This is a genomic window from Bacillus sp. CH_48, assembly GCF_038008465.1.
Lineage (GTDB): Bacteria > Bacillota > Bacilli > Bacillales > Bacillaceae_G > Bacillus_A > Bacillus_A thuringiensis_S.
On sequence record NZ_JBBOZF010000001.1, the window covers coordinates 1,800,858 to 1,858,528 of the forward strand.

A 57,671-nucleotide genomic window follows, 5' to 3' on the forward strand; every position below is an offset into this window, starting at 1 on the left:
TTTCTGTAAAAACAGGTCAATTCGATGTGATTCGTGCATCGGTATTATCGATTACGAACGATCATCGTTTACTCGTTATTTTAATTGGATTTTCATTCGGAGCATTTTTAGAAGGAGCGGCAGGATTTGGAGCGCCAGTAGCGATTACAGCAGCGCTTCTTGCTGGTCTTGGGTTAAATCCTTTATACGCAGCAGGTCTTTGTTTAATTGCAAATACTGCACCAGTGGCGTTCGGAGCGATGGGAATTCCGATTACAGTTGCTGGACAAGTAACAGGTATTGATCCACATAAAATTGGACAAATGGCTGGGCATCAATTACCGTTCCTATCATTATTTGTTCCATTCTTTATCGTATTTTTAATGGATGGATTTAAAGGGGTAAGACAAACGTGGCCTGCGTTACTTGTAGCAGGTAGTTCATTTGCGATTACGCAGTTCATTACAGCGACGTTCTTAGGACCGGAACTTCCGGATATTACGTCAGCACTTGTAAGTTTAGTGAGTTTAGCACTGTTCTTAAAAGTTTGGCAGCCGAAAGAAATTTATCAATCCGGGCAAGCAAATAATGAGGTAGCAGCAGCAACAACGACAGCAGCATCGATGCCGAAATTAACGTTTGGAAAAGTAGTGAAGGCATGGTCCCCATTTATCGTATTAACGGTTATGGTAGTCATTTGGAGCCAAAATTTCTTTAAGGCATTATTTGCTCCAGGAGGGGCTTTAGCAAGTCTTGTATTTAAGTTTGAAATTCCAGGTCTGCATAATCTAGTAATGAAAGCAGAGCCAATTGTAAATAAACCAACGCCTTACGAGGCAATTCTAAAGTTTGATGTATTATCGGCAACTGGAACAGCGATTTTAATTGCTTGTATCATTTCCATGTTTATTTTGAAAATGAATGTAAAAGATGCAGTAGTGACATTTAAAGAAACGTTAAGCGAATTAAAAATGCCAATTCTATCTATCGGATTTGTACTAGGGTTTGCATTTATCGCAAACTATTCTGGCCTATCTTCTACGTTAGCGTTAGCATTAGCTGGAACGGGCGGACTATTCCCGTTCTTCTCACCATTCTTAGGCTGGATTGGCGTATTCCTAACAGGGTCTGATACGTCAGCGAATGCATTATTCTCAAATTTACAAGCAATTACAGCGCAGCAAGTCGGCGTATCTGAAGTGCTTCTCGTTGCAGCAAATACAACGGGGGGTGTAACAGGAAAAATGATTTCACCGCAATCGATTGCGATTGCTTGTGCGGCAGTTGGACTTGCTGGAAAAGAATCAGATTTATTCCGCTTTACAGTGAAGCATAGTTTATTTTTCGTAATTATTGTTGGTATTATGACGTATGTACAGGCATATTATTTAACGTGGATGATTCCATAAAAAACAAAAGAAATAAACTTTGAATTTTTCAGATTATAGTGTATGATGGGAAAGTATTGAAAATTAAATCAGTGATAAACTAGGGGTGCCTAACGTATGCGTAGGCTGAGAGAGAAGCGCGTGAACTTCTTAACCCTTTGGACCTGATCTGGCTCGTACCAGCGTAGGGAAGTTAACGGCTTTACATAATGATGTCTTTATGAGCCAGGTCCTTATTTTTTTATGGACCTGGCTCTTTTTATTTTGGCATGCGCTGGCCATATCTTGTCCTTGTCACGAACAGGGGGGCAACAAAATTTATGAAACAATCTGTTTCAGCTGAGCAAATTGAATTGAAATCGAGTTTACCAGGGAGTAAGAAAGTATATGTGGATGGACCACGAGAAGGTATGAAAGTGCCGATGCGTGAGATTGAACAAAGCGAAACGAATGGCGTCCCAAATCCACCAATCCGTGTGTATGATACGAGCGGTCCTTATACAGATCCTGCGTATAAGGTCGAGCTGGAAAAAGGCATTCCAACGCCGCGCCACTCCTGGATTATGGGGCGTGGTGATGTAGAAGCATACGAAGGGCGTGAAGTAAAACCAGAGGATGACGGTGTGAAAGTGGCTTCGAAACATACACCTGTTTTCACGCAAATGGATCGTAAGCCGCTTAGAGCAAAGCAAGGTGCAAATGTTACGCAAATGCACTATGCACGTAATGGCATTATTACGTCTGAGATGGAGTATGTTGCGATTCGTGAAGGGGTAGAGCCGGAGTTTGTTCGTAAGGAAATCGCAGAAGGCCGCGCTATTTTACCAGCGAATATTAATCATCCAGAAGCTGAACCGATGATTATCGGGCGTAACTTCCATGTGAAGGTCAATGCAAATATCGGAAACTCTGCTGTATCTTCTTCTATTGCAGAAGAAGTAGAGAAGATGACGTGGGCTACTCGCTGGGGTGCAGATACGATTATGGATTTATCTACAGGTAAAAATATTCATACGACGCGTGAGTGGATTATTCGTAACGCGCCTGTACCAGTTGGAACTGTACCGATCTATCAAGCGCTGGAAAAAGTAAACGGAATTGCAGAAGATTTAACGTGGGAAGTATATCGTGATACGTTAATTGAGCAGGCGGAGCAAGGCGTTGATTACTTTACGATTCACGCTGGTGTATTGCTTCGTTACATTCCAATCACGGCAAAGCGTACGACAGGTATCGTTTCACGCGGTGGTTCGATTATGGCGCAGTGGTGTTTATTCCATCATAAAGAAAACTTCCTATATACTCATTTTGAAGAGATTTGTGAAATTATGAAACAGTACGATGTTTCGTTCTCTCTTGGAGATGGATTACGTCCAGGGTCTATTGCAGATGCAAATGATGAAGCACAGTTTTCTGAGCTTGAAACACTTGGTGAATTAACCAAAATTGCTTGGAAACATGATGTGCAAGTTATGATCGAAGGACCTGGACACGTACCGATGCACTTAATTAAAGAAAATATGGAGAAAGAGCTTGATATTTGTCAGGGCGCGCCGTTTTACACACTTGGGCCACTAACGACAGATATTGCACCAGGTTATGACCATATTACATCGGCGATTGGAGCTGCGATGATCGGTTGGTTTGGAACGGCGATGCTTTGTTATGTAACGCCGAAAGAACATTTAGGTTTACCGAATAAAGATGATGTACGCACGGGTGTTATTACGTACAAAATTGCAGCGCATGCGGCTGATCTTGCGAAAGGACATAAAACGGCTCATCAGCGTGATGATGCACTTTCAAAAGCACGCTTCGAATTCCGTTGGCGCGATCAATTTAATCTATCTTTAGATCCTGAACGTGCGATGGAATATCACGATGAAACGTTGCCTGCAGAAGGGGCAAAGACAGCTCACTTCTGTTCAATGTGTGGACCGAAGTTTTGTAGTATGAGAATTTCACATGATATTCGTGAATATGCAAAAGAAAATGATTTAGAAACGACAGAAGTAATTGAAAAAGGAATGAAAGAGAAAGCAGAAGAATTTAAAGAAGCTGGTAGTCATTTATATCAATAACACGTTACACCTCTTTACTTGATTGATCACACTGTAGTACCTAACTTTATTATAGAAGAATCCCCATTTGCTAAGACGGTAGCAAATGGGGATTCTGTTGTTTATCCCGCTATTTGTGGGCAGTAAGACCCCCACCTCAAAATTCAGCGGAAGCAAAGAAGTTAGGTCGGGGTCGGGCTGCCCGTAAAAGCCCGATTGGTTAGGGCTAATAATCAGTGGGGGATGAACAAAACCCCCACTGATTAAAGTTTCACTTTATAAGGCAAAGAAGAGGTGTACCCAGTAGAATAAGAGGAATAGTGTGACGACTGTTGTGAGCGGGATAACGATAAGGGATACACTTAAATAGTCTTTCCATTTTACTTTAATTTTGTTTTGTTTCAGAATATACATCCAAATGAGTGAAGCTAGCGTACCAATTGGTAGTAATAGTGAACCGATGTCACTACCAATGATGTTTGCGAGATAGATTGTTTTTAATGTGACTGGATCTAGTCCCATTTCTGTTAATGTGATCGTACCAATCATAAGGGCAGGATGGTTATTGAAGACGTTAGAGAGGATGGATACAAGTCCGCCCATCGCAAAGCTAGCATAGAGTAGATGCTGATTCACAACTGGCTCGAGCCATTGTACAAGTGCAGCTGTTAATCCTGCGTTGTGGAGTCCGTAAATAATGACGTACATAGAGAAGGCGAAAATTAAAATGTGCCACGGTGTCTTTTTCAAAATGTCGACAGGATTTGTTCGTAAGTAGTACCATCTCCAAATGAGAAGAACGAGTGAACCGAGTACCGCAACGATTTCAATTGGTATGGATAAGAAGGATGCAACGAATAGAAGACAGCGCATAAGGAAGACAAAACCTAATACTTTTAACATGAATCTTGTCCGTTTTTGTTTCGTATCAACAGAATTATTTCCTTTTAGTGGATGGAAGTTTTTCGTGAAAAAAATTTCTTCAATATCATATGAAGAAACAGGTAATTTTTTCGGAAGTTTTTTCTTCAAAACTGTATACATGAGCCATGACATAAATAATAAGCCTAATGTTGCAGGTACAAACATCATAGCAGTATGCATATAAAGAGTCATATTAACGATATTTAATGCAATTAAGTTTACGATATTACTTACACCAATTGGTGCACTAGACGCAGTAGCGATTAAAGCGCCACTTAATAAATAAGGAATTTGTTGATGTGGTTTTAATTGAAGGTTTTTTAGAAGAAGAATTAAAATTGGAGTTGTAATTAAAATACTGCCGTCGTTATTAAATAAAAGAGTCATAAGAAAACATAGTAATTGAATATACCAGTATAAACGGTGACCGGACCCTTTTGCTAAATTTGCTAGTTTCGCTGCGGACCAATGGAAGAAGCCGAAGCTTTCTAATATAACTGCCATAACAATGGTCGCTAATATTGTTATGGAGGCTCCTCCTATTTTACTAACAATATCTATGACGTCTGGTTTTGATACGATTCCTGTAAAGAGGATAATACCAGCGCCGACCGCTGCTGGCCACGCCTCATTTAAACCTCGAGGCCGCCAAAAGATAACAATCATTGTTAAGAAGAATACAATAATAGTAATCCATATTTCAATGCTCATATTTTGCCTACCTTTCTATTTTCCCTTAAACAGATGTAGCTTGTCTCAAGTTTATATTGGTAGTATATTCAGCAAAAAATAAGAAGAACTAGACGTATAACGAGATGAAGCGAATATGTGTTTTTCATGCTAAAGGACAAGTGTCACTAGTAGTGAAATAACTATTGTGATAGGAGCCTATAAATCGATTGGGCAGTAAGGTAGGAAATGAGATTTATATCGGAAATTTTTAAAATATATCGACTTAACGACAAAATATAATAAGAGGAGTCTATCCCAAAATACCTTTTGGAACAGACTCCAAGGCTATATTATTTTTCCTTCAAAAAAGTACGATCCTTCAAGAATAAATTCCAGAAGAAAATAAATCCTGGTAATAAAATTGCAATCCCAATTGCGTATAGAATGAGCAGTGCATAGAACGTTTCTTTCGTTGTAAAGCTTGTAAATACAGTTACGTCAGGATAAATAATATACGGTAAATGCGCGACCCCGTAAGCATAGCTTGCAAATGCATATTGAGCGACGACAGCTAAAACAGCAATGCGAGGGAATCCTAGTGTGTTATACTTCTTGTTTGTCCACCAAAGGGACGAGTATCCGATAACGAATAGAACAATAGAAACTGTAAACCATGGGAATTGCTTTATTAATCCTTGCATAAGCCAATGTGTTTCTGGATCCATTACAACGAGAGCGATAATCGCCGTAACAAGTGTTGCAGGGCCAAGTATGATAGCATTCCTTCTATAAAGTTTGTATGCATCTTCTGAACCTTGCTCTCTCGCAAAATCAGCAAGAAAGAGAGAGGAGAGAAATAGTTCAGACGTTAGTCCGAAGAGCATATAACAATAGATAACCGGGCTAGAAAGAAGTTTTCCATACAGGAGTACTTCTCTTCCTTCAGACATTGTAATATACGCTCCCTCTGTAACGGGTAAAACGGTAATTAATAGTGCTGGAATTAAGAGACCAGTAATACCTGAAATAACCCGAAGAAGGTACTGATATTTTGGCAAGGAGTAAGCAAATACCATAAATGTACTACGTACTGCAACGAGTACTAAAATTAACATAACTGGTACGAACATAACGGTTGCAAGAGTAAAGGCCGCTTTCGGAAAGAAGCCGAGAAATGCGACAACGACGAAAACGAGAAACGTATTTGTTACTTCCCAAGTTGGTGATAAGTACCGATTGGCAAGTTTGGCAGCGAGCGTTGGATGTTTTGCGTATACCATGCCCCAAAAACCAGCTCCAAAATCGATGGATCCTAATATACTGTATACGAAAATAAGGGCCCATAAGATGATGATTGCAATACTTTCCTCATGCACGAGAATCGCCTCCTTGGTGTTGTAAATCATTCTTTAATGGATGTCTTCTAAAGAATGTCCGTAGAACAAAGACTGTTAAAATAGCGAGTCCAATATATAAAATGATGAATAAAACAAATAAAGGACCGACGAAATCAGCGCGAGTAGAAGCATCGACTGTACGTTGCATACCATAAATTGTCCATGGCTGACGACCGCTACAACTGAAAATCCATCCGAATTCAATACCGAGCATCATAATTGGTCCGCATGCGGCAGCCCCCCAAAGTAGCCACTTCGGTAGTTCTGTCCCCTTTTTTCGGTAAACGAAGTACCAATATAAGAGAGCAATTGCTGCAACTGCAAAGGTAAACGCAGCAGTGCCGACCATTAAGTTGAACAGTGTATGTGTATAAAATGGTGGCCATGTTTCTTGTGGGAATTCATTTAGACCTTTTACGACAGTGCCAGGGTCTAGTCCCACTAATAAGCTAAGCATGTTTGGAATTTCAAGTGCATAGTTTAGTTCAAGCGTATTAGGATCCACAATCCCGCCAATGGATAGCGGTGCGTGTGATGTCGTTTCAAATAAAGCTTCAGCAGATGCAAGTTTTTCAGGTGAGTGTTTATGTAGGGCGATTGCCGATTCGTGCCCTGAAAGCCACATCGTAGCGCCTGTAATAAATGTCACGACAAGCCCTAATAGTAGCCCCTTTTTATGATAAGCAATTTCACGTGTACTTAAATTTTTCTTCAATAATTTAAATCCAGCGATAGAAGCAATGACAGCCGCACCAGTTGCATAAGCCGTAATAACGACATGGAATGCACTTGTGCCAAAACTCGGATTAAAGAAAGCTTTCCAAGGATCAACGTTAAAAACAGATCCATCTGGATTCATTGAAAATCCTGCTGGTGTATTCATCCATGTATTTGCTGATGTAATAAGAACGGCGGATGCCGTGGCACCAAGCATGACGAAAAATAGCGAGATTAATCTCATAAATGGAGGAAGTTTATCGGCTGCATATACGTAAATCGACATGAATAAAGCCTCCAAAAAGAAGGCAAAAATCTCAATTTGGAAGGGAACAGAAATAACTTGCCCAACAATTTTGGCAAAACCAGGCCAAAGAAGTGAGATTTGCACACCGACAATTGTTCCAGTTGGAATTGCTACACCGAGAAGAATAGCAAACGCCTTTGTCCATCTTTTCGCCATAATGGCATAGTCGGAGTCTTTCTTCCAGTGATAGAGTATTTCGCTTATAAAAATCATCAATGAAAGTCCAACGCCAAGTGTTGCAAAGATAATGTGGAATGCTAATGAAGAACCAAAAAATGCTCTTGCTAATGTTACCGTATCCATATGTAAACTCCTCTTCTTTTTTGCCATTATTTTCTGATTGAATTGGAAGATTTATTCAAAAAAACTACCAAAAATATATATGTATTTAAAAAGTGAATATGATAATATAATGTTGTAATATTTTGAATAGAAAGAAATAAGTAGTTGCTTATATTTTGTTTGTTTTTTGCGCAGGAATCTTTTATAATCTTTTATGCGAACATAAGTTCTGTTTTTCGGAAAAGAAGTTTATGTGAAATGGAGAGGGTGTTTTATGTATCCTGAAGTCATTAAAAAGATGGCATTTTCAAAAGAGCATAGAGATTTATTATTGAAGCTATATAATAAAGAAATTACACGTCGTGAATATGATCGACTTGTACAATCGCTATATAAACCTTCTAAAGAGGTTTGTGGGGGATAGAAATGGGGGAGACAATCTAATAGATTGTCTTTTTTAAATTTATGTATGTTCTGATAAAATTAAGGTTAGCCTTACTAGGGAGGTGAAAAGATTGCGGAAACGTTTATATATAGGGATTGGAGTTATCTTCTTAATCGCTCTAGGTGGAATTGTATTTTGGTCAGCTTTACAAGGAAACCGTACAGAAAATTTTATTTTAAGACATATGGTGAATGAAAATGGAACGCTTGCCACGTATCGTTTAGTAGATACTAAGGCAGGTACGGGTGAAGCGAAGGGACGTGAAGCTTTATCAGAATCGGCGGGATTATGGTTACAATATACACTTGATAAAGATGACCAGGCGTTATTTGATGAGCAAGTAAAGGTTATTCAAGATAATTTCGTATATAAGAATCATATCGTTTTATGGAAACTCTCTGAAAAGGGAGAGAGGCAGTCAGCTACAAATGCACTTATAGATGATCTTCGTATTATAGAACAATTATATCGTGCTTATGAAATGTATAAGGAAGAGCGTTATAAAAACCTTGCCGATCAATTAAGTCATGCTGTACTTCGTTATAATAAAAAAGATAATTATTATGTTGATTATTATGATGCAGATGCAGGGAAACAAAATAATTTTGTAACAACATCATACATAAATCCGCGTGCATTCTCTTATATGAAGAAGTACGGTAAAGTTTCTGCTCAGCAATATCAGGAAATTGTTCAATTTTTAGCGGATTATCCAAGGCATGGCTGGGCATTCCCAAAAGAATATAAAGAAGATGGTACATTTAAGTACGATAAAGAAGTGAATCTTATTGACCAATCATACGTTGCATATCATCGAAGTTTAGGTGGTCTTTCATCAGCTGCTTATTTGGAATTTATAAAGAAGAGATTCCAGGAGGATGGAAAGCTATACGGTCGTTACAATTTAGAAACGGGAAAACAAACTGTGAATTATGAATCGCCAGCCGCGTATGGACTAACGATTTTGTACGTACTACAAACAGGTGATACAAAGTTTGCGAAGGAATTGTATGATCATATGTCCACATTCCGAAATGACAACGTATTTAGTAGATATTATGGTGGATATGTAACAGGTGAAAATAATAATACGCATATTTTTGATAATGTACTACCACTTTTAGCTGAAATGGAATTAAAAAAGAGTGACCAATAAAAGGTGCCACCATATGAGGGTGGCACCTTTTATTGGTTGATATAATTTTGCGTCCTAATATTAGAGAAGTAGTCAATCACGAATTCACGGAATTGCTGAGCTGTTTTTGATAAGTATCGCTTTTTTGACCAACTTAATCCGATGGTTCGCTTACAAGCGGGTTCAATAATACGCAACTTGTTTGCTGCTAAAGTAGAGTTTTTTAATAAAGTTAAATTTGGAACAAAAGCGATGCCGAGACCTTGCTTAATGAGGTCGCTAATCACTGTCGGTTCATCTACTTCAAAAGCAATATGCGGAGTGAAACCAGCTTCTTTACAAAATTCATCCGTTAAGTGCCGAAATCCATAGCCAGTATTCATACTAATAAACGGTTCGTCTTTTACTTCATGCAGGTGGATACTTTCGCGGTTTGATAACCGATGGCCTGAAGGAACGACTAAGAAAATTTCTTCTGTAATAAGTGGTTCCCAAACAATTTCTTCTCCTTCAACTGGTACAGAGGAAAGACAAAAGTCAATTTCCATATTTTCCAGTTGTCGTTTCATAGAAGGAGTAGACGCAAGAAATTGCTGGAATCGAACATTAGGATGTTCTCGTAAAAAAGAACCTAGTAGTTCTGGTAATATTCTTGGAATAGAAACGGCCATTGTAATAGAGCCTTGTTGTAATTCGGCTAAATCTTTAATTTCTCGTTCCCCTTCACTTAATTCATGAAAAATACGTTCTACCCGTTTTAAAAATACTTTTCCGAAAGAATTTAAAGTAATCTGTCGGCCTTGGCGATCAAATAAAGGGACGCCTAAATCCTTTTCAAGTCTAGCGATTGTTTTGCTGAGTGAAGGTTGCGCGATATGCAATTCTTCAGCTGCCTTTGTCATATGTTCTAGTCGTGCAACTGTCTGAAAGTATTTTAACTGGAGCAGTTCCATTTCGAATCTCCTTTCTATAGACCAAAAGGAATGAATTGATAATTAAAGATGTATTATACAGTATGGAAAGTGACGTGTATAGTAAATCTGTTAAACCATTGTAATGGTGTGAAATTAGGAGAAGGAGTATGTTTCATGAAAGGAATTCAACTTATATTTAAAGATTGGAAAGCGATGTGGCACCATAAACATGGACGTATCGCTTTAATTTTTTTATTAATCGTTCCGTTAATTTATTCAGGATTCTTCTTGGCTGGATATTGGGATCCGTACGGAAAATTAGATAAATTACCTGTTGCAGTTGTGAATTTAGATAAGGGTGCTGTGATGGATGAAAAAACAATTCATGCAGGAGACGATTTTGTTAAAAATTTAAAAGAGAATAAGGAACTGGCTTTTCATTTCGTATCAGAAAAAAATGCTGATGAAGGGTTAAAAGAAGATAAATATTATATGGTTGTTACGATTCCAGAGAATTTCTCTAAAAAGGTAAGTACACTTATGGATGAGAAACCAGAGCCAGCAAAGTTACAGTACAAAGTAAATCCAGGTAAAAACTTTGTAGCAGCTCAAATTGGAACGACAGCTGTTGAAAATATGAAAACAAAAATCTCAAATAGTATTACGAAATCTTATACAGAGGGTGTCTTTTCAAAGTTTCAAGATTTGGCACAAGGATTGAGTGATGCAAGTAATGGGGCTGAGAAGTTACATGAAGGAACGACCGATGCAAAAAATGGAGCGAATCAGCTTGCGGATGGTATTGATCGTTTAAGTGATGGGACATCGAAATTGAAAGAGGGAAGTGAAAAGCTTGCATCCAGTCAATCTGCTTTAACCGGGGGGGCAAATGAGCTGAGTCAAGGAGTGACATCACTTCATAGTGGTATGGAGTTATTAGCACAAGGTGAAAAAACGTTACAATCAGGAGTTAGTGAATTAAGTGCTGGTACAAATGAATGGGTGAGTGGAAGTGAGAAGCTTGCTGAAGGCCAAGTAAAAGCGGATGGTGCAGCTAATAGTGTAAAACAACAATTAGAAGAGTACGTGAAAAATCATCCAGAAGTGCAGCAAGATCCCGCTTTTCAAAAAATTGTTGCTACGTCTAATGGACTAGCTAAAGCAACAAGTACTTTAAATAATAGCCAACAACAATTGACACAAGGTGCGAAGAAGCTTACTGAGGGTCAACATAAGATTGAAGAAGGCATGAATACATTCGGAGTTAAGTTAAATGAAGCTACTGCTGGAACGAAAAAGGTAGCAGATGGTGCATCGAATTTAGCTGATGGATTTACGAAGTGGGGAAATGGATTTACAACAGTACAAGAAGGTGTAAATCAGCTTGCGAGTGGTGGAACGGAGCTGAATAACGGTGCTAGTAAATTAACAAATGGACTTGTTAAACTTGATGATGGTGCGAAAGAACTTTCTACGAAATTGGGAGAGGGCGCAGAGAAGATAGCGGATGTCCGTAATGATGATGCACGCAATACGATGTTCTCAGAGCCAGTTCAGTTAGTGAAGTCAACAGTTTCTGACGTTCCTAACTACGGTTCAGGCATTGCACCATATTTCTTATCACTTGCATTTTATGTTGGCGGAATTATGGCATCGAATATTTTACCTCTTGGCCGCAGACAAAATATGAAGGTAAGCGGAACGGTACATTTTATTAATAAATTAGGATTGGTATATTTAATTGGACTTATTCAAGCGCTACTCGTAGATGTAGTTGTGCTAGGTGTTATGAAACTAGAAGTTGCCAGTGTGCCACTTTTTGTTTTATCAAGTATTGTTATTTCCTTTACGTTCATGACATTTATTCTTATGTTAGTAACAGTATTTGGTCTTGTTGGAAAGTTCTTAGCGGTAACGCTTCTTGTCCTGCAATTAGCGACGAGTGGAGGTACTTTCCCAGGAGAATTAAACATAGCTGTGCTTAGCAAAATTGGACAGTTTCTCCCAATGTCCCATTCTCTTAGAGGATTACAAGATGTTATCTCTTTAGGAGATTGGTCGCAATTACAAATGCAAATTTTAATATTGTTATGTTATCTCGTTGTTGCCGGTGGAATTGCTTGGATCACGAGCCATATACAGCATAAAGAAACGAATGCAGAACAAGTTTCTTAAAATGAAATAAGCTATCCGATTTTTTCGGATAGCTTATTTTTTATTTACGTTCCATTACTGCAAAGTAATTATTTTCATTATCAGCAAAGTTGAATGCTCTACCAGTAGGTAAATCTACAACCTGTCCAACTGTGACATTTTTCTCTGAAAGATCTTTATATAGACGGTCTAAGTCATTTGAGAAGAACATAAGTGAAGGAGTACCTAAGTTTAATTCAGGTTGCATCTTCGCGATTAACGCTTTATCGTGAAGGACGATGCTTGTTCCTGCTTCTTTCGCCGGCGCAATTTCAATCCAGCGGAATCCGTTTCCGTTATTTTCTTCCGCAATGATTTGGAACCCTACTTTTTCTGTCCAAAATTGTACTGTTTCGTCTTGGTTATTTACATATAGCATAATTTGTCCAACTTGATTAATCATAGGTGTCTCTCGCTTTCTTTTTATATGCGTATCATTATATCAAATATATGGCTTGAATAGTTTTTTATGATTTTTTCGGAATACAACCTTCGTCCATTTCATCTTTGTTGTAGGAGAAGGCCCTGTAATCCAAGTATGAAATGGTATTGTGCTACAAATGACCATTGTTGAAATAGAGATAATAGCCGTTAACACAAATAGTAATAGGCTATATAATATAGTATTTTCTTGCAGTGTGAATAAAGAAAGAAACTTTGTGCATAGTTGCAAGAAGAATAAGTGAGCTAAATAAGCACCATACGTGTAATTTCCAATGAAACGTAACGTTTTATATAAGAAACCACGACGCTGTACTATCATAATAGATAACACATACAGTATGATAATTTCGCATACGATATATAAAAACATAGATGGTTTTAAATAGGTAGAAACAGTTAAATGAATAGAGTTTGCTCCGTGAAAACTAAACAACTCATAATTGATGAATAAAAATAAGATGAAAAATAATATTGTTATAAGCGGGATATGTTTCATGACGAATAGACGCCAAGTTTTTAGTGCTACAGCGGCAATGCCACCCATAACGAAATAGAATGAGTAGAATAGAAATGATCGATCTGTATAATGTAAAATTGTTGAACTTGTTAATTTTTCTCCATTAAAAATATAGTGAGAAGAGAACCACATTAATAGAAAATATAGGCACGCGAAAAAGGTCATATATTTATATATGTCTTTTTTATTTTCTGTTCGTTTTTGAAACCAATAAAAAAGTGTGCATAGTAAAGGGAACAATAAGTGAATTTGGAACATCATAATAACGTACCAAAGATGGGGCGCGGCTGTTCCGAGTAATAAACTTTTTATTCCACTTTGTAATGTAATAAGATCGTTTGTTGTTAATAGGTAAAGAATAGACCAAAAGAAATAAGGAATGAGTAAGTGTGTCGCTTTTTCAGAAATATATTCTTTATATACTAATTGCTTCGTATAGTGCCGAATTAAGTGAAATCCAACGATAAATATGAATGCTGGTGCTGAGAATTTTGCAAGGTTGAATAGCATGCCCATAATGAGAGATTGCTCAAGTAAGACATTTCCTTGATTCATTGTATATAATAAGGAACTTTGCAAAACAACAGCGAGAAATGCAATGCTTTGCAAAACTTTAAATTCTGGTGCGCTTTGAGTCATTATTTCCATCTCCTTTTCCATACATGATTATAGTACGGAGAATGGATAATGGATGTGGAATATTTGTGAAGATTGTAACAAATTTGTGGCGAGAGGAGATATCAACTTATTAACAAATAACGACAAAAAGAGGATGCTCTAAACGAGCATCCTCTTTCTATCTATTAAGCAAATTTGTTTTTGATCCAATTCTTACCTTCTACAAGGCGAGCTGTCATTACCGCACAAGCGTTATCTGCTGTTACGTTTAACATCGTTGCAGGTGGATCAATGATTGTACTAATTGCTGCAATAATTGGCAATGCTTCTGGCGGGAAACCGTATAGAGATACGATTAACATTTCACCAATCATACCACCGCCTGGAATAGCACCCATTACTGTTCCTACTAATAAAGAAACAACAAGTGCGATTGCTAATGTTTTCGGTCCTTCGAATTCCATGTTGAAAATACCGAATAAGAAAGCAATTTTTAATACGCCGCCTAAAACAGATCCATCTTTATGAAGTGTAGATCCAAGAAGGACAACTGTTTCACGAACATCTGAAGAAATACCCATTTTCTTCGTTGCTTCTAAGTTCGCTGGAATACTTGCGGCACTACTACAAGTTGCAAGTGATGTAACTGTAGGAGAGACCATGTTCTTCCAAAATACTTGTACACCTTGTTTGCGACCTGCAAGGTATGCATAGAACGTGAAGAATACAAAGAAGTAGATAAGAGAAGCTGGATAGTATACCATTGCTGCTCGGAAGTAAGTTCCAAGAAGTTGTGGTCCGAATTCACCAACTAATGCTGCGAAGTAAGCAGCAAGTCCGATTGGAGCGTAGTACATAATGAAAGATACAACTTTCATTGAAATTTCTGCACCAGCTTGTAGGAATGTAGCGAATGGCTTTCCTTTTTCGCCAACTGCTGAAGTTGCAATCCCCATTAAGATAGAGAAGAAAATAAGAGCTAACATATTTTCACGAGATAGTAACTTCGAGAAGTCAGATACTGTTAAAATACCGACGATTTGATCTGCAACACTAACAGCTTTGCCGGCTTTGTCAGGTTGTGTTAGTTCTAGTACAACACCTTGTGCTGGCGGGAATACTTTCACGACGATAATCATAAAAATAGCAGCTAAAATACTTGTAAATAAGAAAGTCCCAGCCATACTAGACATAATTTTACCGAAACGTTTTAATCCATCCATATTAGCAATAGACGATGCGATGCTAAAGAACACTAGAGGTACAACAATCGTAAACATTAAGTTTAAGAAAATATCACCAAGCGGCTTTAAAGCAACTGCATCGGCACCCATGAAATAACCAATGAAACCACCAATTAGGATAGAAGATAATAAAATAAGTGGAAAGCGATATGCCTTCATAAATATATCCTCCTATCAATTAAAAAATCATACTGAATCATTATAGCGAGTTAGAGTCCTCTTTACTAGGAGAATACGGATAAATGGAATAGCGTGAAAACCAAGAAATTTTTGTTTTTAAGCTCGGCATACAGCAGGAAATCTAGACATATATATTTGTAACCTAGTGGTGGCAAGGGATGCACCATAACTTAGGTTTAGAAAAAGGGGGGAGGGAAGCGGAATGAATATTTTGCTTTGCTGTGCAGCGGGAATGTCTTCCAGTTTGATTGTTACAAAGATGGAGAAAGCAGCAGAGGCAAGAGGGATAGAAGTGAAAATCTGGGCAGTATCAGGTTCTGAAGTGAATAGTCATATTGATAAAGCTGATGTCCTTTTACTTGGACCGCAAGTACGTTATTTATTACCGAAAATGAAAGAATTATGTAAGGAGAAAGGGGTACCTGTTGATGTTATTCAATCCGTCCATTACGGACTTTGTAATGGAGAAGCTATCTTGCAAGCAGCTTTGTCAATGAAACCATGAGGAGAGTGGGATAGATGATACGGTTTTTAGAGAAGTATGTGATGCCGGTGGCAGGGAAGGTTGCAGAGCAGAGGCATTTACAAGCAATTCGAGATGGAATTATTTTAACGATGCCTTTCTTAATTATTGGATCGTTTTTCCTCATTATTAGTGCACTGCCGATACCGGGATATAACGAGTTTATGGCAGGTTTGTTTGGTGAGAATTGGCAGAGAGCTTTAGGGTATCCAGTTAGTGCAACTTTTAATATAATGGCTTTAATAGCTGTTTTTGGAATCGCTTACAGGATTGGAGAGTATTATAAAGTGGATGCTTTAGCATCCGGGGCATTGTCGCTTGTGACGTTTTTACTTGCGACTCCATTTCAAGTTGCATATATTATACCAAGTACAAAAGAGAGTGTACTTGTAGAAGGCGCTATCCCAGCTGCATTAATGGGAAGCCAAGGGTTATTTGTAGCAATGATTATTGCACTTATATCTACTGAACTTTATCGGTTTATTGTACAAAAAAAGATAATTATAAAGATGCCAGAGACAGTTCCACCAGCTGTCACGCGTTCATTTGCGGCACTTGTTCCAGGTTTTATTGTTGTAACAGTTATTTGGATTTTACGCTTAATTATAGAAAATACTTCTTTTGGCAGTATCCATAATATTGTAGGACAAATTTTACAGGAACCACTTAGTGTACTTGGTGCTAGTCTTTGGGGCGCAATAATAGCAGTTATTCTCGTTCATGTTCTTTGGTCGTGTGGAATTCATGGTGCTACTATTGTTGGTGGTGTAATGAGCCCTGTTTGGTTGTCGTTAATGGATCAAAATCGAGTTGCTTTTCAAGCTGGGCAAGATGTACCAAATACCATTACGGCACAGTTTTTTGACTTATGGATTTATATGGGCGGTTCTGGTGCAACGCTGGCTCTAGTTGTCGGAATGTTACTATTTGCACGAAGTCAACAATTAAAAAGTTTAGGGAGATTGTCAATCGCGCCTGGTATATTTAATATTAATGAGATGGTAACTTTTGGTATGCCAATTGTAATGAACCCAATTTTATTAATTCCATTTATATTGGTTCCAGTTGTGTTAACAATTGTTTCTTACTTTGCAATGGAATGGGGATGGGTCGCACGTCCGAGTGGGGCGGCTGTACCTTGGACGACACCTATTCTTTTCAGTGGATATTTAGGATCGGGTGGGAAAATTTCAGGTGTTGTTTTACAACTCGTCAACTTTGCGCTTGCATTCTTCATTTATTTACCGTTCTTAAAAATATGGGATAAACAAAAAGTAGCAGAAGAAAAGGGGGAGTAAAGAAGTAAAATGGATACGATAGAGACGAAAGCTTTTCATTTAATTTTGCATGGAGGAAACGCGAGAAGTTGTTCAATGGAAGCAATTGATTGTGCGAAGCGTGGGGAGTTTACAGAAGCAGAAGCTAAATTACAAGAAGCGCTAGAGGAATTAAAAGAGGCGCACCGTGTACAAACGGAGCTTATCCAGAAAGAGGCTGGTGGCGAAAAGACCGAAGTTACTCTTTTAATGGTACACGCGCAAGATCATTTAATGAATGCAATTACAGTGAAAGAATTAGCGAGTGAGTTTGTAGAGTTATATAGGAAGATGTCGGTGGATGAATGAACCTTGCTTATGCAAGGTTTTTTTATCCCGCATTAACGGGCAGTAAAACTCCCACCTCAAAATGTGGCTGGAGCAAGGAAGTTAGGAGGGAGCTTAACTGTCCGTAAAGGCCCGATTGGTTCAACTAATAATTAGTGGGAGATGAACAAAACCCCCACTAATTAAAGTTTCACTTTATGTATATGCCTGTACCATCAGTGGAATGTTTATCCCACTGATGGTATTTACAAACCTCCTTTTTCCGGATGAGTAAGAGTTATAATTAATCGGCAGTAACAATTTCTCCTATACCACGAATTAATCTTTTTATATGCATCCGCTCCGGTTTTAATATATTTACGATATAATCAATCGCAATTTGTGGTTCAACGGTTGTACCGCAAGTATAACAGTCAATAGCTGCAAAATTTTGTTCCGGGTAAGTGTGAATGGAAAGATGGCTTTCTGATAATAACACTAATACAGTAACACCATATGGCTGGAATTCTTTTTTACTTACGTTTAAAACATGGGCACCAGAGCAATCTGCAGCTGTAACTAAATGATATTCTAAAAAGTGCGTATCATCTAGTAGAGAAAAATCTACTCCCCATAAATCTACTATTATATGCTTGCCAAAAGTAGAATATTCCATAGGCAACACTCCTTACTATAATATCGTCAAAACTTCATTTCCTGTTTGTAGCATTGATGTAGGATAAGGTTCGATTCTGAATTTAAAAGAGCGAGGTTGCGTTGTTCTAGATGTTCTTCTTTAAATTGAAATAAAGGGAAAAGAAGAGCAGGCAAGGTTCGAGGAGTTGGTACTACATATAATTGTTCAATTTGATCTAGTACATAGGCAGAATTAGCAGCGATATGAAATCCCCAGTCAGTTCCAAAAGAAGGAACGATTGTATGATAACTTTTCACAGTTAGTCCAGCATGTTCAATTGTATTACCGATGCTCCAGTATACTAGAGGTGCATCAGCAGGTGAATTAGATTGGCAGACGAATGCGCCATCTTCTGTTAAGAATGTAGCTATACGAGCAAAAAGTTCGCTTGTATATAAAGTACTTAACAACTCTGTCGCTGGGTCTGGGAAATCAATAATGATTACATCGTATAAAGAGGAAGGAGAGCTTAAAAACTCTTTTGCATCGCATACGTGTGTATTTACACGATTATCAAAAAATGCACTTTTGTTTAAAGAAACTAATTCTGGAACATTACGAGCCATATCAATCATCGATCCATCTAAGTCAACAAGGTCTACATGTAGTACAGTTTCATATTTTAAAACTTCTCGCAGGGCAAGACCATCGCCACCGCCTAATATGAGAACACGTTTTGGATCAATTACTTTTGACATAATTGGATGTACAAGTGCTTCATGATAAATTTGCTCATCGACGGAGCTGAATTGTAGTTGCTTGTCCAAGTATAAGCGAATATCGTTTACTTGAACTAAGTTAATATTTTGATAATTACTCTTTTCTTTAAATAAATTTGTATGTTCACCAGCTTGTATTTCCTTTAGAGAAATTTCATCCCACACATCTAAGTTGTGTGAATCTGTGGGTACTATAATTACATTTTCTGATTGTACTTGTTTATCCTGTTCATCTTGTTTGTCTTGTGTATCGTGCTTGTCCTGCTGTTCTAGTTCAAATTTGTCAGAGTCTACTTCAGAACGCTTGTCTTTTTCATAGCTTTTTATTCTATAAATCTTTATTTTGCTTTGTTTTCTATGTTTTGGCATAGGAATCTCCTTTCGAATTGTGTTATTTTACTCTATTCTATGTAATCTAGTAGAATTTGCTTGGACAATAGATAGAAGAGTGTGTTCAAGAGCATGTTGTTTTTTTACTAGATTCTACGATGAAAGATTTTTTTAGTGTTTTTTTATGTTAAGCATAACTAGACAACTAAACACTAATCTATTTTCATACAGTTATGTGTTAAAAGCGTGTTGTTTTATAACACACTGTGTGTTTTTTGAGTAACACACTAATTGAAAGCGTTAACACACAAAGAAAACAGTCGAAAAAGTGCTGATTTTAGTGGTTTTAAAAAGTTGGCACGCTAATTGCATTAATAAATAGCGTAAAGAAAAATAAATAAAACATAAATTTTTTATACTACACAAGGGGGATTTTCAAATGAATATTTTATTATGTTGCTCAGCAGGGATGTCTACAAGTTTACTAGTTACAAAAATGGAAGCGGCTGCAAAAGCTCGCGGTCTAGAAGGAAAGATTTGGGCTGTATCTGGGGATGCAGTAAAAACAAATATCGATCAAGCAGATGTATTATTACTAGGACCACAAGTTCGTTACATGCTTTCTTCAATGAAAACGCTTGCTGACGAGAGAAACGTTGGAATCGACGTTATCAATCCAATGCACTACGGCATGATGAATGGAGAAGCAGTTTTAGATCACGCATTAACACTTAAAAAATAATTAGGGGGGAAGTAAAATGCAAAAGTTTATTGCATTTATGGAGAAGTACATGGTTCCGATTGCTGGTAAAATCGGATCGCAACGTCACTTAGCTGCGATCCGAGATGGATTTATTGCAGTTATGCCACTTATTTTAGTTGGTTCGATGGCAGTACTAGTTAATGGTTTACCAATTCCAGCATTCCAAAATTTTATGAAAGATTTATTCGGTGAAACTTGGACACAAATTGGTGCTGGTATGTGGACAGGGTCCTTCGGGGTATTAGCTCTGATGGTGGCGGTTACCATAAGTTATAACTTAGCAAAATCTTACGGTGTTGATGGATTGTCAGCAGGTATTATTTCGTTTGGTGCATTAATTATTCTTACACCAACAACACCAAAAGAAGCTGGAATAAATATGCTTTGGACAGGCGCACAGGGTTTGTTCGTTTCACTTATTGTCTCCATACTCGTAACGGAGATATTCCGCTTCTTTGTTCAAAGAAACATTACAATTAAAATGCCTGACGGTGTACCACCAGCAGTAATGAAATCTTTCGCTGCTTTAGTTCCAGCATTTGTGATTTTAACAGGTATTGCAAGTATTCAATTAGCAGTAAAACTAGCAGGTACAAGTGTTCATGAGTATATCTTTAATACATTACAAGTTCCATTACAAGGTTTAGCGGGTACGTTACCAAGTGCAATCTTTATTGCGTTATTAGTACATGTACTTTGGTTCTTCGGTTTACATGGTCCAAATATTGTTGGTGGTATTATTGAGCCACTTTATTTACCAGCATTAGAGAAAAATATTAAGTTATTCCAAGATGGTACATCTGCATTTGATGTTCCAAACATTATTACAAAACCATTCTTTGATACTTTCGTATATCTTGGTGGTTCTGGTGCAACATTAGCGTTTTTAGTAGTTGTATTAATTGTAGCGAAAAGTGCACAATTACGCGGTGTATCTCGTCTATCAATTGGACCTGGTGCATTTAACATTAACGAACCAGTAATCTTTGGTACACCAATCGTATTAAATCCAATTTTATTCATCCCGTTCGTATTAACACCTGTTGTGTTAGTTATTACATCTTATACAGCAATTTACTTAGGATGGGTACCAAAAACAGTAGCGATGGTTCCATGGAACGTTCCACCAATTATTAGTGGGTATCTTGTAACAGGTTTACATCCTTCTGGTGCGATTTTACAATTATTCAACTTTGTTGTTGCAATGGCGATTTACTTCCCATTCGTTGTCGCATGCGATCGTTCAGTTATCCGTACTGAGAAAGCAGCACAAGAAAATAACAACTCTGTACCTATGTAACATGGTAATTGTTCTCATAGACAACGATACCTGTGAGAACAATTACCTTTATGTCATGTTCAAAAAGATGAAAAACATCTATATGAACACTAAACTATCATTAATAAATTCATACTTTAATAGACATGTTCAAACTGAAGGGGTATTTAAATCGGTTGAACCTTATAGAGAGGGCGGTAATTATGATGACTACAGCAGAACAAATTCCATTCCAATTGATTTTAAATAGTGGTAACGCACGAAGCTTTGCGATGGAGGCACTTCAATTTGCCAAACAGGGGAAAATGGTAGAAGCAGATGAAGCGATGGTAAAGGCGAAAGAAGCGATTAATGAAGCGCATCATTTCCAAACAGAGCTCATACAATCAGAAGCAAGAGGAGAAAAAACAGAGGTTAGTGTTCTTTTAATTCACGCACAAGATCATTTAATGAATGCGATTACAGTGAAAGAATTAGCAGCAGAGTTTATCGATCTTTATAAAAAGCTTGAAGCGAAAGGGGAATAAAGCATGACTGGAATTAAAATTGCTACAATCGGCGGTGGATCTAGTTATACACCAGAGTTAATTGAAGGATTTATTAAACGTTATGATGAGCTTCCTGTTCGTGAAATTTGGTTAGTAGATATTGAGGCAGGAAAAGAAAAGTTAGAAATCGTTGGTAACTTAGCGAAACGTATGGTGAAAAAATCTGGTTTACCAATCGAGGTACATTTAACACTTGATCGCCGTGAGGCATTAAAAGATGCAGACTTCGTAACAACACAACTTCGCGTTGGTTTATTAGAAGCACGTGCAAAAGATGAAGCAATCCCATTAAAATATGATGTAATCGGTCAGGAAACGAATGGTCCTGGTGGTTTATTCAAAGCACTGAGAACGATTCCTGTTATTTTAGATATTTGTAAAGATATGGAGGAGCTTTGTCCGAATGCATGGCTAATTAACTTTGCGAACCCAGCTGGTATGGTAACAGAAGCTGTCCTTCGTTATACAAATATTCAAAGAGTAGTTGGTCTATGTAACGTTCCAATCGGAATCCGCATGGGTCTTGCAAGATTACTTGAAGTAGATGCAAGTCGTGTCCACGTTGATTTTGCAGGTTTAAATCATATGGTATACGGACTAGATGTATACTTAGATGGCGTAAGTGTAATGGATCGTGTGTTAGAGCTTGTAACAGATCCGGAAAAGCAAATTACGATGGAAAATATCGCAGCGCTTAACTGGGAACCAGACTTTATTCGCGGCCTTCGTGCAATTCCATGTCCATATCATCGTTATTACTACAAAACACGTGAAATGTTAGAAGAAGAAAAAGAAGCTTCTGTTGAAAAAGGTACACGTGCAGAAGTAGTAAAACAATTAGAAAATGATTTATTTGAGTTATATAAAGACCCGAATTTAGATATTAAACCACCACAATTAGAAAAACGTGGCGGCGCTTATTATAGTGACGCAGCATGTAGCTTAATTACGTCTATTTACAACAATAAAGGTGATATCCAGCCTGTTAATACACGAAACAACGGAACAATTGCAAGCTTACCAGATGATTCTGCTGTTGAAGTGAACTGTATTATTACGAAAGAAGGTCCAAAACCAATTGCGGTCGGAGATCTTCCAGTACCAGTTCGCGGCTTAGTACAACAAATTAAATCATTTGAGCGCACAACAATTGAAGCTGCTGTTACAGGGGATTATCATAAGGCGCTGCTTGCTATGACAATCAATCCACTTGTACCATCAGATAAAGTTGCAAAACAAATTTTAGATGAAATGTTGGAAGCACATAAAGAGTATCTTCCACAGTTCTTTAAAAAGGTAGAGAAGTAAAAGCGGCGCTATTTAGCCCGCTTTTTTTATTCTATCCCACTTTAATGGGCAGTAAGACCACTACCTCAAAATTCAGCGAAAACAAAGAAATTAGGTGGGGGATCAACTGCCCATAAAAGTCCGATTGGTTCAACTAATAATCAGTGGGGGGGAGAAAACCCCCCACTGATTAAAGTTTCACTTTATTAGGAGGTATTACGATGATTAAGTTAATTGTAAACGCAGATGATTTCGGTCTTACAGAAGGTACAAATTACGGCATTATTGATGGGCATATAAACGGACTTGTAAATTCAACGACGATGATGATGAATATGCCAGGAACAGAGCATGCGGTACGCTTAGCCAAAGAGTATGAAACGCTAGGAGTAGGAGTACATCTTGTATTAACGGCAGGAGAACCACTTCTTGGAGACGTACCATCACTTGTAAGTAGCGATGGATTGTTTCATAAACAAGGTGTCGTAAGGGAAGGAAATATAAATCCAGAAGAAGTTGAGAGAGAGTGGACTGCTCAAATTGAGAAATTCCTATCTTACGGATTAACACCAACTCATTTAGATAGTCATCATCATGTGCATGGTTTACCGATTTTACATGATGTTCTTGAGAGATTAGCGGCTACATATAATGTTCCGATTCGTCGTTGTGAGGAAGATAGAGCGGTGCGCCCGTTTTCTGATGTGTTTTACAGTGACTTTTATGCGGATGGTGTGACGGAAGATTACTTTGTGAAGTTAAAAGAAAGAGTACAAGGTGAACAAACGGTAGAAATTATGGTTCATCCAGCTTATATTGATCCAGAGCTTGTGAAGCGTTCTTCTTACGTAATGGATCGTGTGAAGGAATTGCGTATTTTAACAGAGAGCGAATTACCAGAAGGAATAGAGCTTGTGAAGTTTTAATAGAAAAACGACGGCTACATCATGCCGTCGTTTTTTATTTATAAAATGGATAGAGCATATCCGCCAAATGCCCCGAGTATAACGATAACCCAAGGTGGTGTTTTCCAAAAAGCGAGCAAGCAAAATAGAAGAGATGCAAAAACAAAATCTACAGCGTTCATAATTGTGCTTGTCCAAATAGGATCATAAAAAGCTGCTAGTAAAATACCGACAACAGCTGCATTGACTCCAAGTAGTGCGCCTTGTATGAATGATATTTTTCTCACGCTGTTCCAAAATGGTAAAACACCAATAACGAGTAAGAAAGCAGGGAAGAAAATTGCAATTGTTGCGAGTAATGCCCCAAGCGTCCCGTTTAACACTGCTCCTATATAAGAGGCGAATGTAAACAGTGGTCCTGGTACTGCTTGTGTTAATCCGTATCCAGCTAGGAACTGTTCTTTCGTCATCATTCCGTTTTGTACGAACTCACCTTCAAGAAGAGGCAGCACGACATGTCCTCCTCCAAATACAAGTGCGCCAGAGCGATAGAAACTATCAAATAAAGCGATGTAATAAGAGAACGGTCTTAATATTGGTAGCAGTAGTAATAGTCCAAAGAATAAGACGAGACAAGAAACTGCTATCTTTTTTGAAATAGGTACTTTTATATTTTGAGATTGGCTAATTGGTTGGTTGCGATATAAAAACCAGCCGATAAAGCCACATATTATGATGAGGGTGACTTGTGTCCAACTACTTGGCCATAATAAGGCGATTGCGGCAGTTACAATCGCAATCGTTGCACGATTTCGATCTGGAGTTAACTTCCGCGCCATTCCCCATATGGCATGAGCGACAATAGCGACTGCTACAAGTTTTAGTCCATGAATCCAGCCAGCACTTCCAAGATCGAACTGATTAAGGAATGAGGCGAAGAAAACCAAAACAAGCACAGACGGTAAAGTGAATCCAATCCATGAAATAATAGCTCCTAATAGCCCGCCCCTTAATAATCCAACCCCCATACCGACTTGACTGCTGGCAGGACCGGGAAGGAATTGACATAGTGCTACTAAATCTCCATAGCTTCGTTCATCCATCCATTTTCTTTTTTGCACGTATTCGTGGTGGAAATAGCCGAGATGAGCGATAGGACCGCCGAATGAAGTAAGTCCTAATTTAAATGAGACGAGAAAAATCTCTAATAATGTATGAAAAGTGTATTTGTTAGTTTTCAATGGAACCTCCTATAATGTTTTTCTATGTGCATTATACAAGAGACTTTCAATCTACAGGAACAATTACAATGTAAAGATTTTGTGAATCTTTTCTTTGTAATTAAAATTGAAAAAGTCATAAATGATTATGTCTAAACCATAAAGTAGTAGAAGTAGTGCTGGGAAATTTATATAAGGAGAATGCCTTATGACAACACATTTCTTTGCCAGGTTAACAGGTAAGAGGGAAGTGCCTCCTGTAAATACAGAAGCTTTTGGGGTAGCAGAGTTTATTTTTAGTGATGATTTAACGAAATTGCATTACAGAGTAATACTAAAAAATATAGAAAAGGTTACATCGTGTCAAATTCATTTAGGGAAGTCTACTCAAATTGGTCCTGTTGTTTTATATTTGTATGGTCCACTAGAGCAAGGGATTAGCTTGAACGAGGGAAGCATTACTGGTGTAGTGAATGTGGAGGATTTTGAGGGACCTTTACAAGGGAAATCATTTGTACATTTACTTCAAGAAATTATTCAAGCAAATGTATATGTTAATGTTCATACGAAATCACAAAAAAGAGGAGAAATAAGAGGGCGAGTTAGAAAAGTAAAGAAATAGAGGAAAAGGCTGTCCATATGTTGGAACAGCCTTTTCTTCTTAATATAAGGTGCTAGTTTTAGTGATTATTGTCGGTAAAGCGATATATTTTGAAAATTGCTGATATAACTCGCGTTACGGTCGATATTTTTAAAAACTGCCTCGATTAATTTTTCGCAGGCTGATTTTTAATAAAGAAGTCCATAACGTAAAATACTTCGTCATCAGGTATTTGTATTTCAAATGTATTTTCAATTGGTTGCAATGCTTTTTTTACTTTCATATACATCCAGTATTCATCTTGTCTTCTTTTCTCTTTATCAGGGTGAGGAAGAAGGCTTTCTCCTTTTTGAAGACGGTCAACCATACAGCTCATATGCAGAATAACACCCATTAAGCTATCAGGAGTTAGCTGTAAGGAAATTAATTCTTGAATTGTATTTAATGCGTAACGAATTGTTTTGATAAGTAATGCCCCATCGTTACGCTGCATTTGTTGTTCAAGAATATCCGCCATTTTTGCATATGTTTCTTCATACGTAATTAATTCTTGAATGGGCTGAATCGCTGTGTAGTTTACGATGTCTTGGAAATGATATGTTAAGCAAGGCACTTGCACATCGAAATTCGTGACGATACAAATGATGTTACGCTCTTTTTTTATGTTCTCGATCATTTTCGTTAAATCTTTTTCATGGACGATACTAATCGGAATAATTTCAATTAAGTCTTTATCAAATCGTAAATAGTTCTCTAACATTTTTTGAATAGCTAAAGCACTTCCTTCACCAGTTAAACAAGCTGTTAAAATAACAGATTTCATTGGAGAGAGAGGTTTTTTCTTTTCTTCTTGTACGTTTAAGTAAAATGGTGTTAAATTTTTTACTGTTTCATACAGCGCATCTAATGAATAACCGAGCTGAGCTTTTCGAGCTGCTTCTAGTGCATGTGGTGTGCTCGTCATCGAGAGAACACGTACAGGAATTTTGAACTCCGTTTCTAATATGTCACCGATATAAGCAAGTGACCCCATATCAACAAGTAAGAGAAGCCCATTTACATTTTGTAGTGTTTTCATATACACTTTCACACGTTCCAAGAAATCTTTCGGTGATTCGTGTAACGGCATATCAATACCGGTTACTTCCTCAATGCCGAGAAGTTCGTTTGCAACGTTTGCCATTTCAGTTGCGATGCCATTACCGTGTGCTAATATTAATACTTTTACTTCTGTTTGTGAGGCAGGAATTGGATCAACAACGAAGAACATTGTTAAAAAGCCAGCTTCATCAATAGGCATTGTTATTTGTAATTCTTCCTCCAGTAGTTGAATGCATTGCATAGCTACGGAAAAAGCTTCTTTATATTTCGTACGAATTTGATTTAATTGTGGGTGATGTATTTGTTTTCCGCTTTGTAAACGTTGTAGAGTTGTCTGTACATGTAAACTTAAAGCGAGAAATACTTTTTCATCAAACGTCTTAGATAAATGCTTTTCAGCAAGTTCCGCTATTTTTTCACATACGGAAACGATATTACGATCCACAATTTTAAAAACATTTTCATGGCTTGTTTTTTTGGATATTTGGTTAAAATATTGTACGAAAAAGCTTTGAACATCATTTTCTATTAGTAATTCTAATTCTTCCTCTTCAATACCACGGGCTTGAAGTTCTTCGTATTTATAGTCAATATAATCGTAAATAGAAGAGCGTTTTTCATCTTCTGTTTTATGATTACTCCAACCTTCCTCACCTGTAAATACAAATGTTTCATTTGGTATTTGGTATAAGTGACGGCTCTTCCTTTCAATGAACAACCCTTCTTTCATATACCAAGGTAAATCTGTACTTGAAACATAGACAGAATCACGTTTCTTTGTGACCAAATCAGAATAGGCTTTCGCACAGGCAATTTGAACATCTGTTTTTAATTGACCAATGTTATTGGGACAATTATAAAAGACGAAAGCACGCATTGCATTTGGGCTAACGTGAATGTCTTTTCGCAGACGAATTGCTTCATTTGTGAAAAATAGCTGTAGTAAAGCAAAGCGCTCTTTATGTGTACGCTCACGAAGTGGTGGCAGCGTGATAGTCATCGGTATACGTCTTGTAAATGTTTTTAATAAAAATGAATTTGGTTCTTCTGTTGTTGCAGTAATGATTAATACTTGTGCTTTACGTTCGTTCTCTGTTTCTCCAAGGCGGCGGTACACTCCGCGGTCAATAAAGGTGAAAAGCATTTCTTGTCCCTCTGGAGGTAGGCGATGTACTTCATCTAAGAAAAGAATTCCTTCATGTGCTTTTTCAATTAATCCTTTTTGATCACTTGCTCCTGTGTAAGCTCCTTTTTTAATCCCAAATAATTGCCCGAGTAGTAGCTGTGGATTATTTGCGTAATCAGCACAGTTAAAGACGATAAATGGTGCATTTTTAGGAAGCTGTTCAACTTCAATTGCATATTCGTGCATTAAAGAAGCAAACATAGACTTTCCGACCCCTGTTTCTCCCAGTAGTAAAGTATGCATACCGTTTGGAGGATAGAGCATAGAAGCTTTCGCTTTTTCAATTGCGATTTTAAGGCTCGTATTTTCAATTGCAAATGTATCTAATGAAGTTACTTCTTTTGAATGCGTTTCCAACGAAGTGTTCGTTTCTATGTAAAAACGAACAGGTCGCGTATTTGTTTTTAATAAACGTTTATCTTTTACAAGTTTGTTTAAGTCGCTACTTACATTGGCGCGATCTAGTTGCAACAGGGTAGCTAGTTCTGATGCGGTTACACCTTCTGTATAATTGCCTTCTTGTATTGCGTTAAAAATGAGATCTATTCGTTTCATTTCTATTCACCTCGAAACTTCATCACTATTTAAAATTTTACACAAAAATGGGAAGGGTGGGAAGAGAAAAATAAAACAGCTTTAGCACATAGGCACTAAAGCTGTTACAATCTTGTGTCTTTCCAAAAATTTACCTTGAGATGAGAAGAAGGATTATAGGGAAGAAGTTTGTATCCTTGTGACTGTAAATAATCAATTACTTTTGGCAGTATTTGTACGGTTACACTCGAATCATGCATTAAAATGACTTCTACTTGTTCATCACTTTGATTACGTACTCTTTCGAGTATGGCAGAAGGATTGTCATAGCTTTTCCAGTCGTATGTATCGATTGTCCAATCCCACATTTTATACTGGGCCGATACAAGTGCGTCACGGTAATTCTTTTTTAAGTAAGGCATACTACCATATGGAACGCGAACGAGATGTGTATTTAATTTCGTAACTTGCTGGACAATGCTTTGTGTTTGCTCCATTTCTGCAATTAAAGTGGAAGGGTCACCAGTGTAAAGGCGTTTTACATCATGTGACATGCTGTGGAGACCGATATAATGTCCTTCTTTAATTAATCTTTGCATCGTTTTTGTGTAATGTGGCACTTTTCCGCCAATAACAAAGAAAGTTGCTTTTCCGTTCTTTTCTTTTAAGATGTTTAAAATTTGTGTAGTATATTTGTTTGGCCCGTCATCAAATGTTAAGTACGCAATTTTTTGTGTAGGAGAGGTCGTTTCAGTATTTGGATGATATTCAGCAGGAATAACAGTTGTTGCTTCAGTATTAGATGATGCGTACATAGTAATGGTTAAAAATAAAATAATACATTGCAATACTCGCTTGATCATAACATTCACCCTCAGTTTGACAATCAAGATGTAAAAAGAAAACTTGATACGTTTCTTATTATGTATATCTTTCTCCAATAGAGGAACTCTCAAACAATCTATATTTTGGAAATGTAAAATAATGAATAAAAAAATAGCATCCTCTTATAAGAAAGAGGGTGCTATTTGAATATTTCATAATGGTAAAGGCTATACTACAATTAGTCTTCGCGTTTTTTCACTTTTTTATAAAAGGAAATAAGTGGTTTGTAACGTTCATGTACAAGCCCGATTATTTCAGCAATGATTTCTGTGAAGAAAATCAAAGCGAAAAGAAGAATAATGGATAACCATAACGTTGCACTAGTGAAAATAATGGCATTTACACTAAAGAAAATACCGAATGCGTATATTATTAGTACCGTTTTGCGATGAGAGAATCCCATTGCAAGTAAGCGGTGATGTAAATGCGATTTATCTGGTGCTGAAATAGGTTTTTTATTTACGATACGACGGATGATTGCAAATATCGTATCAAATATAGGTACACCTAAAATGATAATTGGAACAATAAAACTGAATAACGTTACACTTTTGTATAATCCAAGTAACGATATAACAGAAATACAGTATCCTAAAAATAGTGCTCCTGTATCTCCCATGAAAATTTTTGCTGGATGGAAGTTGTAGAATAAAAATCCAATTGTACTTGCTAATATAATTAATGCGAGTGGCAAGATAATCGCTGTTCCAGTACCCCATGGGCTAGTGAAGGCCATATATGCTAGCGTTGCAAGTACGATAGACGAAATCCCAGCAGATAATCCATCTAAGCCGTCAATTAAGTTGATTGCATTCGTAATACCTACAAGCCAAAATACTGTAATTGGATAAGCAAGCCATCCAAGTTCAGTATCCCCAAGGAATGGGATATATAATACTTGCACTAATAATCCACTTTTTACAATCATAATGGCAACTAACAGTTGTCCACCGAATTTTACTCTCGCAGATAACTCGTACATATCATCTAAAATTCCGATGATTACAATGATAATCGCACCTAGCGTTATCGATAACATTCTTTGCTCATATAAGCCGCCGACAACAAATCCTACAGCTACACCGATAAAGATTGCTAAACCGCCAAGACGTGGCATAATCTTTTGGTGCACTTTACGTGCGTTTGGCTTATCTGTCGCTCCTATTTTAAAAGCTAATTTAATAACTAAAGGAGTAACGACGAGTACAGTGATGAAAGATGCCAAAATGGCATAAATCACTTGTGAGTCCATTAATACCCCACCCTTTATAGTCTAACGTAATTTTTTTTTTGAAAATATATTTATCTGAAAATTATGATGTTTATTTACAGGCTCATAACATATGGTATCACAAAAAGATTAGAATTCAATCTTTTTTTCTTTTTACGGTTAATGGAAGCGGATAGAATATATGACAATTGTATATAGAATATTGAATCATATAAGAAGGTTAATCGTACTGGACTTTGGAATATGACATTTCCTCTTTTTCTTCGATAGTGAATACTTTTAGTTCAGTATTATAAGTGTTACACGTAGAAATGAGTAAGTCTCGTGTTAAAATGTGGGAATTTATCTGGAGTGAGCTGGTAACTGGATTCCCAATGATTAAGTTTCACTTTATATTATAGTGCATTTAATTTTACAAAAACTTTAAAAAGAATGAGGGAAGTAATTCATATAATGAAAAAGGAAAAGAGTTTTCTCATTTTTAATGTGAGAGGGGGAAGCACAGGGAGAATTCTATATTTCATATCTTTTCTATTGTATATTCCTGTGCGAAAAGGAAATGAAAATTACGATAGTAGGTACTGGATATGTTGGATTGATTACAGGAGTAGGATTGGCAAAGTTGGGGCATTCAGTTACATGTTTTGATATAGATGATGAGAAAATTGAACGGATAAAACAAGGGGATTTACCTATTTATGAGGTTAGATTACATGAATTAATAAATCATGCATATGAGAATAATGCTTTAACTTTCACATCAAATAAAGAAGAGGCGTTTGAGGATGTAGAGTTTATATTTATTGCAGTTGGAACACCACCTTTATTAGATGGGACGGCGGATTTAACGTATATTCAGAGTGCTTGTAATGATATTGGAGTATATGCGACGAACGATATTATTGTTGTTACGAAAAGTACAGTTCCGGTAGGTACAAATGATGTAATGAAAGGATGGATTGAGGAGGAGTTAAAGGGGAGATATACATTACATATCGTATCGAATCCAGAGTTTTTGCGTGAAGGTTCAGGTATTTATGATTTCTTTCATGGAGATCGTATTGTAATTGGAGCAGATAGTGAGGAAGTAGCAAGAAGAGTAAAGAGTTTGTATAGCGAATTACGCTTAGAAACGTATGTTACAGATATTAAAAGTGCAGAGATGATTAAATACGCGTCGAATGCCTTTTTAGCTACAAAGATTAGTTTCATTAATGAAATTTCAAATATATGTGAGAAGGTAGGCGCAAATGTATTGGATGTTGCTAAAGGGATGGGAATGGATAAGAGGGTCGGTGCATCTTTTTTAAATGCAGGTATTGGATACGGGGGATCATGTTTTCCAAAAGATACGAAAGCGCTGGTGCAAATTGCGGGAAATGTTGCTCATGATTTTCGTTTGTTAAAAGCGGTTATTGAAGTAAATAATAAGCAACAACTGCTATTGATTGAAAAAGCGAAAAAAGTCATGAACATGAATAAAAAGCGGATTGCAGTTCTTGGCGCATCCTTTAAACCGAATACGGATGATATTAGAGAGGCATCATCTCTTATTATAATAGAAGCATTAATTAATATAGGTGCAGATATTGTTCTTTACGACCCAAAAGCAATTCAATATGTGAAAAATATATTTGGAGATGCTATACAATATAGTAGATGTATAGATGAATCGATTAGAGATGCGAGTGCGGTTTTTATCGTAACAGAATGGGAAGATATTCAAACTTATCCGTTAGAAAAGTACGTACAACTTATGAGGGAGCCTATGTTATTTGATGGGAGAAATTGTTATACTGATGAAGATGTTAAGAAACAAAAGATAGATTATTACTCGGTGGGAAGAAAAAGTATTTGTAATAGAAAAGTTTCTGTTATGCGTTAAAAAGGGATGTACTCATACATATTTTTATATGTCATAATAGAAGCTGTAATTAGTGAAAGAAAAGAGGCAATCACATGACTGAACGTTTAAAAGTAATGACAATTTTCGGGACACGTCCAGAAGCAATTAAAATGGCACCTCTTGTATTAGAGTTGCAAAAACACCCAGAAAAAATTGAATCGATTGTGACTGTAACAGCACAACATCGCCAAATGTTAGACCAAGTATTAAGTATCTTTGGAATTACGCCAGATTTCGATTTAAATATCATGAAAGACCGCCAAACTTTAATTGATGTTACAACGCGTGGCTTAGAAGGTTTGGATAAAGTAATGAAAGAAGCGAAGCCGGATATTGTACTTGTACATGGTGATACAACAACAACATTTATTGCAAGCTTAGCTGCTTTTTATAATCAAATTCCAGTAGGTCATGTTGAGGCGGGCCTTCGTACGTGGGATAAGTATTCTCCATACCCAGAAGAGATGAATCGTCAATTAACAGGTGTAATGGCGGATCTTCATTTCTCACCAACAGCAAAATCAGCAACGAACTTACAGAAGGAAAATAAAGATGAGTCACGTATTTTCATCACAGGAAATACAGCGATTGACGCGCTACAAACGACTGTAAAAGAAACATATAGTCATCCTGTACTAGAGAAACTTGGAAATGATCGTCTTGTACTTATGACAGCTCACCGTCGTGAAAACTTAGGTGAACCGATGCGTAATATGTTCCGTGCAATTAAGCGTCTTGTTGATAAGCATGAAGATGTACAAGTTGTGTATCCTGTTCATATGAACCCTGTTGTTCGTGAAATAGCAAATGAAATTTTAGGTGAACATAACCGTATTCATTTAATTGAGCCGCTAGATGTAATTGATTTCCACAATGTTGCAGCTCGTTCATACTTAATGTTAACGGATTCTGGTGGTGTACAAGAAGAAGCTCCATCACTTGGGGTACCAGTTCTTGTTCTTCGTGATACAACAGAGCGCCCTGAAGGTATTGAAGCAGGTACGCTGAAATTAGCAGGAACAGACGAAGAGACAATCTTTGGTCTTGCTGATGAGTTGTTATCAGATAAAGAAGCTCATGATAAGATGGCGAAAGCATCTAATCCTTACGGTGATGGTCGTGCATCAGAGCGTATTGTAGAAGCAATTTTACAACACTTTAATAAGTAAATAAAAAAGGCCCAATCGGATAGATTGGGCCTTTTTGTTATGGCTGATTGCGCATAATCCACTCTGCATGAGCATTTGTAGAAGGTGGCGGATCAGTTGGTGTTTTATTTTGGTTTGTTTCTTTTTTTGTTTGTTCGTTAGAACTTGAATTTGAATCAGGATTTGAGTTGTTTTTTGTAGTTGGATTTTTTGCTTTTTCTCCTAATTCTTTTTCAATTTCGTTACGCACCGTTTCTACACTGATTGGATCTGGAAGGAAGTAATAAATACCGCCTATCTTTTTGTCTTCGCCTTCAAGCTTTAACGTTTGCATTGTAGAAGGATCAAATCCAGAAATTTTATTGTAAAGAGCAAGTCCGTCTGAAATAGGAATGTCGGTTTTTATATATTTTCCAACGACAGCCGTTAAATCTTTAATTTTAAATACAGTAGATGTGGAGTTTAGTTTATGAGCAACAGCGGCCAGTAATTGTCTTTGTCTAGCAGCTCGACCATAATCGCCATTTGGATCTTGCTTTCGCATACGGACGTAAGCAAGTGCTTCTTCACCGTTTAAGTTTTGCTGTCCTTGCTTAAATTGAATTTTTTTGTAGTAATCCACGTCAGAGCGCTCCCAGAAATCGAAGGGTACGTCAACAGTAACACCGCCAACAGCATCAACGATACCTTTAAAGCCTTGGAAATCAATTTTAAGATAATGGTCTACAGGAACTTTTAGAAAGCCTTCGACAGTTTTGATTGCCATTTCTTCTCCGCCGTAAGCATGGGCAGCGTTAATTTTGTCTTCTTTATTTTTACCAACAATTGTAACTCGAGAATCACGAGGAATACTCATAAGTGAAATCTTTTGCGTTTTCGGGTTGACTGTTGCAAACATTAATGAGTCTGTACGACCATTTTGACCGTCTGTCGCATAATCTTCTATACCCATAATGAGAATTGTAAAAGGTTCCTTTGTAATTTCTACATCTTTGTTTCTTAAATCCGATTTTTCACGAGTAAAACCACTATACATCCCCATAAGAGAAGAGTAAGAATTTAACACATAAACTCCTATACTGCCAAATAAAAATGCGAAAATAAGGAAGAAGAAAAGTTTCCTTCTTCGTTTCTTTTTTATTCTGCTATTTTGGAGATGATAATAACGTTCTTCCATATATAATCTCCTTAGTTCGTTAGTTCATTTGTAGGGAAGTAATTCACTACATTAATCTTTAAAGGTGATAAAAGAGTTATGCTTAGATAACATCTTGTTCTAAGTACAACATATCTCCTTCTGTAATTGTACATTTCCCGTTTGTTAATTCAATCATCCAATCTGTAAAGGCTTGTTTGCCGTCTTCTTCAACATACGTATCAAATGTGACATTTTCTAGATAATGTATATCTTTAATGGCATATTTTGAATTGCGTAATTCATTTTCCACTTTGCCAAGTAATGTGTAATCAATCTCGGTTTGCATCACACGCATTAGTTTTCGCTGGACAACACCGACATGATTAATGCCTTCGCTTGTACACTTTCCATATGCACGAATTAATCCACCTGCGCCAAGTTTAATGCCACCAAAATAGCGTGTTACGACAACAACGGTATCTTTTAGTCCACGTTTTTTAAGTACTTCTAGCATTGGTACGCCAGCTGTACCGCTAGGCTCGCCGTCATCATTTGCTTTTTGAATATGATCTTGTTCGCCAATTAAATAAGCGGAACAATTATGTGTTGCATTCCAATGTTGTTTTTTTATTTTTTGTATAAATTCTTGAGCCTCTTCCTCAGTCGTTGCTCGACTAATATAACAAATAAATCTTGATTTTTGAATGACGATTTCGTGTTCGCCGTAGTCTTTGATTGTTAAATATTGTAATAGCACTTGTATACGCCCCTATCTATCAAAATGACTAGTACTTTCCATTTTAAAAGCGAGCCTTTTTATATTCAAACATTTTTTCTAAATACGTTGAAGTTTTTGGTGATTATTTTATCTTTTTGTTGTAATTTGTCGAGATGGTGAGTATAATTTCAACCGGCATTTCCCTGTATGGATGCACCATTTGTAGTTTTCGTGTAAAATTAGGAAATAAAACTTTTTATAAGGCAGGTACGAAAATGAAAATAGCTATTGTTACTGATAGTACAGCATATATACCGAAGCAAATTCGTGATGAACTCAATATATATATGATTCCATTAAACGTTGTGTTTGGAACAGAATCTTATCAAGAAGAAGCTGAAATTTCAGCAGATGATTTTTATGTGAAAGTACGTGAACAAGAGGAACTTCCAAAAACTTCTCAACCAGCAATCGGAAAGTTTGTTGAGCTATATGAAGAACTAGCTAAAGATTATGATGCAGTTATTAGTATTCACCTATCAAGTGGAATTAGTGGTACATATCAAACATCAACAACAGCTGGACAGATGGTAGAGGGTATTGATGTATATACGTATGACTCTGAAATTAGTTGTGAAGTACAAGGATTTTATGTGCGTGAAGGTGCAAAGTTAGCAAGTGAAGGAAAGAATCCAAAAGAGATTATCGCTCGTTTTGATGAAATGAAGAAAACGATGGACGCCTATTTTGTAGTTGATGATTTACATCATTTGCAACGTGGTGGTCGATTAAATAGCGCGCAAGCTTTCATCGGCAGTCTGTTACAAGTGAAGCCAGTTTTATATTTTAGAGATAAAATCATTATTCCGTTTGAAAAGATTCGTACACGTAAAAAAGCATTAAAACGTATCATTGAAATTTTTGATGAGCAAGCAAGTAAAGGTGTACCTATGGAAGCAGTTATCATTCATGCGCAACGTGAAGAGGAAGCGAATGAATGGAAGAAAGAATTAGAAGCAAAATATCCTCACGTCACAATTCGTACAGGTTATTTTGGAGCTGTAATTGGTACGCACTTAGGTGAAGGTGCATTAGGTCTTGGATGGTATACGAAGTAATAAAGATATAAAAAGCTCTCTTTTTAAGAGGGTTTTTTTACGGGTATGTTACGTTTAGTTGACAAGTTAATATTTGGAAATGGTAAAATGTACGTAAAATAAAATAATGAGGAAAGTTTTATAACTTACTTTTTACAAGAAACTATATTATAATAGAAGAGAGGTGAAACATATGGAGCATAATTCTTGTTTATGTCCAAAGTTTGAGTCAGCTTTTACTTTGCTTAGTAAGAAATGGACTGGCTTAATTATTAAATCTTTGCTTGAAGAGTCGAAACGTTTTAGAGAAATCGCAGATATCATCCCAAATATGAGCGATCGTATGTTGTCAGAGCGTTTGAAGGAATTGGAAAGCGAGGGCATTGTAGTTCGTAATGTTTATCCAGAAGTACCAGTTCGAATCGAGTATGGCTTAACTGACAAGGGAAAAGCGTTAGAAAGTGTTATGGATGAGGTCCAAAATTGGGCTGAGAAATGGATGAAGTAGCATTTCATTTGTATTCGTATATTTAATAAAACGTAAGGGATTCCTTACGTTTTTTCTTTGTTCACAGAAGTGAGAAAAGTATATAAATTTCTACACATACATACAAAAATATACGAATTTTGCGCTAGAGCTACAAATAATATTACATTTGTTTTACAAAAACGTAACATTAGCAAAAAAAATCCCGAATTATGGTATAAATTTTATAGGTTATATACGGAAAAAGAAAAAAGAAAGCGGTGTAAAAAATAAAATGAAAAAGCTAAAAATGGCATCTTGCGCATTAGTTGCAGGGTTAATGTTTTCAGGACTAACACCAAATGTATTTGCAGAAGATAAAATTTCTGACGTGAAATCACAAATTAATACACAAAATGACACTTTACATAAACAACAACAAGAACGTGATGAATTACAAAAACAAATGAATGACTTAAACAAAACAATTCAAGGTTTAGATAAGTCTGTTCAAGAGAATGCTGCAAAACTTGATGAAACAACGAAAAAAGTTTCTGATACTGAGCAATTAATTGAAAAGAAAAATAAAGATATTGCAGAATTACAAACAAAGATTGCAAAACGTGAAGAGTTATTAAGAAAGCGTTTAGTTGCACTTCAAGAACAACCAAATACGAACGTTGTAACAGAAGTTCTTGTAAACTCTAAAAACGTTGCAGATTTAGTTGATCGTTTAACTTCTGTTTCTAAAATTCTTGAGTCTGATGAAGATATCATGAAAACACAGCAAGAAGATCAAGCTAGTGTGAAAAAAGATGTTGCAACGGTAAAAGAGAAACAAAAAGAATTAAAAGAAGCACAAGCTCAAATTGAAACTGCTAAGAAAGAACTTGACGCTGAAAAAGAGAAAAAAGCAACAGCGGTAAACGATTTAAGCGGTAAAATGGATACAGTTGTAACTTCGATGACAAGTACGGAAGGTCAATTGAAAGAGCTTGAGAAACAAGCATTACAATTACAACGCATTGCAGAGGAAGAAGCACAAGCAAAAGCTGCACAAGAAGCTGCTGCTCAAAAACAAGCAGAGCAAGCTGCTAAAGCTGCGCAAGCTCAGCCAGCACAAGCACCTGCAGAGCAAGCTGCACCAGCAAACAATGGTGGACAAGCTCAAAAAGAAGAGCCTAAAAAAGAAGAACCTAAAAAAGAGGAACCAAAAAAAGAAGAGCCTAAGAAAGAAGCACCTAAACAAGAAGAGAAAAAGCCAGCTCAAAATGTGGGTGGCGTAATTGGTAAAGCACAAAGCTATTTAGGTTTACCATATGTTTGGGGAAGTGCATCTCCATCAAACGGTGGTTTTGACTGTAGTGGATTCATTTCTTACATCTTTGGTGTAGGTCGTCAAGACGTTGCAGGTTACTGGAACTCAGTTTCTAAAGTAGGTAGCCCACAACCAGGAGACTTAGTATTCTTCCAAGGTACTTATAAAGCAGGTCCATCTCACATCGGTATTTACGTTGGTAATGGCCAAATGATCCATGCTAGTGATAAAGGAATTGCGTACGGTGATATTAACAGCTCATATAACCAAAAACATTTCTTAGGTTACGGTCGATTCTAGGATTTATAAAAGAATAAAAAACGTGTATAAAGTCGATAGCTTACTATTTTATAAGTAGGTTATCGGCTTTTTTGAGTTTTTACGGGATTTGAAGAAGGGTTTATAGTAGTGCTGGAGGTGATTGTTGATGCTGGCGGGGAAACAGTTGCTATTAGACGAACTTTCTTCAGATTTACAGAGGGAATTAAATGATTTGAAAAGGAAGGGAGAGGTCATATGTGTACAAGGTGTAAAAAAGAAGAATTCTAAATATATGTGCCAACGCTGCGGAAATGTAGATCAGCGGCTATTTGCGTCGTTTTTATGTAGAAGGTGCAGTAAAGTGTGCACATATTGCCGGAAGTGTATAACGATGGGGAGGGTAAGTGAATGTGCTGTACTTGTTCGCGGGATTGCTGAAAGAAAGAGAGAAAAGAAATTAAACTTGTTACAGTGGAACGGGAAGTTGTCTACTGGTCAGAATTTGGCGGCACAAGGTGTTGTAGAGGCTATTAAGCAAAAAGAATCATTTTTTATTTGGGCTGTATGCGGGGCTGGGAAAACAGAGATGTTGTTTTACGGTATTAACGAAGCGCTTCAAAAAGGAGAAAGAGTTTGTATCGCAACGCCGAGAACGGATGTTGTTCTGGAATTAGCACCGAGATTACAAGAAGTATTTCCATATATAAAGGTAGCGGCTTTATATGGAGGGAGTGTGGATAAAGAAAAAGATGCAGTACTAGTCGTTGCGACCACGCATCAATTATTGCGTTATTATAGGGCGTTTCATGTCATGGTTGTAGATGAGATAGATGCTTTTCCATATTGTGCAGATCAAATGTTACAGTACGCGGTAAAACAAGCGATGAAAGAAAGGGCGGCGCGTATTTATTTAACTGCGACTCCAGATGAAACGTGGAAGCGAAAATTTAGAAAAGGTGAACAAAAAGGTGTTATTGTTTCTGGACGATATCACCGTCATCCTTTGCCAGTTCCTTTATTTTGTTGGTGCGGGAATTGGAAAAAAAGCCTCATTCATAAAAGAATTCCTCGAGTTTTACTACAGTGGTTACAAACATACTTAAATAAAAAACATCCTATTTTTTTATTTGTCCCCCATGTGCGATATATAGAAGAGATAAGCCTGTTGTTAAAATCATTAAACAAGCGAATTGAAGGTGTACATGCAGAAGATCCGGGGAGAAAAGAAAAAGTAGCGGCTTTCAGAAAAGGAGAAATCCCATTATTAGTTACAACGACAATTTTAGAGCGAGGCGTAACGGTGAAAAATTTGCAAGTAGCGGTTTTAGGGGCTGAAGAAGAAATATTCTCAGAAAGTGCACTCGTACAAATTGCGGGCCGAGCAGGGCGGAGCTTTGAAGCACCGTATGGAGAGGTCATTTATTTTCACTATGGTAAGACAGAGGCGATGGTGCGCGCGAAAAAACATATTCAAGGTATGAATAAAAATGCCAAAGAACAAGGATTGATCGATTAATGCATTGTTTACTTTGTGATGAGTGTTTTGTAGAAAAGGTTAGTTGGTACACTTTTTTTGTAAAGTGTCATAGAAAATATATATGTGATAGATGTGAGCAGAAACTTTCCTATATTATAGGAGAAATTTGCATGGAGTGCGGCCGACCTTTAGAATTTGTTCCTGCCTCATTTCAAGAAGACGGTATTTGCATAGATTGTATAAGGTGGATGAATGAGGAGAAGTATCGTCCTTTTAAAAACCGTTCGTTATACATGTACGATAATGAGATGAAAGAAATAGTAGCACAGTTTAAGTTTCGGGGTGATGCAGAGTTAGTGCGCATTTTTTATCGTCCTTTTCGAAGTTTATTTCAAAAGTATTTTGCTGATGTTTCAACCGTTATCGCTGTTCCACTTAGTAAGGAAAGGGAAGTTGAACGTGGCTTTAATCAAGCGGAGTTATTAGCAACTTGTTTGCCTGTCCGTATTTCTGATTTTTCCTTAAGACGGCGAGAAACAGAAAAGCAAAGTAAGAAGACGCGTAAAGAAAGGGTGTCAGGAAGCAATCCTTTTTATTTTCAGGGAGAAGAGATGTTTTGTGGGCAACATATTTTACTCGTTGATGACGTGTATACGACAGGAATTACAGTTAGGCAAATCGGAAGTTTGTTATATGAAAGAGGGGCAAGGGAAGTATCTAGTTTGACACTTTGTAGAAGTTAATATGGCAGTGTCGAAAGGGATAATAAAAAGGCGATAAGTCTTCTTTGACTTCATATGTTGTCATTCGTTATAGTCAAAATATGGGGCGAATGCCCTGATTTTTAGAGTGAAGGGAATGGAATGAACATGCAAGGACGAGTGAAATGGTTCAATGCAGAAAAGGGATTTGGATTTATTGAGCGCGAAGATGGTGACGATGTATTTGTCCATTTTTCTGCTATTCAACAAGATGGGTATAAGTCATTAGAAGAAGGGCAACAAGTAGAGTTTGACATTGTAGATGGAGCACGTGGACCACAAGCAGCTAATGTTGTAAAACTGTAGGAATATTGTTTTTGGGAAGAGAAAGCTGCATTTGTGGCAACGTTATATATATGGTAGAACCTCTTGTTTTTCGCAAGGGGTTTTTTGTTATAGGGTAAGTTGTCAAAAAGTTGTTTCTTTTCTGTAACGAATTGGCCACACTTATATTCGTTATTCACGATGTTAATAGGATAAAATAAAGATAGAAACGATGCATCTTTTCATTTCAACAAAAAACGATAAAAAAATCGCAATTCCACTAATTTTTTTAAAAAAGTTAGAAGGAGTTTTTAAGCCAGTGTCGAAATTATAGTACATAGGCTTGAAAGGAGGAATTCATCTATGAAATTCAACATTCGTGGTGAAAATATTGAAGTAACTCCAGCATTAAAGGAATATGTAGAGAAAAAACTAAGTAAGTTAGAACGTTATTTTGATACATTCCCAGAGATTAAAGTTAATTTAAAAGTATACTCTGACAAGCAACGTGTCGAGGTAACAATACCATTTACTGATTTATTACTTCGTGCAGAAGAAACTAATAGCGATATGTACGCTGCTATCGATTTAGTAGTTGATAAAATTGAGCGACAAATTCGTAAACATAAAACAAAAGTAAATCGTAAGTTACGTGAGAAAGGTTCTATGAAAACAAACTTTATCCTTCCAGAAGCAGTAGCTGTTATGGATGAGGTAGAAGAGGATGAATTAGAACTTGTACGTACAAAACGATTCGATTTAAAACCGATGGACGTTGAAGAAGCGATTCTACAAATGGATATGCTAGGACATAATTTCTTCGTCTTCACAAATGCTGATACAAATGAAACTAATGTTGTATACGGCCGTAAAGATGGGAAATATGGTTTAATCGAAACTAAATAATAATTCAAAAGCGCAGCCGAATGAGGCTGCGCTTTTTTGTATTGAGATTTTGAATGTGATTATCTCCATAAGTATGTACTTGTTAGGAGTATACTAATTTTGTTTAATTTAACAATATTTTATAATTGTAAATAAAATATTAAGTTTTCTGGAATCAATTGATAGTGTATTTTGCTTTTGTTATCTTTAAATTGCATTATATAGATTTACTTTGTTTCTTTAGTGAAAAAATAAAATCAATATAATGCTACAAATTATCGGAGGTGCTTTTAGTGAGTATTAAGAAAAAAAGTCGTTTTATGTTTGGATCTGTTTTATCTTTAGGTATTTTAGCTAGTACTTTTGCTTTAACCGAACCTGCTAAGGCTGATACAAGGGATGATCATGTAGAATTTACCTTTAGACTTTGGAGTGCATATGATTTTACTAATGCACGTCCTAAAGAGAACCCTACTTCTATGTATATGCGTGTGAAGAGTAGTGAGAAGGGCGGTGGTTCTTTTAACGTTTGGACAGAAGCGGATAAAAATAAAGGTAAAGGTGATAGAGATTGGGTAAATGTTTCAGGTAAGCATGAAGGAGAAGTGAAACCATATAAAACTTATCTTTTCATGAATCATGCGGTAGAAAGCTATGGGAAAAATGTTCCGGTTAGATTTGGTGGTTATTCTAGAGAAAATAATGCTTATCCTACTGCTTGGAGTCCTGATAGTGTAAGACCTAGTGGACCTTACACTGAATATTGATTTAGAAATTATAAATTAAAATTATTTATTTTATAGTGCTAGAAAAAGTCGTATAGTTTCAAATCTAGATTATACGACTTTTCCTGCTATTTCATTTTTAAAATAGGAGGAGCTGTAATGAAACTTATTTTAAAATATATTGTATTCTGTTGTTTTATATTGAGTATTAGTTTCTTAGTTTCTTGTCAAAAGAAAGTAGATGAACCTATTGTAAATATTGAAGATACTTTAACGGAAAAATATAATTTGAAAAGTATTCAGTTGCAAGAAATTAAGAAAAATACTATTTATGAACAAGTATTTTCGGGGAATAAAAATGGTAATGATTTCTTTCAAGGTCAAATAGATAGAAATGATATTGCAATAGAAGATAGGCTTTCAGATAAAAATTTAAAGTCAGGAGTTATACCAGAAAATTATTATGTGTTTTTATCGGGTGTTACGAATAAGAAAAAACCAACGTATCTTTTGGGACGGATTGAACAAACTGATGGGAAAGTAATTGAGTGGAAACAAGAAGTTAAGAGTGTAAAAAGAAAAGGTACAAATGATGTTTATCAGTATGAAGTTGAGTTTCCTAAATTTGAAGGAGAGAGAGCAAATGTTGCTTTTCGTTACATCTGGTTAAATAAAGAAAATAAATGTTATGGTGTTGCGGATCAATTGTTCATATTAAAAAAGGTTTAAATTTAATTAATGGTTTATGGAGGAGCTGTAGATGAGTTACTTTTTAGGAAGGATTTTAAAAGGTAGGATGTTTTGGTTGTCTTTATTTATTATGTTAATAATTGTTACTGCTCAATATATTGCTATGTTTGTGACAACTAAAGGATTTAACGATGCTGGGATTATAAAGGTATCCCCATATTTATCTAATATTTTACATTTTAATAGATTGTCATTTTATAGTGAGTTTTATCTACTTATATTTCCTATGCTTTCCGCAATGGCTGTAGCAGGGATCTATAGAATTGATAAAAATTATGGATTTATTTATCCTGTTATTTCTAAAATGGGAACAGGTTATTATTTTAAGCTACTTTATTTTATTAACTTTAGTGTATCTTTTTTTATTATAAGTTTCCCTTTACTATTTAATTTTTATTTATATGCAATGACTTATCCAACAGTCGCTCCGCATCCAATATTAAATTATATGGCTGCTACTGTCTCACCAACAGCTCAATTTAATACAGTTTATTATGAGTACCCTACTTTATATTTTCTAATGTATGTATTTTTAAATGGTTTATACGGTGCGGTTTTTTCGAGTTTGGCTTTATCAGTTTCATTTTTTATAAAACGAGTTTATTTTATTTATTTAGTTCCATTTGTTTTACATATTTTTTGGCTTGGTATTGGAAAAGGGATTCTCAATCCTAAAGATTATGTAATTAAAGATTTCGGCTTTTTTGAATTACAAATTTTTCTTAGTGTCTTGTTATGTATTTGGTTTTGTTCTGTAGTTCTTTATTTACGGGGGAGTAGGAAGCATGTTCTTTTATAATGTAATGAAAGAAACTATAAGGATGAAGTACGTTTGGTTAAGTATTCTTTTTTTACTTAATGTTAGTATCATTGGTTGTTTGTTCAATTATTTTGAACCTGGAATTATAAAAGAGAAAATGAACGAATTGGAAACCTTGTATAAGGTTATGTCGTTTTATAATTTGTCGACTATATTTATTCCTTTAACCATCGTTTTTTCTGTATATTCTATGTCGAATTTTTTTAGTATTTATGTAGTTTCTCGAGTAAATAATGCATTGAAATTAGTTTCTATATATTATTTGAAACTATTCATTTTTGTTTGTTTTTTCGCTGGGAGTATGATTTTACAGTTATTTTTGATGTCAAATATGATGGCTGTAAATAGTGTTTCTGTAAATTATGAATTGTTATTTTGCATTCAATTATTTGCGAATATTTTTATATGCATGATAAGTGCTGTATTGCAATTATTTTTACCTAGTTTACTTGTAATAATATGTATGGTTACTGCTGTTTTATTAGATAGATTTATATTACATGGATTTTTATTTACAAATGCTTTTTATATAAATGTTTTTGAAGATGCTACTGGTTTACTTATACGCTTATTTGGATGTTTTTTTATCTTTTTTATAAGTGTATGGATTTTATCTAAAAAAAGTTATATTGCTATGAATGATGAGACAGAGGTGATCTAGTTTACATTATGATTTTATATCATTTGTTAAAAAGAGATTTACATGTAAGGTTTAGAGATTCCATCAAGATAATGGCTTTTTTATTCTTAATTTACGCTATGATTGTAGTTACTTTTTTATACAATCAGCCTCTTAGTAATGGTAAAGAACCTGTATTGGTAGATGTTACCTTTTATCGATTTTTTCATGGAGTAGACTTTGTGGATTTATCTTATTTTTATAAGGAAGGGCGATTTTCTATTCCTTTTTATTGGATATTTTTTCAAATCGCTCCTTTGTTGCTAGTAGGGAAGTTTGCTTTTTCAGATATTCAGCAGAATGGTGTTTATTTATTTCCTCGTGTTAAGAAGAAGCATTTTCTTTGGTTAACGAAAATACTATCTTTGTTTTTTTACATAATTAGTATTTGGATTGTTATGTATTTGATTTGGTTTACTGTTTATTATTTGCTTACTTTTGGCGGGCATTCTTTTTCAAATGTATATAGTCAATTTTTTTATAAGATAGTAGGTACTATGCTAATTCAAATAATTATAAGCTTTTTATTAGCTTTAATTTTTGAGTTTTTAACGCTTTATATACCAATAACTATTGTTTTTATACTGATGTTGATGTACCTATTTTTGTCTATTTTCTTTCATAGTATTTATTTTTTAGGTTCTTTTGTTATGCCAAATCGTTGGTATTTTGTTGATCACAGTTCAATGCAATTGACTTTAGGTAATAATCAATCTATTCAATGGCATGAGTTACTTTTAATCGGAGTAGTAATTGTTGTTGTAATGATTTTGTTAGGTAGTTTTTGTTTGAAAAAACTAGATGTGATAGGTGAATAATTTATGGACAATTATATTAAATGTGAATGTATGACGAAAAGATTAAAGGGAAATATTGTGTTAGATAATATTAGTTTGTCAGTAAAAAAAGGAGAGTTTTTAGTTTTGAAGGGGCATAATGGTTCTGGTAAAACAATGATTTTACGTGCTATATCAGGATTAATGCGTTTAAATTCTGGAGTTGTTTATGTAGATAATGAAATGATTGGAAAACACAAGCAATTTCCTGATTCTATGGGGATATTGATTGAATATCCAAGTTTTATTCCGGGGTATACTGGTTTTCAGAACTTGAAGTTTTTATCATCGATTAACAATAAAATCTCTGATGAGGAAATTTATAATATTATTCAAAGGGTTGGACTTGATAAAACAGATAAGAGAAAGTATAAAAGATACTCTTTAGGTATGAAGCAACGTTTAGGGATAGCGCAAGCTTTAATGGAACAACCAAAATTATTGTTATTAGACGAGCCAACTAATGCTTTAGATAGTGATGGAATAAAAGATGTTTTGGATATTTTGAAAGTAGAAAAATCTAAAGGAACGACTATTATAGTAGCTAGTCATGATGTGCATGTTCTAGATAATGAAATAGTAGATCGCATTGTACATGTTAATAATGGAAAGTTGGTAGATTAAGAGTGACAAGAAATCATGTCTTAATAATCATTGGATTGTGTCTGTTGCTATGTATATTTGCTAGTTTCTTTAGATTTAAAACATTAAATCTAAAGAATGAATCTTATAAAGTGGTAAAAGGTGAGTTTTTATCTGATAGAAATTTTGAAGATGGACAAGGAATTACGTTTCATGCACTTGATCCTCTTGATCCTACAAAAGTTTATGATCCTTATGAAGACCGTGAAGTAGTGACGTATGTGTTACCTTTAGATATTACAAATACAACGAATCGGGATATTAATTTGCTTAGTAACAAGTCTATTTCTAATACAATGTTTTATTCTAAAATAGGAGAGTTTTATAATTTAATTCCGTATGCAATGGAGTTACCTAAACAATATCAGTTTGAGCCTGTAATACCTGCTGGTAAAACGGTACGAGGATATATTGGGGCAAATTATTTTATAGGAGATGACCCTGGTAAGAATTATAAAAACTTTTCAAATGAATCAACTAAGGTGAAATTCATTTCTTTTATGAAGGATCAGAAAGGGAAATATCATGAATTAGAAATACCAATAAATTAATAAAATTCATGATTGATACAGATATATTTTAAGGGTGTTTTTTGCTGTGGTTGAGTAGATCTTGCAACATAATAATATCTTTTAAAGTCGGAGTTGTTTCGCAGGTGTAAGTATCTATGGATGCTGCACTTGCGGAATTTCCGACTTTTTGTAATTGTTCATTTAAAACTAATAGATTTCCTTCGATTATCCTCTTTTAAAGGGGGATATTTAATACGAAATTTGCAATAGAGGGATAGAGAAAAGACATATTAGTTTGTTGGAACAAATGAAATGAAAACTTTTTTTGAATATAAGGCCTGACATTCGGCCGATTGTTGTCATAGTTATAAGACAAGTGTTACAATTATCATTAGGTATATACATTTTAGTTTTTTTAATTAGGAGAAAAATTGGCATAACATACATTTGATTTTTACAACGACTGATTGTAATAGAGAAAAAGAAAACAATCGGAAGTTTTATTTTAATAAAAGAGGAGCGTATTTCCTATGATCGGTATTTTAAAAAAGGTGTTTGATGTAAACCAACGCCAAATTAAACGTATGCAAAAGACAGTTGAGCAAATTGATGCATTAGAGTCATCTATTAAGCCACTAACTGATGAACAATTAAAAGGAAAGACGCTTGAATTTAAAGAACGTCTAACAAAAGGTGAAACAGTAGATGATCTACTACCGGAAGCTTTTGCAGTTGTTCGCGAGGCGGCAACTCGTGTTCTTGGAATGCGTCCATATGGCGTACAGTTAATGGGTGGTATTGCCTTACATGAAGGGAATATTTCTGAGATGAAAACGGGTGAAGGTAAAACGTTAACATCTACATTACCTGTATATTTAAATGCTTTAACAGGAAAAGGTGTTCACGTTGTTACAGTCAATGAATACTTAGCACAACGTGATGCGAACGAAATGGGACAACTTCATGAGTTCCTTGGCTTAACGGTAGGAATTAACTTAAATAGTATGTCACGCGAAGAGAAACAAGAGGCTTATGCTGCTGATATTACGTATAGCACAAATAATGAGCTTGGATTCGATTACTTACGTGACAACATGGTTTTATATAAAGAGCAGTGCGTTCAACGTCCACTTCATTTTGCTATTATCGATGAAGTCGATTCTATTTTAGTCGATGAAGCACGTACGCCGCTTATTATTTCGGGACAAGCTCAAAAATCAACAGAGCTATACATGTTTGCAAATGCATTCGTTCGTACGTTAGAAAATGAAAAAGAGTATTCATTTGATGTGAAAACGAAAAATGTAATGTTAACAGAAGATGGTATTACGAAAGCAGAGAAAGCTTTCCATATTGAAAACTTATTCGATTTAAAACATGTAGCACTTCTTCACCATATTAATCAGGGGCTTCGTGCACACGTTGTTATGCACCGTGATACAGATTATGTTGTACAAGAAGGCGAAATCGTAATTGTAGACCAATTCACTGGTCGTCTTATGAAAGGTCGTCGTTATAGCGAAGGATTACACCAAGCAATTGAAGCAAAAGAAGGTGTAGAAATTCAAAATGAAAGTATGACACTTGCGACAATTACATTCCAGAACTACTTCCGTATGTATGAAAAATTATCTGGTATGACTGGTACAGCGAAAACAGAGGAAGAGGAATTCCGTAACATTTACAATATGAACGTTATTGTAATTCCAACAAACAAACCGATTATTCGTGATGATCGTGCTGATTTAATCTTTAAATCAATGGAAGGTAAGTTCAATGCTGTTGTTGAGGATATTGTAAATCGTCATAAACAAGGGCAACCTGTTCTTGTAGGTACAGTTGCAATTGAAACTTCAGAGCTTATTTCAAAAATGTTAACGCGTAAAGGTGTACGTCATAACATTTTAAATGCGAAAAACCATGCACGTGAAGCAGATATTATTGCGGAAGCTGGTATGAAAGGTGCTGTAACGATTGCGACGAATATGGCTGGTCGTGGTACAGATATTAAGCTTGGAGATGATGTGAAAATCTTCGGTCTAGCAGTTATCGGTACAGAACGTCATGAAAGCCGTCGTATTGATAATCAGTTACGTGGTCGTGCTGGTCGTCAAGGGGATCCTGGTGTGACGCAGTTCTACTTATCGATGGAAGATGAATTAATGCGCCGATTTGGTTCAGATAATATGAAAGCAATGATGGATCGTCTTGGTATGGATGATTCCCAGCCAATTGAAAGTAAAATGGTTTCTCGAGCGGTAGAGTCTGCACAAAAACGTGTTGAAGGAAATAACTATGATGCACGTAAGCAGTTATTACAATACGATGATGTACTTCGTCAGCAACGTGAAGTGATTTATAAGCAGCGTCAAGAAGTAATGGAATCGGAAAACTTACGTGGCATTATTGAAGGTATGATGAAATCTACAGTAGAACGTGCTGTTGCGCTTCACACACAAGAGGAAATTGAAGAAGATTGGAACATTAAAGGTCTTGTTGACTACTTAAATACAAACCTTCTTCAAGAAGGAGACGTAAAAGAAGAAGAATTACGTCGCCTTGCTCCTGAGGAAATGAGCGAACCGATTATCGCGAAATTAATAGAGCGTTACAATGACAAAGAAAAGCTTATGCCAGAAGAGCAAATGCGTGAGTTTGAGAAAGTTGTTGTATTCCGCGTTGTAGATACAAAATGGACGGAGCATATTGATGCGATGGATCACCTTCGTGAAGGTATTCATTTACGTGCTTACGGTCAAATTGATCCACTTCGTGAGTACCAAATGGAAGGATTTGCGATGTTCGAGTCAATGGTTGCTTCTATTGAAGAGGAAATTTCTCGTTACATTATGAAAGCTGAAATTGAACAAAACTTAGAACGTCAAGAAGTTGTTCAAGGTGAAGCTGTTCATCCATCTAGCGACGGCGAAGAAGCGAAGAAAAAGCCAGTTGTAAAAGGTGACCAAGTGGGCCGCAACGATTTATGTAAATGTGGTAGCGGTAAAAAATATAAAAACTGCTGTGGTATTGTTCAGTAATATAGGGCGGTAGCTTTGGCTGTTTTGCAAACTTTTATATCAAAAATGTATAATTAAGAAGGGTTAAACTCTCTCCGTAATAAGTGGAGAGAGTTTCCCTTGTTTTCATACGAAAGTAACAGCAATTACATAGAGGTGAAGGAAATGGAATTAGTAGAAATTAGACAGGAATTAGAGAAAATGGCTAAGCGATTAGCGGCTTTTAGGGGGTCTCTTTGACCTTCCTACTAAGGAGAAACAAATTGCAGAATTAGAAGAAAAAATGATGAGCGCAGGATTTTGGGATGACCAACAAGGCGCGCAAGCTGTAATTAATGAAGCGAATGCGTTAAAAGATATGGTTGGAAGTTTCCGTCAATTAGATGAAACGTTCGAAAATTTAGAAGTAACGCATGAGCTTTTAAAAGAAGAATACGATGAAGATTTACATGAGGAATTAGAGTCAGAAGTAAAAGGCTTAATTCAAGAAATGAATGAGTATGAGCTTCAGTTACTATTAAGTGATCCTTATGATAAAAATAATGCAATTTTAGAATTACATCCAGGTGCAGGTGGAACTGAGTCACAAGACTGGGGTTCTATGTTATTACGTATGTATACACGTTGGGCTGAAAAACGTGGATTTAAAGTAGAAACGGTTGACTATTTACCAGGTGATGAAGCTGGTATTAAGAGTGTAACTTTATTAATTAAAGGTCATAACGCTTACGGTTACTTAAAAGCAGAGAAAGGTGTACATCGTCTTGTACGTATTTCACCATTTGATTCTTCAGGTCGTCGTCATACGTCGTTCGTATCTTGTGAAGTTGTACCAGAGTTCAATGATGAAGTTGAAATTGAAGTACGTACAGAAGATTTAAAAATTGATACGTACCGCGCAAGTGGAGCGGGTGGGCAGCACGTTAATACGACAGATTCAGCAGTTCGTATTACACATACACCGACAAATACAGTTGTAACGTGTCAGTCGGAACGTTCTCAAATTAAAAACCGTGAGCATGCGATGAAGATGTTAAAAGCGAAATTATATCAAAAGAAACTAGAAGAACAACAGGCACAATTAGATGAAATCCGCGGGGAACAAAAAGAAATCGGATGGGGTAGCCAAATCCGTTCTTACGTATTCCACCCGTATTCTCTTGTAAAAGACCACCGTACAAATACGGAGGTTGGTAACGTACAAGCAGTTATGGATGGAGAGATTGATCCATTTATTGATGCCTACTTACGTTCTCGCATCTAATAAGTGAAAAAAAGCCAACTAAATTGTTGGCCCACGCTGAGGATATAGAGGATATAAAGAATTTGATTTTATTTTTATAGATGAAGTAAAGAGGAAGAGAAGTTGGAAACGACAACTTCTCTTTTTGATGGGATTATATGTAGATTACAATGGTGTATATTGTTTTGTAAAAAGTAGAGAATAGTAAAATAGAGCGATAATAGGGTAAAGATTTATATAGAACATTTCTAATTTTCCTTTTAAAAAGGATTCTTTATAGAAGTTTTTTAAGCTGTTCACAGAATTGAAACAACTTATGAAAGCTTTATTTTATCAAGGTTCTCACTGTATTTTTGAGGAATATGAAATACACCTTAGTTTTTCTATATAAAGATAATGCTTATAATGAAAATGAGTGTGTTAGGAATAAAAAGAATATCAACAATGGGGAGCGATAGAAGTGAAAAAGAAATTGTTGGCTATTGCGCTAGGGACATCAGTTGTTTTTGCTTTAGGAGCATGCGGAAATAAAGAAGAGAGTAAGTCTTCGAAACAGTCTGCAAGCACAGACAGCGCAGAACAAATTTTCCAAAGAAGTTGTGCTGGATGTCACGCGACAGATTTATCAGGGGCAACTGGACCTGATTTAAGAAAAGTAGGCGGTAAGTACGACGCTGCAGATATCGAAGAGATTATTAAAAAAGGCCGCGGTTCAATGTCACCAGGACTTATTCAAGGTGAAGATGCGAAAAAAGTATCTGAATGGTTAGCTGAACATAAATAAAAAAGGTGAACTGGACGAGTTGATAATATAGGTCAACTCGTTTTCCTTTTCATTTATGTAACATAACTGTAACAAAAATGTATCCGAACTGGAAACCGTTTGATGTTACAATGGGGTTTGTAGAATTTTGCTGAAATATATTACATAGAGTGGTATTGCTTATGAGAAAGCATAAGTAAACTACCTTCAACAAGGATGACTAAGTGAAAATGAAGGATGTCTTTTATTTTCAGATGTACAGAAAAGTATTTCGAAAAAAATCATTAAGTATTGGGTGATAAATAATGATAAAAATGACGAATGTTTATAAGGAGTACCCGAATGGTATGAAAGCCATTGCTGGTCTTACAGTTAACATTAAACAAGGTGAGTTCGTATACGTAGTTGGACCGAGTGGAGCCGGAAAATCTACATTTATTAAAATGATGTATCGTGAAGAGAAGCCATCTACAGGATCAATTAATGTAAATGGACTTGTTATTGAAACATTGGCAGAAAGAGATGTTCCATATTTTCGTCGTCAATTAGGCGTAATTTTCCAAGATTTTAAATTACTACCTAAATTAACGGTATATGAGAATGTTTCGTTTGCTTTAGAAGTAATTGAAGAAGAACCAGATGCAATTCGTGAGCGTGTAACAGAGGTTTTAGGTCTTGTAGGTCTTGAAGATCGTGCAGATGCAATTCCAAGTGAACTTTCAGGTGGAGAGCAACAACGTGTTGCGATTGCAAGAGCGATTGTAAATCGACCAAAGGTTGTAATTGCCGATGAGCCAACAGGTAACTTAGATATTGAAACAGCTCTTGATATTATGAAGATTTTTACTCGCATTAATGAGCGTGGTACAACAATTGTTATGGCGACGCATAATGCAGATATCGTAAATACAATCCGTCATCGTGTAATCGCGATTGAAGGCGGAAAAATTGTTCGAGACGAGATTGAGGGAGGATACGGATATGAAGGCTAAGACCCTTAGTCGACATTTGCGAGAAGGTGTAAAGAATCTATCACGTAACGGATGGATGACATTTGCTTCTGTTAGTGCAGTAACAGTTACATTATTACTTGTAGGTGTCTTTTTAACAGCGATTATGAATATGAACCATTTTGCGACGAAAGTAGAGCAAGATGTAGAGATTCGTGTACACATTGATCCAGCTGCGAAAGAAGCTGATCAAAAGAAATTAGAAGAAGATATGAGTAAGATTGCAAAAGTAGATTCTATTAAATATTCTTCTAAAGAAGAAGAGTTAAAACGTTTAATTAAAAGCTTAGGTGATAGCGGAAAAACGTTTGAGTTATTTGAACAAGATAACCCACTTAAAAACGTATTCGTTGTAAAAGCAAAAGAACCAACAGATACAGCGACAATCGCGAAGAAGGTTGAAAAAATGCAGTTTGTCAGTAATGTTCAGTACGGAAAAGGGCAAGTTGAACGATTATTTGATACTGTAAAAACTGGTCGTAACATTGGGATTGCGTTAATTGCTGGTCTTTTATTCACAGCAATGTTCTTAATCTCTAACACAATTAAAATTACAATTTATGCTCGTAGTACAGAAATTGAAATTATGAAACTTGTTGGTGCAACAAACTGGTTCATTCGTTGGCCATTCTTGCTAGAGGGGTTATTCTTAGGAGTATTAGGATCAATTATTCCAATTGGCCTAATTCTAGTTACGTATAATTCGTTGCAAGGTGTGTTTAACGAAAAACTTGGCGGAACAATTTTCGAGCTTCTACCATACAGTCCTTTCGTATTCCAATTAGCTGGTTTACTAGTGTTAATCGGTGCGTTAATCGGTATGTGGGGAAGTGTAATGTCAATTCGTCGTTTCTTAAAAGTATAAAAAGTTGCAAACATAATTCGTACAAGCTTATCATATAGTAGAAATAGGTAAAGGCATCACACACTGTGTGATGCCTTTTGCTACACCACCTGTGTGTTTTGGAAAGGGGAATTCCGCATTGAAACGTAGAGTTGCAATTATTGGAATGGTTGTTGCATTTTTAATTGGTGCTGGCGGAATGTTTGCAGGCATGTCTGTATTTGGGGTTAACCCAGCAGAAGTAACGCAAACAATTTCGAGTGGGAATGCTAGCACTGCGCAAGGGAATTTGGCAAAAATTAATGAGGCGTATGCACTAATTGATTCACGTTATGTGGAAGACGTGAAAGATGAAAAGTTAGTTGAAGGTGCAATACAAGGCATGTTGTCTACGCTGAAGGACCCTTATTCCACGTATATGGATAAAGAAACAGCCAAACAGTTTAGTGAATCGCTTGATCCTGAATTAGAGGGGATTGGGGCTGAGGTGAACAAAACGGACGATAAGCTTATTATCGTATCGCCAATTAAAGGTTCACCAGCAGAAAAGATAGGAATTAAACCGAATGACCAAATTTTATCTGTAGATGGAAACAGTGTGAAAGACTTATCACGTGAAGAAGCAGTATTAAAGATCCGTGGTAAAAAAGGAACGACTGTCGCAATTGAAATTAAACGTGCGGGAGTAACTGATCCGATTGTATTTAAAATTAAGCGTGAAAAAATTCCGATCTTTACAGTGTTTAGTTCTGTGAAGCAAGAGAGCGGAAGAGATATCGGTTATATGCAAATCACTTCTTTTGCTGAAAATACAGCGAAGGAATTTAAGGATCAGTTAAAAGAGTTAGAGAAGAAAAATATAAAAGGCTTAGTTATTGACGTGCGTGGTAATCCTGGTGGCTATTTAAATAGTGTAGAAGATATACTGGGAGAAATTATGACGAATAAAAAGCCGATGCTACAAGTAGAGCAGCGAAATGGTGAGAAGAAGAAATTCTCTACGGAACTGAAAGAGAGAAAACCATATCCAATTTCAGTATTAATTGATAATGGAAGTGCTTCTGCTTCAGAGATTTTAGCTGGTGCACTGAAGGAAGGAGAAGGATACGATTTAATTGGTGAAAAGACATTTGGTAAAGGTACTGTCCAGCAAGCTGTTCCATTTAAAGACGGCAGCAACATTAAATTAACGATGTTTAAATGGTTAACACCGGATGGGAACTGGATTCATAAAAAAGGAATCGCGCCAACAGTAGAAGTGAAGCAACCAAATTATTATCATGCGACACCAATTCAAATTGAAAAAACACTTTCATACAATTCAAATGATGTACAAGTAAAACATGCTCAAGAAATGCTTAAGAGCTTAGGATATGTACCAGGTCGTGAAGATGGATACTTTAGTAAAGAGACAGAATCAGCGCTGAAAGCATTCCAAAATGCGAATGAAATGGAAGCGACAGGACAGCTTGATAAAAAGACAGCTGAAGCGATTCAAACTAAAATTATCGAAAAAATCCGTTCTGGAGAAAATGATCTACAATTACAGTCAGCATTAAAATTAATGGCAAAATAAGAAGAAATACAGGCAGTTTGCTGCCTGTATTTTTTTGTGTTAAACAAACGTTTGTTTAGTTATGATAATATAAAAAGAAAGAATGATATAAATGGTGGTGAATGAGTTCGTGGAGTCGTGGATTTTTGAAATAATGCGGGCAGTTGGACGTTTTTTCTTACACCCTGCTGTCTATATATTTGTAATAAGTAGTATCTTCGTTGGATACTTACGTATGTTAAGAGAACGAAAAGATTTTTCTTTTAAAGTTTATGATATTTGGTTTGAACTGCGAACCTCTCTATTTGCAGGGATTGGATACGGATTAGTAGTATCTATTATTACGATTGGGCTTGGACTTGTTGTTTCTAAAGCAAGCTTATGGGCCATTTTAATTTGGACATTACTATTTGGATTAACGGCTATGTATCGATATTTATCAGCGGCTTATACATTTAGCATTGCGATTGTATGTGTTCTATTATCTTCTAAGCTACCAGTTTCCTTCTTACAGCTTCGAGAAGGTGAAGAGAATACCATTGTATCCCTTGCTATTTTGCTAGGCGTTATGCTTATTGTAGAAGGCTTATTGATTTCTAAAAACGCAGTAGGATATTCTACACCGAAGATTAGGAAGGGGAAGCGTGGATTAAAGATTGGTTTACACGAATCAAAGCGTTTATGGATCGTTCCTATTTTTATTCTTGTACCGGGTGATGCGGTAACGCAGTTTATTTCATGGTGGCCTGTCGTTTCAATAGGTTCAAATACATATTCTCTATTTCTCGTTCCATTTTTAATTGGATTTATGAGAAAGATTAAAAGTTATGAGCCGACGGAAGCTTTATTATTTACAGGAAGACGTGTTTATGGGTTAGCAGGACTTGTGCTCGTTTTAGGAATCGCAAGTTACTGGTGGCATGTACTTGCAATTATCGCGATGGGAGTCGCAATGCTTGGGCGTTTCACAATTTCGATGCAAGAGAAAATTACTGATGAAACAAGACCAGCGTATTTTGCTGCACGCAATGATGGGCTCGTTGTACTAGATACAATCCCAAATACAATTGGAGCAGAGCTAAAATTACTACCTGGAGAAATTATTACGAAAGTAAATGGAGTCATTCCAAAAAGCGCCGAGGAATTTTATGATGCGCTTCAAACGAAGACGACAGGAGCATTTTGTAAATTAGAAGTATTAGATACAAATGGTGAGCTTCGTCTTGCACAAACTGCATTATATGCTGGTGGACATCACGAATTAGGTATTGTATTCGTTGAGCAGGAGCATGAGTGGGATTCGGAAGCGATGTAATAGAAGGAATGGTATCACCTTGTGGTGGTACCTTTTTTTGTTTTGGGGGAGGGTAGTTAGTAAATGAAATTTATATCGGCGATTATTTGAATATATCGACTCTCTGGAAAAAATGACAAATACCAAAAATCTTATTTTTAGTTTCATAGACGGATAACTTGAATAATTATTTGATAATGGTTATCATTTAGAGAGTCTTTTTAATTTTGGAAAATGGAGGTAAGATATGCTGCGTAAATTTTTTTCTTACTATAAACCGTATAAAGGTTTATTTATACTCGACTTTTCTTGTGCGGTTGTCGCAGGATTACTAGAACTTGGCTTCCCGCTTATCGTAAATCAATTTATTGATAAGTTATTGCCAGGACAAAACTGGACGCTTATTTTATGGGCTTGTTTCGGTTTACTTGCAGTGTATATATTAAATGCAGGCTTACAATATGTTGTTACATATTGGGGACATATGCTTGGTGTTAACATTGAAACGGATATGAGGCAGAAATTATTTGATCATATTCAAAAGCTATCATTTAGATTTTTTGACAATAATAAAACAGGTCATTTAATTTCACGTCTTACAAACGACTTAATGGAAATTGGGGAAATTGCTCACCATGGACCAGAAGATTTATTTATCGCTATTATGACTTTAGTTGGGGCATTTTCATTTATGATGATGATCAACTGGAAGTTAGCGCTATTAACGTTCTTCG

The 57,671-nt window shown here is 36.1% G+C and carries 53 protein-coding genes and 1 riboswitch (2 of these 54 cut by a window edge); of the genes, 38 read left to right on the forward strand and 15 right to left on the reverse strand.

Going from position 1 to position 57,671, the window contains the following annotated elements:
• Positions 1-1,388 carry the 3' portion of an L-lactate permease gene (gene lldP, locus N2V92_RS08835; RefSeq protein WP_042596715.1) on the forward strand. It extends 277 nt beyond the left edge of the window, so 1,388 of the gene's 1,665 nt are visible here — the last part of the coding sequence; its start codon lies beyond the left edge, outside the window; the stop codon is at positions 1,386-1,388.
• A gap of 71 nt (positions 1,389-1,459) precedes the next feature.
• Positions 1,460-1,575: riboswitch (TPP riboswitch) on the forward strand.
• Positions 1,576-1,687: 112 nt separating this feature from the next.
• Positions 1,688-3,448, forward strand: a complete 1,761-nt coding sequence (thiC, locus tag N2V92_RS08840) for a phosphomethylpyrimidine synthase ThiC (RefSeq protein WP_042596713.1) — start codon at positions 1,688-1,690, stop codon at positions 3,446-3,448.
• A 255-nt stretch (positions 3,449-3,703) separates the two neighbouring features.
• Here thiC and N2V92_RS08845 read toward each other — a convergent pair whose 3' ends face one another.
• From N2V92_RS08845 to cydA, 3 genes are all read right to left on the reverse strand, one after another.
• Positions 3,704-5,062: an arsenic transporter gene (locus N2V92_RS08845; protein WP_000021145.1), complete on the reverse strand. Its 1,359-nt coding sequence runs from the start codon at positions 5,060-5,062 to the stop codon at positions 3,704-3,706.
• A gap of 311 nt (positions 5,063-5,373) precedes the next feature.
• The gene (locus N2V92_RS08850; RefSeq protein WP_000544189.1) at positions 5,374-6,399 is read right to left on the reverse strand and encodes a cytochrome d ubiquinol oxidase subunit II; all 1,026 of its coding nucleotides are present in this window, start codon (positions 6,397-6,399) and stop codon (positions 5,374-5,376) included.
• Entirely contained in the window at positions 6,392-7,747 is a 1,356-nt protein-coding gene (gene cydA / locus N2V92_RS08855) for a cytochrome ubiquinol oxidase subunit I (protein ID WP_044798194.1), read from the reverse strand. Before cydA ends, N2V92_RS08850 begins: the two co-directional genes overlap by 8 nt.
• A 253-nt stretch (positions 7,748-8,000) precedes the next feature.
• Between cydA and N2V92_RS08860 the strand changes: the two genes are divergently transcribed.
• Entirely contained in the window at positions 8,001-8,150 is a 150-nt protein-coding gene (locus N2V92_RS08860) for a hypothetical protein (protein ID WP_000283180.1), read from the forward strand.
• A 91-nt stretch (positions 8,151-8,241) separates the two neighbouring features.
• A complete protein-coding gene (locus N2V92_RS08865; protein WP_042596708.1) occupies positions 8,242-9,327 on the forward strand; it encodes a hypothetical protein in 1,086 nt (361 codons plus the stop codon).
• Positions 9,328-9,356: 29 nt separating this feature from the next.
• On the opposite strand, the gene N2V92_RS08870 is transcribed toward N2V92_RS08865, so the two are convergent.
• Positions 9,357-10,259 (reverse strand): LysR family transcriptional regulator, encoded by a 903-nt coding sequence (locus N2V92_RS08870; RefSeq protein ID WP_000421919.1) that lies wholly within the window; start codon positions 10,257-10,259, stop codon positions 9,357-9,359.
• A 135-nt stretch (positions 10,260-10,394) separates the two neighbouring features.
• Here N2V92_RS08870 and N2V92_RS08875 point away from each other — a divergent pair, with 135 nt between their 5' ends.
• Positions 10,395-12,395, forward strand: coding sequence for a YhgE/Pip domain-containing protein (locus N2V92_RS08875; protein ID WP_000676322.1), 2,001 nt, complete (start codon positions 10,395-10,397; stop codon positions 12,393-12,395).
• A 40-nt stretch (positions 12,396-12,435) separates the two neighbouring features.
• Here the strand turns inward: N2V92_RS08875 and N2V92_RS08880 are convergent, their stop codons facing one another.
• From N2V92_RS08880 to N2V92_RS08890, 3 genes are all read right to left on the reverse strand, one after another.
• Positions 12,436-12,816 (reverse strand): VOC family protein, encoded by a 381-nt coding sequence (locus N2V92_RS08880; protein WP_000610157.1) that lies wholly within the window; start codon positions 12,814-12,816, stop codon positions 12,436-12,438.
• A gap of 39 nt (positions 12,817-12,855) precedes the next feature.
• Positions 12,856-14,013: an acyltransferase gene (locus tag N2V92_RS08885; protein ID WP_000194339.1), complete on the reverse strand. Its 1,158-nt coding sequence runs from the start codon at positions 14,011-14,013 to the stop codon at positions 12,856-12,858.
• A 164-nt stretch (positions 14,014-14,177) separates the two neighbouring features.
• Positions 14,178-15,395 (reverse strand): dicarboxylate/amino acid:cation symporter, encoded by a 1,218-nt coding sequence (locus N2V92_RS08890; RefSeq protein ID WP_000649376.1) that lies wholly within the window; start codon positions 15,393-15,395, stop codon positions 14,178-14,180.
• Positions 15,396-15,618: 223 nt separating this feature from the next.
• Here N2V92_RS08890 and N2V92_RS08895 point away from each other — a divergent pair, with 223 nt between their 5' ends.
• The 3 genes from N2V92_RS08895 to N2V92_RS08905 are packed head-to-tail and all read left to right on the forward strand — an operon-like array spanning position 15,619 to position 17,564.
• On the forward strand, positions 15,619-15,921 hold the full coding sequence (locus N2V92_RS08895) for a PTS sugar transporter subunit IIB (RefSeq protein WP_001023546.1): 303 nt from the start codon (positions 15,619-15,621) through the stop codon (positions 15,919-15,921).
• Between the two features lie 14 nt (positions 15,922-15,935).
• Positions 15,936-17,237: a PTS cellobiose transporter subunit IIC gene (gene celB, locus N2V92_RS08900; protein ID WP_042596704.1), complete on the forward strand. Its 1,302-nt coding sequence runs from the start codon at positions 15,936-15,938 to the stop codon at positions 17,235-17,237.
• Positions 17,238-17,246: 9 nt separating this feature from the next.
• Complete coding sequence (locus N2V92_RS08905; RefSeq protein ID WP_000379645.1) at positions 17,247-17,564, forward strand: PTS lactose/cellobiose transporter subunit IIA; 318 nt, start codon at positions 17,247-17,249, stop codon at positions 17,562-17,564.
• Between the two features lie 262 nt (positions 17,565-17,826).
• On the opposite strand, the gene speD is transcribed toward N2V92_RS08905, so the two are convergent.
• Positions 17,827-18,198 (reverse strand): adenosylmethionine decarboxylase, encoded by a 372-nt coding sequence (gene speD, locus N2V92_RS08910; RefSeq protein ID WP_000456838.1) that lies wholly within the window; start codon positions 18,196-18,198, stop codon positions 17,827-17,829.
• A gap of 26 nt (positions 18,199-18,224) precedes the next feature.
• Positions 18,225-19,307, reverse strand: coding sequence for a polyamine aminopropyltransferase (locus tag N2V92_RS08915; RefSeq protein ID WP_170264808.1), 1,083 nt, complete (start codon positions 19,305-19,307; stop codon positions 18,225-18,227).
• A gap of 400 nt (positions 19,308-19,707) precedes the next feature.
• Between N2V92_RS08915 and N2V92_RS08920 the strand changes: the two genes are divergently transcribed.
• The 5 genes from N2V92_RS08920 to chbG all read left to right on the forward strand — a co-directional run bounded on the left by N2V92_RS08920 (position 19,708) and on the right by chbG (position 24,071).
• Complete coding sequence (locus N2V92_RS08920; RefSeq protein ID WP_001023569.1) at positions 19,708-20,010, forward strand: PTS sugar transporter subunit IIB; 303 nt, start codon at positions 19,708-19,710, stop codon at positions 20,008-20,010.
• A 16-nt stretch (positions 20,011-20,026) separates the two neighbouring features.
• On the forward strand, positions 20,027-21,331 hold the full coding sequence (gene celB, locus N2V92_RS08925; protein ID WP_001168857.1) for a PTS cellobiose transporter subunit IIC: 1,305 nt from the start codon (positions 20,027-20,029) through the stop codon (positions 21,329-21,331).
• A 182-nt stretch (positions 21,332-21,513) separates the two neighbouring features.
• Positions 21,514-21,837, forward strand: a complete 324-nt coding sequence (locus tag N2V92_RS08930) for a PTS lactose/cellobiose transporter subunit IIA (RefSeq protein ID WP_000989059.1) — start codon at positions 21,514-21,516, stop codon at positions 21,835-21,837.
• A 3-nt stretch (positions 21,838-21,840) separates the two neighbouring features.
• The gene (gene celF, locus N2V92_RS08935; RefSeq protein WP_042596701.1) at positions 21,841-23,166 is read left to right on the forward strand and encodes a 6-phospho-beta-glucosidase; all 1,326 of its coding nucleotides are present in this window, start codon (positions 21,841-21,843) and stop codon (positions 23,164-23,166) included.
• Positions 23,167-23,366: 200 nt separating this feature from the next.
• Positions 23,367-24,071, forward strand: coding sequence for a chitin disaccharide deacetylase (gene chbG / locus N2V92_RS08940; RefSeq protein ID WP_000593462.1), 705 nt, complete (start codon positions 23,367-23,369; stop codon positions 24,069-24,071).
• Positions 24,072-24,109: 38 nt separating this feature from the next.
• On the opposite strand, the gene N2V92_RS08945 is transcribed toward chbG, so the two are convergent.
• Positions 24,110-25,291 carry a chromate transporter gene (locus tag N2V92_RS08945; RefSeq protein ID WP_042596700.1) on the reverse strand — a complete coding sequence of 394 codons (1,182 nt, stop codon included), beginning with the start codon at positions 25,289-25,291 and terminating at the stop codon, positions 24,110-24,112.
• Between the two features lie 187 nt (positions 25,292-25,478).
• Here N2V92_RS08945 and exsM point away from each other — a divergent pair, with 187 nt between their 5' ends.
• A complete protein-coding gene (exsM, locus tag N2V92_RS08950) occupies positions 25,479-25,892 on the forward strand; it encodes an exosporium regulatory protein ExsM (RefSeq protein WP_000207046.1) in 414 nt (137 codons plus the stop codon).
• Positions 25,893-26,037: 145 nt separating this feature from the next.
• On the opposite strand, the gene N2V92_RS08955 is transcribed toward exsM, so the two are convergent.
• The 3 genes from N2V92_RS08955 to N2V92_RS08965 form a co-directional block, all read right to left on the reverse strand.
• Positions 26,038-28,713 (reverse strand): PRD domain-containing protein, encoded by a 2,676-nt coding sequence (locus N2V92_RS08955; RefSeq protein WP_042596699.1) that lies wholly within the window; start codon positions 28,711-28,713, stop codon positions 26,038-26,040.
• Between the two features lie 104 nt (positions 28,714-28,817).
• Positions 28,818-29,555 carry a polysaccharide deacetylase family protein gene (locus tag N2V92_RS08960; protein WP_000597185.1) on the reverse strand — a complete coding sequence of 246 codons (738 nt, stop codon included), beginning with the start codon at positions 29,553-29,555 and terminating at the stop codon, positions 28,818-28,820.
• A gap of 200 nt (positions 29,556-29,755) precedes the next feature.
• Positions 29,756-30,829 (reverse strand): glycosyltransferase family 4 protein, encoded by a 1,074-nt coding sequence (locus N2V92_RS08965; protein WP_000378320.1) that lies wholly within the window; start codon positions 30,827-30,829, stop codon positions 29,756-29,758.
• Positions 30,830-31,367: 538 nt separating this feature from the next.
• Between N2V92_RS08965 and N2V92_RS08970 the strand changes: the two genes are divergently transcribed.
• Both N2V92_RS08970 and wecB read left to right on the forward strand, forming a co-directional pair.
• On the forward strand, positions 31,368-32,693 hold the full coding sequence (locus tag N2V92_RS08970; protein WP_042596696.1) for a UDP-glucose dehydrogenase family protein: 1,326 nt from the start codon (positions 31,368-31,370) through the stop codon (positions 32,691-32,693).
• A 74-nt stretch (positions 32,694-32,767) separates the two neighbouring features.
• Positions 32,768-33,883, forward strand: coding sequence for a non-hydrolyzing UDP-N-acetylglucosamine 2-epimerase (wecB, locus tag N2V92_RS08975; RefSeq protein ID WP_000140145.1), 1,116 nt, complete (start codon positions 32,768-32,770; stop codon positions 33,881-33,883).
• Between the two features lie 37 nt (positions 33,884-33,920).
• Here wecB and N2V92_RS08980 read toward each other — a convergent pair whose 3' ends face one another.
• A complete protein-coding gene (locus tag N2V92_RS08980) occupies positions 33,921-35,039 on the reverse strand; it encodes an LCP family protein (RefSeq protein ID WP_000392802.1) in 1,119 nt (372 codons plus the stop codon).
• A gap of 82 nt (positions 35,040-35,121) precedes the next feature.
• A complete protein-coding gene (locus N2V92_RS08985; protein ID WP_000926669.1) occupies positions 35,122-35,757 on the reverse strand; it encodes a YigZ family protein in 636 nt (211 codons plus the stop codon).
• Positions 35,758-35,993: 236 nt separating this feature from the next.
• Here N2V92_RS08985 and N2V92_RS08990 point away from each other — a divergent pair, with 236 nt between their 5' ends.
• From N2V92_RS08990 to N2V92_RS09095, 22 genes are all read left to right on the forward strand, one after another.
• A complete protein-coding gene (locus N2V92_RS08990) occupies positions 35,994-36,836 on the forward strand; it encodes a DegV family protein (protein WP_000684725.1) in 843 nt (280 codons plus the stop codon).
• A 172-nt stretch (positions 36,837-37,008) separates the two neighbouring features.
• On the forward strand, positions 37,009-37,323 hold the full coding sequence (locus N2V92_RS08995) for a winged helix-turn-helix transcriptional regulator (protein ID WP_000400857.1): 315 nt from the start codon (positions 37,009-37,011) through the stop codon (positions 37,321-37,323).
• A 148-nt stretch (positions 37,324-37,471) separates the two neighbouring features.
• The gene (locus N2V92_RS09000; protein ID WP_000499487.1) at positions 37,472-38,899 is read left to right on the forward strand and encodes a C40 family peptidase; all 1,428 of its coding nucleotides are present in this window, start codon (positions 37,472-37,474) and stop codon (positions 38,897-38,899) included.
• A gap of 127 nt (positions 38,900-39,026) precedes the next feature.
• Positions 39,027-40,376, forward strand: a complete 1,350-nt coding sequence (comFA, locus tag N2V92_RS09005) for an ATP-dependent helicase ComFA (RefSeq protein ID WP_002083580.1) — start codon at positions 39,027-39,029, stop codon at positions 40,374-40,376.
• The gene (locus tag N2V92_RS09010) at positions 40,376-41,080 is read left to right on the forward strand and encodes a ComF family protein (RefSeq protein WP_042596636.1); all 705 of its coding nucleotides are present in this window, start codon (positions 40,376-40,378) and stop codon (positions 41,078-41,080) included. Before comFA ends, N2V92_RS09010 begins: the two co-directional genes overlap by 1 nt.
• 126 nt (positions 41,081-41,206) lie before the next feature.
• The gene (gene cspC / locus N2V92_RS09015) at positions 41,207-41,404 is read left to right on the forward strand and encodes a cold shock protein CspC (protein ID WP_001990088.1); all 198 of its coding nucleotides are present in this window, start codon (positions 41,207-41,209) and stop codon (positions 41,402-41,404) included.
• Between the two features lie 321 nt (positions 41,405-41,725).
• Entirely contained in the window at positions 41,726-42,268 is a 543-nt protein-coding gene (gene hpf / locus N2V92_RS09020) for a ribosome hibernation-promoting factor, HPF/YfiA family (protein ID WP_000671187.1), read from the forward strand.
• Positions 42,269-42,540: 272 nt separating this feature from the next.
• A complete protein-coding gene (locus tag N2V92_RS09025; RefSeq protein ID WP_000023375.1) occupies positions 42,541-43,014 on the forward strand; it encodes a hypothetical protein in 474 nt (157 codons plus the stop codon).
• Between the two features lie 117 nt (positions 43,015-43,131).
• Positions 43,132-43,701, forward strand: a complete 570-nt coding sequence (locus N2V92_RS09030; protein ID WP_000767072.1) for a hypothetical protein — start codon at positions 43,132-43,134, stop codon at positions 43,699-43,701.
• Positions 43,702-43,732: 31 nt separating this feature from the next.
• A complete protein-coding gene (locus N2V92_RS09035; RefSeq protein ID WP_000120041.1) occupies positions 43,733-44,521 on the forward strand; it encodes a hypothetical protein in 789 nt (262 codons plus the stop codon).
• Positions 44,508-45,203 (forward strand): hypothetical protein, encoded by a 696-nt coding sequence (locus N2V92_RS09040; RefSeq protein WP_042596633.1) that lies wholly within the window; start codon positions 44,508-44,510, stop codon positions 45,201-45,203. The genes N2V92_RS09035 and N2V92_RS09040 overlap by 14 nt, the downstream gene beginning before the upstream one ends.
• A gap of 71 nt (positions 45,204-45,274) precedes the next feature.
• Positions 45,275-46,039 carry a hypothetical protein gene (locus N2V92_RS09045; RefSeq protein WP_042598540.1) on the forward strand — a complete coding sequence of 255 codons (765 nt, stop codon included), beginning with the start codon at positions 45,275-45,277 and terminating at the stop codon, positions 46,037-46,039.
• Between the two features lie 3 nt (positions 46,040-46,042).
• Positions 46,043-46,681, forward strand: a complete 639-nt coding sequence (locus N2V92_RS09050) for an ATP-binding cassette domain-containing protein (RefSeq protein WP_000371030.1) — start codon at positions 46,043-46,045, stop codon at positions 46,679-46,681.
• Between the two features lie 41 nt (positions 46,682-46,722).
• Entirely contained in the window at positions 46,723-47,250 is a 528-nt protein-coding gene (locus tag N2V92_RS09055) for a hypothetical protein (protein WP_033669096.1), read from the forward strand.
• A gap of 491 nt (positions 47,251-47,741) precedes the next feature.
• Positions 47,742-50,249, forward strand: coding sequence for a preprotein translocase subunit SecA (gene secA / locus N2V92_RS09060; protein WP_000579374.1), 2,508 nt, complete (start codon positions 47,742-47,744; stop codon positions 50,247-50,249).
• Positions 50,250-50,393: 144 nt separating this feature from the next.
• A protein-coding gene (gene prfB / locus N2V92_RS09065; RefSeq protein WP_097807990.1) for a peptide chain release factor 2 occupies positions 50,394-51,492 on the forward strand; the annotation gives its coding sequence in 2 pieces (ribosomal slippage) (positions 50,394-50,465 and positions 50,467-51,492; 1,098 coding nt in all).
• A gap of 439 nt (positions 51,493-51,931) precedes the next feature.
• Positions 51,932-52,255: a cytochrome c551 gene (gene cccB, locus N2V92_RS09070; RefSeq protein WP_000727971.1), complete on the forward strand. Its 324-nt coding sequence runs from the start codon at positions 51,932-51,934 to the stop codon at positions 52,253-52,255.
• 284 nt (positions 52,256-52,539) lie between these two features.
• Positions 52,540-53,226, forward strand: a complete 687-nt coding sequence (gene ftsE, locus N2V92_RS09075; protein ID WP_000594331.1) for a cell division ATP-binding protein FtsE — start codon at positions 52,540-52,542, stop codon at positions 53,224-53,226.
• Positions 53,216-54,109, forward strand: a complete 894-nt coding sequence (ftsX, locus tag N2V92_RS09080) for a permease-like cell division protein FtsX (protein ID WP_000645028.1) — start codon at positions 53,216-53,218, stop codon at positions 54,107-54,109. The genes ftsE and ftsX overlap by 11 nt, the downstream gene beginning before the upstream one ends.
• A gap of 118 nt (positions 54,110-54,227) precedes the next feature.
• Positions 54,228-55,664, forward strand: coding sequence for a S41 family peptidase (locus tag N2V92_RS09085; RefSeq protein WP_000830306.1), 1,437 nt, complete (start codon positions 54,228-54,230; stop codon positions 55,662-55,664).
• Between the two features lie 91 nt (positions 55,665-55,755).
• A complete protein-coding gene (locus tag N2V92_RS09090; protein ID WP_000261257.1) occupies positions 55,756-56,958 on the forward strand; it encodes a PDZ domain-containing protein in 1,203 nt (400 codons plus the stop codon).
• 226 nt (positions 56,959-57,184) lie between these two features.
• On the forward strand, positions 57,185-57,671 hold the start of the coding sequence (locus N2V92_RS09095; RefSeq protein ID WP_000944606.1) for an ABC transporter ATP-binding protein. 1,229 nt of this gene lie beyond the right edge of the window; the window shows 487 of its 1,716 coding nt (coding positions 1-487); its start codon is at positions 57,185-57,187; its stop codon lies off the right edge, out of view.

Excerpts from the sequence above, each read along its gene's own strand:
- thiC (WP_042596713.1), top strand. The coding sequence starts at position 1,688 with ATGAAACAATCTGTTTCAGCTGAGCAAATTGAATTGAAATCGAGTTTA.
- N2V92_RS08845 (WP_000021145.1), bottom strand. The coding sequence starts at position 5,062 with ATGAGCATTGAAATATGGATTACTATTATTGTATTCTTCTTAACAATG.
- cydA (WP_044798194.1), bottom strand. The coding sequence starts at position 7,747 with ATGGATACGGTAACATTAGCAAGAGCATTTTTTGGTTCTTCATTAGCA.
- N2V92_RS08860 (WP_000283180.1), top strand. The coding sequence starts at position 8,001 with ATGTATCCTGAAGTCATTAAAAAGATGGCATTTTCAAAAGAGCATAGA.
- N2V92_RS08870 (WP_000421919.1), bottom strand. The coding sequence starts at position 10,259 with ATGGAACTGCTCCAGTTAAAATACTTTCAGACAGTTGCACGACTAGAA.
- N2V92_RS08875 (WP_000676322.1), top strand. The coding sequence starts at position 10,395 with ATGAAAGGAATTCAACTTATATTTAAAGATTGGAAAGCGATGTGGCAC.
- N2V92_RS08880 (WP_000610157.1), bottom strand. The coding sequence starts at position 12,816 with ATGATTAATCAAGTTGGACAAATTATGCTATATGTAAATAACCAAGAC.
- N2V92_RS08885 (WP_000194339.1), bottom strand. The coding sequence starts at position 14,013 with ATGACTCAAAGCGCACCAGAATTTAAAGTTTTGCAAAGCATTGCATTT.
- N2V92_RS08890 (WP_000649376.1), bottom strand. The coding sequence starts at position 15,395 with ATGAAGGCATATCGCTTTCCACTTATTTTATTATCTTCTATCCTAATT.
- N2V92_RS08895 (WP_001023546.1), top strand. The coding sequence starts at position 15,619 with ATGAATATTTTGCTTTGCTGTGCAGCGGGAATGTCTTCCAGTTTGATT.
- celB (WP_042596704.1), top strand. The coding sequence starts at position 15,936 with ATGATACGGTTTTTAGAGAAGTATGTGATGCCGGTGGCAGGGAAGGTT.
- N2V92_RS08905 (WP_000379645.1), top strand. The coding sequence starts at position 17,247 with ATGGATACGATAGAGACGAAAGCTTTTCATTTAATTTTGCATGGAGGA.
- speD (WP_000456838.1), bottom strand. The coding sequence starts at position 18,198 with ATGGAATATTCTACTTTTGGCAAGCATATAATAGTAGATTTATGGGGA.
- N2V92_RS08915 (WP_170264808.1), bottom strand. The coding sequence starts at position 19,307 with ATGCCAAAACATAGAAAACAAAGCAAAATAAAGATTTATAGAATAAAA.
- N2V92_RS08920 (WP_001023569.1), top strand. The coding sequence starts at position 19,708 with ATGAATATTTTATTATGTTGCTCAGCAGGGATGTCTACAAGTTTACTA.
- celB (WP_001168857.1), top strand. The coding sequence starts at position 20,027 with ATGCAAAAGTTTATTGCATTTATGGAGAAGTACATGGTTCCGATTGCT.
- N2V92_RS08930 (WP_000989059.1), top strand. The coding sequence starts at position 21,514 with ATGATGACTACAGCAGAACAAATTCCATTCCAATTGATTTTAAATAGT.
- celF (WP_042596701.1), top strand. The coding sequence starts at position 21,841 with ATGACTGGAATTAAAATTGCTACAATCGGCGGTGGATCTAGTTATACA.
- chbG (WP_000593462.1), top strand. The coding sequence starts at position 23,367 with ATGATTAAGTTAATTGTAAACGCAGATGATTTCGGTCTTACAGAAGGT.
- exsM (WP_000207046.1), top strand. The coding sequence starts at position 25,479 with ATGACAACACATTTCTTTGCCAGGTTAACAGGTAAGAGGGAAGTGCCT.
- N2V92_RS08955 (WP_042596699.1), bottom strand. The coding sequence starts at position 28,713 with ATGAAACGAATAGATCTCATTTTTAACGCAATACAAGAAGGCAATTAT.
- N2V92_RS08960 (WP_000597185.1), bottom strand. The coding sequence starts at position 29,555 with ATGATCAAGCGAGTATTGCAATGTATTATTTTATTTTTAACCATTACT.
- N2V92_RS08965 (WP_000378320.1), bottom strand. The coding sequence starts at position 30,829 with ATGGACTCACAAGTGATTTATGCCATTTTGGCATCTTTCATCACTGTA.
- N2V92_RS08970 (WP_042596696.1), top strand. The coding sequence starts at position 31,368 with ATGAAAATTACGATAGTAGGTACTGGATATGTTGGATTGATTACAGGA.
- wecB (WP_000140145.1), top strand. The coding sequence starts at position 32,768 with ATGACTGAACGTTTAAAAGTAATGACAATTTTCGGGACACGTCCAGAA.
- N2V92_RS08980 (WP_000392802.1), bottom strand. The coding sequence starts at position 35,039 with ATGGAAGAACGTTATTATCATCTCCAAAATAGCAGAATAAAAAAGAAA.
- N2V92_RS08990 (WP_000684725.1), top strand. The coding sequence starts at position 35,994 with ATGAAAATAGCTATTGTTACTGATAGTACAGCATATATACCGAAGCAA.
- N2V92_RS08995 (WP_000400857.1), top strand. The coding sequence starts at position 37,009 with ATGGAGCATAATTCTTGTTTATGTCCAAAGTTTGAGTCAGCTTTTACT.
- comFA (WP_002083580.1), top strand. The coding sequence starts at position 39,027 with ATGCTGGCGGGGAAACAGTTGCTATTAGACGAACTTTCTTCAGATTTA.
- N2V92_RS09010 (WP_042596636.1), top strand. The coding sequence starts at position 40,376 with ATGCATTGTTTACTTTGTGATGAGTGTTTTGTAGAAAAGGTTAGTTGG.
- cspC (WP_001990088.1), top strand. The coding sequence starts at position 41,207 with ATGCAAGGACGAGTGAAATGGTTCAATGCAGAAAAGGGATTTGGATTT.
- hpf (WP_000671187.1), top strand. The coding sequence starts at position 41,726 with ATGAAATTCAACATTCGTGGTGAAAATATTGAAGTAACTCCAGCATTA.
- N2V92_RS09030 (WP_000767072.1), top strand. The coding sequence starts at position 43,132 with ATGAAACTTATTTTAAAATATATTGTATTCTGTTGTTTTATATTGAGT.
- N2V92_RS09035 (WP_000120041.1), top strand. The coding sequence starts at position 43,733 with ATGAGTTACTTTTTAGGAAGGATTTTAAAAGGTAGGATGTTTTGGTTG.
- N2V92_RS09040 (WP_042596633.1), top strand. The coding sequence starts at position 44,508 with ATGTTCTTTTATAATGTAATGAAAGAAACTATAAGGATGAAGTACGTT.
- N2V92_RS09045 (WP_042598540.1), top strand. The coding sequence starts at position 45,275 with ATGGCTTTTTTATTCTTAATTTACGCTATGATTGTAGTTACTTTTTTA.
- N2V92_RS09050 (WP_000371030.1), top strand. The coding sequence starts at position 46,043 with ATGGACAATTATATTAAATGTGAATGTATGACGAAAAGATTAAAGGGA.
- secA (WP_000579374.1), top strand. The coding sequence starts at position 47,742 with ATGATCGGTATTTTAAAAAAGGTGTTTGATGTAAACCAACGCCAAATT.
- ftsE (WP_000594331.1), top strand. The coding sequence starts at position 52,540 with ATGATAAAAATGACGAATGTTTATAAGGAGTACCCGAATGGTATGAAA.
- ftsX (WP_000645028.1), top strand. The coding sequence starts at position 53,216 with ATGAAGGCTAAGACCCTTAGTCGACATTTGCGAGAAGGTGTAAAGAAT.
- N2V92_RS09090 (WP_000261257.1), top strand. The coding sequence starts at position 55,756 with ATGGTGGTGAATGAGTTCGTGGAGTCGTGGATTTTTGAAATAATGCGG.